A 57,671-nucleotide genomic window follows, 5' to 3' on the forward strand; every position below is an offset into this window, starting at 1 on the left:
ATGATGAATGATGATGAATGATGATGAATGATGATGAATGATGATGAATGATGATGAATGATGATGAATGATGATGAATGATGATGAATGATGATGAATGATGATGAATGATGATGAATGATGATGAATGATGATGAATGATGATGAATGATGATGAATGATGATGAATAATAATGAATGATGAATAATGATGATGAATAATGATGATGAATTAAAAATCATCATCAATGAATTTAATGAGTTTGAAATCAATAATTAGAATAAAAGCATGAGTCAGAAACAGATTACAGTAGTTATTGTGGGAATGGGTTTTGGTAAAGAATTTATCCCGATCTATCAAAGTCATCCCAACATCAAGGCAGTCGGAATTTGTACGCGCAGCAAAGAAACCCGCGACGAACTTACTGCCAAGTTTAACCTCGATCCAAACCTGGTATTTGAGCATTTCGAAGATGTTCCCGGCCGCGACGACGTGGATGCGATCCATGTAGTGACGCCGGTTCCTGAACATGCGAGAATGACTTTGGCTTCATTAAATGCCGGAAAACATACTGCCTGCACCATTCCGATGGCGATGACCAAGGAAGATTGCGAGGCGATCGTTGCCGCGAAGCGTAAGTCAGGGAAAGTGTATATGATGATGGAAACTGCCTTGTACACGCGCGAGTTTCTGTATGGTTTGAAGCTTGCAGAGAACGGCGATCTGGGCCGGATCCAGTTTGTGCGTGGGTCACATATTCAGGATATGAGCATGGAAGGCTGGGGTGAATATTGGAAAGGTTACCCACCAATGCTCAACGGTACGCACGCGATTTCGCCATTATTAAAAATCAACAATACCATCGCAGAGACAGTAGTTTGCCACGGTTCAGGCAGGCTTTCCGAAGATCTGGCCAGCCGCTACGGTTCTCCATTTGCAGTGGAAACAGCCACATTTACCCTCAAAAATTCCGATGTAGTGGCCGAGGCTACGCGCTCGCTTTTTGATGTAGTGCGTCAATACCGCGAAAGCTATGATGTATATGGTACGAAAATGTCCTTTGAATGGGAGCAGTTGCAGGATGAAAGTCATATCATTTTTGATGGAGGTGAAAATGCAAAACGCATTGACGTGCCTGATACCGACGAGCTGCTGATCGAACCGATCAAGCATTTTACCAAAAGAGAAAAAATCGACGATCCCAACCACGTTTCATTCCTGCAGGGCGCAGGTCACGGGGGCTCACATCCGCATTTGGTACAGGAATTTGTCGCTGCGATTATAGAAGGCAGAGATTCGGCGGTAGATGCGGCATTGGCTGCCAACTATACCTGCGCTGGAATATGTGCTCACGAATCAGCGATGGAAGGCGGGATCCGGGTGGATGTGCCAAGTTTTGAAGAATAAACAAATCAGTATGCTATTTGGCGCGAGCACATTTATCTGGGTTTCCCCATTTTCCACACAGGATATTACCCTGCTGACAAAGGTGAAAAACATGGGCTACGATATCATTGAGATAGCCGTGGAAGACAAAAATCTGATCGACTGGAAGCAAGTGAAGGAAGTAGCCCGCGACCTCGACCTGAAAGTGACCATCAGTGGCGCTTTCGGGCCCGAGCGGGATATTTCAAGTACTGAACCTGCCTATCGGGACATAGGTAAGGAATATATTATCGATTGCATTAAAATAGCAGCAGATATGGGCAGCCCGATCTTCGGCGGGCCGCTTTACTCTGCGGTCGGAAAGACCAGGATTGTTTCCGAAGAACAGAAAAAACAGGAACGTAACTGGTGCATTGAAATCTTAGGTGAAGTAAGCCAGGTAGCAGCAGATTATGGCATTGAACTGGGTTTAGAGCCTTTAAATCGTTTTGAAACCGATATGATCAATACGGTCGACCAGGCGCTGTCGCTTGTGCGAGACGTCAATCATCCGAATTTGAAGATCGTGATGGACACTTTTCATGCCAATATAGAAGAAAAGGATATTCCCGACGCGATCAGAAAAATTGGAAAAAACCTGCTCTGTCACGTCCAGGGCAACGAAAGCGACCGCGGTACACCTGGCACCGGGCATCTTGAATGGGAAGGTATTAAAGACGCATTGGTTGAAATAGGCTACGAAGGCGCCGTGGTGATCGAAACCTTCGGGCAGCCTTCCAAAGAGCTCGCCCGCGCCGCCTGCATCTGGCGCCCGCTGGCCAATAGCGCCGACGAGCTGGCAGGGGAAGGTTTAACGTTTTATCAGGAATTATTTCAGTAAAACATCAGGCGGAAGCTATTTCCGCCTGATGTTTTTTATCTCAAAACGTCATACCCAGGGACATCTTCGAGCTGAAAAAGTTATTAGGCTTTCCATATAAAGTGCTTCTGTTGTAAAAGGCAGAAACATCAAAATACAGGCGCTTGAACAGTCTTTGCTGGTAACCCAGCGCCAGCGAAAACATGGGACTATCGAACCTTTTAGTATGAGATTGCTCGTTATAAAACTGGCTTCGCGCCCATGTCCAATCATACGCTGCCGAAGCAGCCCAGTATACACCTGAAAAACTGTTTCCCGTCTTCCCGCGCAGCATTTGGTGTTTTTGAAGAAAATAGTGACGCAGACTAACACCCGTGGTTACGTTGCCAAATCTGTAATAGTTATCGTTGTGATAATTCGCATTGGCATACGCACTGTAAGAAAATGCACTTTTCCCGATTTTCCGCTCGTATGCGATCCCAAGCGCCGCCCTCTGATATTTCAGCCCGATCACCAGATCTGGGAGCTGGACTTTCCATTGATCCTGGTCCTGTTCGTCGCATCGTAAAATGTCACAGGTCGGCGTTTTATCCGATCTTTTCCAGTCACCAAAAGCAAGTCCCACATTGAATTGGGTGGCGATCATCGTGTTTCTGAACTTCGATGTAGATAGGTTATCCCGAAGTATCGGAGAACCGTTACCCTCAAAAACACCCACAGCAAAATCAACGAAACCACTATTAAAAAACCTGCTCTGGAATCCGTAAAGCAACCCTAGCCGGCCTTCATGCCCTCCGCGGTTACCATATTCACTTCGGGTGATCACAGGTTTTTCATAAGAAAGACCAAAATAGGCGCCGCTGAAATTATTGGCGCTCAGCCCTTCTTTCATGCGTTGATTCATCTGGTAGTACCAGCGCAGCTTTGCATTGGCCCATACATTCAAAGTCTTATTCGGGTCAAAAGCAATGTTTCTTAAAAGACCCAGATTTTCAGTCCCATTCTGTACATAAGCGCCCGCTTCCAGCGAAAGTGAGGGGGAAAGCTTGTATTCGTAAGCCAGGTTAATGCCGGTCCCACGAAGCGACGAGCCGCCGGCTGAGATTTTAAACATGTGCCGGGTCGGTACTTTGGTCATAAACACATTCTCATACCTGTCGATAAAATGTTGCTTCACCAAGGTATCTTCCTCCTGCGTGTAGGTAATCGGTGCATTGTCTTGTGCAAGGGCGGGTCCGCTGATTATCAATGTCAGCAGCAGGATTGTTGAAATTTTCATAAATGATGATTTTGATACGCTTACTTAATTGTCACCTGCCCGAATTCCGCATTGATATCCACGTTCGCCAACTGATTTTTCGAGAAAAATGCTTCTTTAAAATCTGCGGTATTTTTTTTCCACTTAAACCCGTTCGGGAGTTTCATCGTCGCGTAGGCGCTATTGATCGTGTAATCAAATTGCTGCCAGTTCTTGGCAAATAAGGTGACTTCTGATTTTTTAGATCGTATTGCCAGGCTGGTTAAACCGGTCGTGGGGTAGATCTCCACGTTTCCATACAATGCATCCAGCTTCACGGATCCTGAAATATGGTCGAGCCTGATATTCGTCCGGTCTGTTGAAAAAGTAAAGGTACCGGCAAGCTCCGTGCCGCTCAACTCCCCGAATGTAGTATTCAGAATGCCTTTGCCGCTCAGATCAGAAAGTGTAGTTGTGCAGAAATCGGCTTTCAAAGTCAGGCTTTTCATTAAACCTTTGAGCATAATGTTCCCAAACGTATTTTTCAGATCAACCGCGCAGGAGGCCGGGAGGTGAATAATATAGCGTGCTTTAAGATTAGATACCGGCTTGTTTTCGCCGTTTTTCAACACAATATAATTTCTCAAAAAATAATCCTTCCCATTACGGTCAGCTATATACTGCATCTTCGAAAGATCCTGAGCGGCGGTGGCGCGATCGGGGTGCTTCGCTGATAATTCCATCACAACAGAAATATCATCTTTGCCCCACGTGACCATTTCGATATCCGCTTTTTCGGCATTGATAAATAAGGTGCGAACAGCCGGCGCGCCTATCGTCCGCTCGATTTTCTTCGTCGCAACCTGCAAAGTGGCCTGCGCCTGAGCCGTTGAGATAAGCGACAGGCAAAAGAGGAGGGTTACGGGTATCGCTTTATTGAATATAAAATTGTTCAGTTTCATGATTTTGCGAGATATTTTGCTCTTGCTGCTGATGTAATTTGCTATTCTTCACTATACCAGCCAGGGTTTTCTTAAAGAGGCCAGGAAGTGTTCAAATGGTTGTATGCAGATTAAAGTGTAAGCCCAAAACCAAGTCTGATTGCGCTGAGCCAGTGTTTTTCATAAGGTCCTGGTTTTAAGAAATTGTAGCTTGAACTCAATGCGAAATCAAGATAGGCTTTCCCGAAAAGGGTTTGCTGGTATCCCAAAGCTGCGCCTGCTCCCAAATGCCTTTTCGGCCTCCCGACACTGAAAATCGTTTCGCTATTGTAATACACAAAATCGCTGTGTGGCCCAAGGTACACACCCGACAGATTATTGCCTCCGGTACCACGGCGAAGCTTCTCTTTTGTATCCAGATAATACCTCAGTTGAAGTGAAGGCCAGATCTGGATATCATTGCTCGCGCGCCTGGCTTCTGTGCCGGTCCGCAGGGAGGAAACAATTCGCATGTAATCTGCATTGATCTGGGCATTAACGGACAATGGCAGATTGCCAAGTTTGCGTTCATAAGCGAGTCCGGCCGTTGCCTGTGCAAAGCGGGAAGAGAGGTAAATTTTTGGCCAAAGGAGTTTCCACTGTTGCGAAAGGGATTCGTCGCAGCGTAATACATCGCAAATAGCCGCATTCCTGTTACGCCGCCAGTCGCCAAAAGCAAGCCCCATACTTGTTCTGGAAACGATCGCGAAGTCCGACTTCTTGCCTTGTTCGTAGCTCAGCAGGGCAGGGTAGTAACCTTTCTGGTACAACTGGTAAAACGCGCCGATCGCAAATTCAATCCTTCCGTTATTCAAGAACCGGCGCTGCAAGCCAAATTCTGTTCCGAATCTAGATAACTGGTAATTTGATTCAGCAATTCCCCAGCTTTTTTCAGCCACGATCGCCAGATAATTGCCCGTAAAGTTATTGACATTGACACCCTCCTTAATCCTGCGTTTCATGTCGTAATACCACCTTCCGTACACATTCGCGACCAGTGTTCCTGAGAAATCCGTCTGACTTCCCCATCCTCCGCCCGCCGTAACTTCGGTACCTACTGAAAAGGAAGGGAACGCTTTGTATTCATAACCGACGTGGTAGGAAGTGCTCTGGGTCTGACTGTTTTCGACTGCAAAAAGGTAATTGGGAGAAAATGTCAGACCGAATTTAAACATGTGCCGTGTAGGCACCTTCGTCATAAATACATTCTCATACCGGTCGATAAACCGCTGCTTAGCGAGCGTATCCTGCTGTTCCTGGGTGTAAACAACTTCCAGACTATCCTGCGCATACACGGATTGAAACAGGAGCAGCGATAAAATGAAGGATAATACTTTCATAGCAAAACAAGCACAGGTTGTGTTCTTTTTTGCTTAAAGAGGCTGGCGCAAGGGAGGAAGGTTGTATGGAGGCTCCAAAAAGTATTAGATATAGCAAATAGGATTCACTAGTTACCTATCTAAGTGCCAGAAACGTAGAACTTGATACCGCAGGATATTCAGTTTTCGTTATAACAAGGGATTGTCGTACTTTGGCAAAACCCTAATAGTCTGGCTGTTTGGTATAAAGATTGCCTCTCAATAGTCATTTAATTAGTTCGGGATATTTCTAATTTTCGATAACATGAATACGATAGAGGAGAAAACAGAAATCACAATTAGTGCCATGCTCTATATTTTAAAGCATTTAGGCGGCAAAAGTGATATTCATAAACTGTTCAAGATCCTATATTTTGCCGAGCAAAAACACCTGGTCAAATATGGGTCGGAAATATCCGGTGATAGGTTTCACGCCATGAACAATGGGCCGGTACCATCTTTGGCATACGATATAACAAAAAGCCTGCGTGCCGGGAAGCCAACTTTTGCCAAATTCTTTGAAACATTTGGAGATTATAGTATTAAAGGAATTTCTGAACCAGATATGGATTGGTTGTCTGAGTCGGAAATTGCCTGTCTCAATGAATCAATTCACGAAAACCAACATCTGGATTTCAAGACACTAACAGAAAAATCTCATGATGCCGCATGGGCAGACACAAAACCTGACAGGGAGATAGATATCATCAAAGTCGCAAAAGCCGGCGGGGCTGATAAGGATATGCTCGACTACATTGAAGATTCTATGTCCTTGAGGTTTGCCGAATTTGAATAAACATCTTTCAGGCCAGATATGAATTCGCTTTTAGGTTGCGTACTTCGAATGTTCGTGAAAGATACCTATCCTCCCAAAATAAAAAGATTGGTTGTAGTTGGTGAAACGGAAGACAAATTAACCGTCGTATCAGTCTTCTTTAATACTAAATTAAACGAGAAGGTTAACTGGAATCTAGATTTTAAGTCACAGCAGATCGAATTTACGCCGGAGGGAAGAGATTATTTAGATCACAAATGCCTGATTGACTGTTCCAAATTGAGGCCGATTCTGAGGGATGAAATTAACGAAGCAATAAAAGCCAGACCTGGAATTATCATTGGGAAACTGAGTGACGAAGACTTCTCCCTGGTTAGAACTCAGATTATACATTCCACAACTATAAAAGGTAAGCTAAAAAAGAAATACGGTTTCCTCGACTAAAAGTTTGTCTTCGAACAACTGTATTCTCGAACCTACTTTTCAAACAACCCCAAGCCTAACCGCTACCTTCGTTAACCCTACCGAATTTTTTACGCCTAGTTTCTGGAAGAGGTTGCGGCGGTGGGATTCTACGGTTTTGCCGCTGATGAAAAGTTCGGTGGCGATGCGGTTGGTTGAATATTCACTGGCTACCAGGCGGAGGATTTCTATTTCTCGTTTGCTCAGAAAATCTTTCGTCGTACTGGGCGCAGGCTGCGAGTCCGACTGCCCGATCGGCGACTCTGACAGTCGCATCATTACTTCCTGTCCATAATAGATCTTCCCTTCCGAAACCGAGCGGATCGCCTGTTCCCATTCGTCGATCTCCGCTTCGATCCCGATGTAGCCGCTGACACCCGAACGGATAAGCTCTCTCACCAATTTCATGGAGGAGCTGGGGCCAAGAAGCAGGAATTTCAGGTTGGGATGGATTTTTCGAAGGGCGAGTATCTGCCCTGCCGTATGTTCGGTGTGGTAGGCAAACGCGATCACCAGCTCAATGTCCATCAGGTAGGGAATGTGCATCACCCTATCCAGGCAGGTACTTTTTCCGATCAGACTAATAGACGATCTGTTTTGAAGCCAGCCCGCCACCGCCTCGCATTCCAGCGGGTGGGGATGAACCAGTATTGCTTGTGTGACGCAATGTTTCATAGCCAGGATTTTAGGACAGCACAAAACACGCGAATTCGGTTTTTCCCGACATTTGGATTTGTTGCAAAAGCATTTGAATATGTAACAACAGCCGAAAATGTGCCTATTTGGTACTAAAATCGACTTTTTTTAATGCTTCGCTGGGTGGATACCCGAAGTGCTGTGCAAAACTGGTGGAGAAATTGGAAGGATTTCCATAACCGACCTGATACCCTATTTCAGCCACAGTACCGGCATTTTTCCGGAGCAGTTCCAGCGCCTTTTCCATGCGTACAGTCCTGATCAGATCGCCGGGCGTTTGGTTGATCAGCGCTTTCAGCTTGCGATGAAGTTGTGTCCTGCTGAGGTTTACGTCGCTCGCGAGCAGCTCTGCACTGTATGTTTCGTCCGACAAATGTGTTTCCAGCGCGGCGCGTATCTTGGTTAAAAAGGTTTGTTCGATCGAAGGCAGTTCGGCGGTGTGCGTGAGCCAGAGGTTGTTGCTGTTGTATTTTTCGCGCAGTAACTGCCGCGTAGTGACCAGGTTTTCGATCTGGGCGATCAGCTCCGCTTCGTGGAATGGTTTTCGGAGATAAGCGTCAGCGCCGGTTTGCAAGCCCGTGAGCCTGCTGGGCATATCTACTTTGGCGGTCAGGATAATGACCGGAATGTGGCTGGTTTTCTCATTGCTCTTGATATCCGCACATACCTGGTAACCGTCTTTTACCGGCATCATCAGATCGGTGATGATCAGATCGGGGACGGTGTCCAATGCGAGATTATATCCCTGTTCGCCATTTTCAGCTTCCAGGATCCGGTAATTGCCGGAGAGTGAAGAGCGGATAAACGTGCGGAGGTCCGCATTATCTTCAATCACCAATACCAGATGTGAATCCGGCGCCCGTGAAAATGCTTTGTGATCAGGAAGTGAAGTCGGGACCGTCAGTGACTGTTCTGCTATTTGAATACTTTCAGAATCGGGCTGTTCCGCCGCCATTTCCACTGGAATATGCACCGTTACGACGGTTCCTTTGCCGGGTTCGCTTTTAACTTCAATACTACCTTTCAATAAATCAACCAGCTCTTTTGTCAGCGCCAGGCCGATGCCGGTACCTTCCTGCGGCCGGATATCCGATGAATCGGCCTGGTAAAACCGGTCGAATATATAGGGAAGTTTTTCAGCCGGGATCCCGGTGCCAGTATCTGTAACCGTGGCGACCAGCTCAGTTGAATGATCTCTTTGATTAAAAATAACAGAGACAAAAATGCCGCCGCTGTGCGTGAACTTCACCGCATTGGATATCAGGTTATAAAAGATATTTTCCAGCTTGTCCTTATCCGTATTCGCGGTGAATTTTTGCGCAGCTGCTGAAAAATGAATGCTAACCTGCTTCTGGTTAGCGAGCGTTTCAAACGAATAGGTAATGCTTTTTATAAAACCGACCACTTCCAGAGGCAATTTGTTCAGTTCCATTTTTCCGGCTTCCAGTTTGCTCAGATCCAGCAGCTCGTTGATCATTTTAAGCAGCCTCTTCGCGTTTCTGGCGATCAGGCCGAGCTGGCTGCGCATTTCTGTGTCCCGGGTTTGGGATAAAATACGTTCCGCCGGACCGAGTATCAATGTAAGCGGGGTACGGAATTCGTGGGTCAGGTTGATGAAAAACCGGGATTTGAATGTGTCCAGCTCACGCAGTTTGTCGGCTTGCTCCTGAACCTGAGCGGTTCTTTCTTTTACCGTTTTTTCAAGGGTAACTGCTTGTTGTTCAATTAATTCACGTTTATCCTGTTCTGCGAGCAGTTTTTGGGAAGATAGTGCTTCCACTTCTGCCAGCTGCCGGCTCAGGTCCCTGTTTGTTCTTGCAAAATCCAGTGCAAGGAAAATGGAAAAGCAGAGCGGCATAAAAAGTAGCCCCACCGCCATAAACCGGTCTATCAAATGCAGCTTGCCCGCAAAAAGATTAAGTATATCAACCCCGACAAAAAAGAAGAACAGGGCAGTAATAAACATGCCCAAACCAATCAGCCAGACACCTTTTCTCCCATTCCGCGAAGCTATGAAAATCTCCCTGAGCCCGTCGATGATTACCGCCAGAAAATACAGGTTAAATATGTCGTCACGCGCAGAATCGTGGAAAAAGCCGAACATGATCACATAGTATATTCCCGGCATCAGAAACAGCACGAGCCGCAGCCAGGTGAGTTTTGTACCCGCAATTTTATATAACAGTAAACCCGCGGCAATGGTAGTGAGCGTTTTGGAAACGTCGAAAGCCGGCCACATATATGCTTGCAGGTAGGGATCCGAAAGTACCTGATTAAAGTATCGGAAAATCTGCGTCGCAGCCGCAAAACCGACAAAAAGCGCATAATACAGATTTGCTTTTTGTTTGGGATAAAAAAAGAAGAGGAACAAATGCAGCAAAGCAAATGCGAACATGGCCGCAATGCTCATTAACATATACTCCTGACTATCTGAGCTTAGTTTCAAGACAGGCAACATCATTTCATACACCCCGATCCAGGCCTGGAAACCTGTAAAATTTGCAAATGCCGGCGTATAGTTGGCATACCGGATCGCGAGCACGATCGTGTCGGATTGCGGGGCTTCAAACGGGATCAGCTGATCGGGCGCGCGTTTCGGGATCGTTTCAGCTTTGTTACGCCCTATTTGACCATATCTGCCCTTTTTGACACCATTGATAAAGATTTCAGAAGCCCCATCGTGGTTGATCCGAAAAGCGAGTGTTTGGCCCGCCAGCGTCGAATCCGTGACCAGCCGCAGCCGGAACCAGCCACTTCCTTTCCAGTTTTTTGGCAGATTATCTTCTCCAAAAACACTTCCTACCTCAGCCCAGTCGCGATCCTGATATTTAGCAGATGCCCACTCGGGCGAATCTCCCGGATGGAATTTCCATTTCAGTCCTTGCAGCGAAAATGAATTGGTTTTATTGATCAGACTGTCAGACGAAATCGGTACAGCAGCTGACTGAGCGAGTATTTCGCCGGAATAGAGAAAGCAACAAAGCAACAGAAGCAGGTTTTTCGGTTGCTTGAATATGTTTCTCAGTATCCCGATCATCCAGTTATTACAAATTAAGATTGTACAACTTAGCGATTGAAAGTCACATAATCAAGCACTTGCAATGCATTACCTTGCAGCTACCTCCGCAGGTTCGGCAAAAAGTCTTTCAGCCATTTTTTTGTCGTGACCGTATACGTCTTTCCGGAAATTGAGTTTGCCGGTATGGTCTACCCACGCGGTGAAATAGCCGATAAATACGGGAATTTCGTTTGCGCCACGCAGCCGCACGTACTTTTCCTTGCCGCTATTCATCGCAGCTGTAATTTTCCCGGAAGTCCAGGTTGAATCTTTGCGTAGCAGGAACTCCGCCAGCTTTTTAGGTTCCGACAAACGAATGCAACCGTGGCTGAATGCCCGCTGCGACTCGCCGAAAAGGCTTTTGGAAGGTGTATCGTGCAGGTAAATATTATAACTGTTTGGAAAAAGGAATTTGACCAGCCCCAGCGAGTTAGACTTTCCAGGCTTTTGCCGCACGCTGTTCCCATTCCACTCCATATTGTGCCGCGCCAGATAGTTCTTGTTCTTCTTAATGCCGGGCAGGATTTCGTTTTTCAGAATGCTCGGCGGGATATTCCAATAGGGGCTGAAAACGACCTGATTTAGTTTTCCGGCAAATATCACCGTACTGTGCGCCTCTGAGCCGACTACTACATTCATATCAAATGCAAGCTCGCCCTTTTCGTACATATGAAGTCGGAATTCGGGGATATTGACGAGGATATAGTCGGTTGCCGGTGCAGCGGGTACCCAGCGAATGCGTTCCATATTGATCAGCATCAGACGAATCCTTTCGCTCACGGGCACATTCAATTCCTTCATAAATGCAGGCCCGATTTCCCCCGAAGCCTTTAAACCCATTCTGGTTTGAAATGATTTTACGCCCGCCACCAGCATAGAATCGAAGATATCGGTAGAGTCGCCGGGTTCCATATCCTGCAACAGAGCGAGTCTTCTTTTTATTTCCGCGATTACCGGCGAGCTGTCGCCCAGTTTCAGTTTTTTGACCGGTTCCAGTTCTGGCCAATCCTCGTTTTTGAGCGAATTATAGAGTTTCAACTGCTCTTTCAACAGGTTGTACTGCCGGTTCACGGGTTCGTAAGACGCTACATTTTCTCCTTTATTTTTTAGAAGAGAATCCAGAAAAGCGCCGGGATTGATCTTTTTCCGCGGGATAAACCAGTTGAGTTCCTGAATATTTAAACTGCCGTCGCCGGAATATGCTTTTTCGGTATAATTAAAAAAATGCTCGGTCAATGCCAGCTCGGTATTGATCACCAGGGGATCTGTCGGTACAATGCGTTTCAAGGTTTCCAGTGAATCTATTTGCGACATCAGTTTCGCGTCGTAAAGCGAGCTGTCGCCTGAACCGTGGATGTAATCGTTTTGCAAACTCAGAAAAGTCTGCACAAAATCGGCCATACCATCGGGAAAAAACCAGGCAAACTGATAGTTCCGGCGATTGTAAAAGCTTCGGATCTTATTGACCGTGCTATCCTGCATACTCCGCGTTTCCACAAAACGGCCGAGCGCAGTTGTGTCGATAAAAAGCTCGGTGAAGGAATTTTCAACCTTAATAGTTGTGTCCCGCACCGCAATTTCGGGTTGCTGTTTTTCTTTGGTTTTACAGGAAGCAAATAGCCCGCAAGCGATAACGAACAAGAATAGGATTCGCATAGAGAAGTGAGATGGTAGCCGAAACTTAACTTTTATTTCGTTCCAAAGCGCATCTTTCTTCGATTAATCGGGCGCGGGGCGTTAATCGAATTTTTTCCGCAACCCTCTCACCAGCTTCCGCACCGAGGCCGATTGCGAATTGAACCCGTTTGCGCCGTTTGGGGCGGCTTTATAATATTCAGACTGCCATATTTCGCGGTTATCTTTTGTCACAAACGACGCGCTCAATGCCACCGCTTTCCCACCCCAGGAAGTCCAGGTAACGCCGCCGGATATTTTGGTATCAAGTTTTAAAATCACATCCGCCTCACTTTTTGAAGAAGCTATTTTCCAGTAACCCCATTCGGCCAATACACTTTTAAGCTCCTCGCCGGCGCTTTTTCCTACGTCTGTTTTATTGCTTTCTATGTACACCGACTTGCCTTTTTGCAGCGCCTCGTCTTGCGCGGCGGCCAGCAGCGGAAATAGTATGAGCATCAAAAATGAAATCCGTTTCATAGTGTTTGTGATTTGGTACAATGCAAAATTCGGGATTAAATCCACCCGGCACCATCCCTGAAATCAGCCATATTTCTATACAAAGCTGGTAGATCATAATTTCCCGGAAATTTTCTCTGTATCCGGGCACAATTCAATTGCGGTTTGTGTTTGATAAACTCAGACCTGGTAATCAGGGAATAAGACAAATAAATTTATTTACTCTATAAATTCGATAGAGAATAAATATTTAGACACTTTTTAATAAATTTGCAGCGAAATCAATACTTAAAGGCTAATACGGGTTTAGTGCAATCTCAAAAGAAAATCTCACCACTCTTACAATAATACAATTATGAAAATACGGTTTCTCTACCTTTTTCTGCTGACTTTCCTGGCGACCGGATTTGTCAGCGCGCAGCAGCGGGTTATTACCGGGATAATAACCGACGCTGGCGATGGTTCTCCTCTACCGGGTGCTTCGGTGGCTGTAAAAGGCACTTCATCAGGTACACTTTCTGATGCGGACGGCGCATTCAGTCTCAATGTGAATGACGATGCCTCTATTCTGGTGGTATCTTTTATTGGTTATCTGGCCCAGGATGTGGCGATCGGGAATGTTGACAAGATCAGTGTCGCATTGAAAGCCGATACCAAGATCCTCAACGAAGTAGTAGTAACTGCACTCGGTATCTCGCGTGAAAAACGTGCATTGGGTTACGCGGTGCAGGAAATAAAGGGTGAAGCTTTGCAAACAAGGCCTACCAATGCATTGAGCGCACTTTCGGGTGAAGTAGCTGGCTTGCAGGTGGTTACTTCCGGTGGAAATATGGGCGGCTCGTCACGTGTACTTTTGCGCGGGGTCAATTCTATTTCAGGAAACAACCAGCCATTGTACGTAATCGACGGAACACCGATCGACAATGCGGATCTGAACAGCGCAGCGACGAGCTCGGGAAGCGGCGGGAAAGATGTAGGTAATATGATCCAGGATCTGAACCCAGACGATATTGAGAATATTTCGGTGTTGAAAGGACCTTCCGCGGCGGCACTTTACGGAACGCGCGCTGCGAACGGTGTAATTTTGATCACGACTAAAAAAGGAAAAGAAAACAGCAAAGTGAACCTGACGCTGAATACGGGTATTGAATTTGAAAATATCGTTCGTCTTCCAAAACGTCAGAAACTGTATGGCGGTGGGTTTTCAAGCACATTTCAGCAAGCTAATATCGGTGGTACCAATTACAATATCGCCGAATATGCGGTAGACGAAAGCTGGGGTCCAAAGCTCGACGGAACACCCGTTTTGCATTGGTATAACCTTGATCCTGAGAATACTGCCGATTACCTCAATCCGCAACCGTGGATTTACCCTAAAAACGATGTACATACTTTCTTCGAAACGGGTGTGGCCAATACAAACAGTCTGTCGGTGAGCGGCGGGAATGCGAATTCTACTTACAGGCTTTCTTACACCAATAAAAATGTAAAAGGTACCGTACCGAATTCTTCTTTGAAACGGAATTCGATCAACTTTTCGGGCTCTTCGCAGCTGGGTAAGTTGAAGGTTTATAATAATTTCAATTACATCAAAAATCAGTCTACCGGCCGGCCGTGGACAGGTGCTACCAATAGGAATATTATCCTGGAAGCATTTCAATGGGGAGCAGTGCAGGTGGATTACGAAAAGCTGAAAAACTATAAAAGAGCCGACGGAACGCAGATTTTGTGGAACCGCAGCGGCTATCAGAATACGCCGGCTGGCGAAGCTGCCAAGTTTATTGATAACCCATATTGGTCGGCCTACGAAAGTTACCTGGACGAAAACCGGGATCGTTTTTACGGAAATGTAGGTCTGGTTTACGACGTGAACAGCTGGCTGAAAGTGAGCGGAAAAGTGAATGCGGACCTTTACAATTATCAGTACCAGGATCGCATTGCGGTGTATTCACGCACGCAATCTCAATACCAGGAGTATAATAATAATTTCAGCGAGTTCAACTACGAGTTGCTGGCTTCTGCGAATAAGAGCTGGGGAGATATTTCTTTGAATGTGAATGCAGGAGGAAACCTCATGAGCCAGCGCCGTCGCATCAGCGACGCTGTAACGCAGGGTGGTTTGATCATTCCTGAATATTATAACCTGAAAAATGCGAGCTCGGTTTTGGTCAATTCCAATTCGTACCAGAAACAGATCAACTCGCTTTTTGGAAGTTTCTCACTGGGCTGGAAAAGTTTGCTTTTCGTAGATGGAACCGTGCGTAACGACTGGTCGTCTACGCTGCCGATCGGACGAAATTCATTCACATATCCTTCGTTAACAACGAGTTTGATATTAAGCGAGCTCAATGGAATTAAAGATGTGAGCTGGCTGGATTTTGCCAAAGTTCGCCTCGGCTGGGCGCAGGTGGGTAACGATACCGATCCTTACCAGTTGCAGCGCGCTTACGAAGCTACCCAATCTTTCGACGGTCTGGCTTCTTACAGGCTACCAACGCAGCTGAATAACCAGGCCTTGAAACCGGAGATCACCAGTTCGTGGGAAACGGGGCTGAGCTTGCAGGCATTTAAAAACAGGGTAGGGCTCGACGTGACTTACTATGATAATGTGAGCCGCAACCAGATCATCAATATCCCCGTTTCTTCTGCTTTCGGGTACGATTCGAAGGTGATCAATGCGGGTAAGATCAATAACAAAGGGGTGGAAGTTACATTAACCGGCACACCGATCCGCAGCAATGGTTTTGAATGGAATTCCAGCCTTAACTGGTCGCGGAACCGGAATAAAGTGATCCAGCTGGCACCGGGTGTGAATACTTTCCAGCTGGCAAATAGTCTGGTTACATTGGTGGCACGCGAAGGTCAGCCTTACGGACAGATTTTGGGTAACGATTTTATCTACACAACCGACGGTCAGAAAGTGATCAAAGCGGACGGTACTTACGAGCGCGGGCAGCAACTGACGCCGCTGGGTAGTGTTTTGCCAAAATATCTGTTCGGTTTCCAGAACAGTTTCACTTACAAAAACTTCAACCTTGGATTTTTGGTAGATGGTCGCGTAGGCGGAAAATTCTTCTCGCAAACCTACAAAGTTGGAATGTACGCAGGTGTGCTCGAAAAAACGGCTGCCAACAATGTGCGTGAAACGGGCGTGGTGCTCGACGGTGTGAAAGGGACAGTGACCTACAATGCCGACGGAACTTACTCGGTGAGCAATATTTCACCCAACGATACCCGCATTACGGCGCAGGCCTGGGCGCGGGGCGAATACAGCGGCCCGACGCCGCAAACGATCTTCGACGCGACATTCGTGAAGCTGCGCGAGGTCACATTCGGATACAGTCTGCCACTGGCGAACAAAACAGTGAAATCGATTTACTTCGGATTGTACGGCAGAAACCTGGTGAACATTTACACAGCCAGCAAATACATCGATCCTGAATTCACAAGCAGCGGCGGTAATATTCAGGGATTGGAAGGTGGAAGCATTCCGGTGCCGGCGACTTACGGTTTGAATGTGAATGTGAAGTTTTAAGCCAGCTTATTTAAAAGTTAAAAATTGAAGATCATGCAAAAGTTCATATATCAAAAAAGCAGTTTTTTACTCGCGATTGGCTCAGTAGCATTGCTTGCCTCATGCAGCGACAGCTATTTTGAGGATATCAATAAAGACCCGAACCGGCCGGTAAATGCAACAACCACGACGATTTTGTTGAATGCTGAAAAACAGGCGATCGATAACATTCGTAACGAAAACAGTTCACTCCGCGGAACCCAGCTTTTTGCGCAGTATTACAGCCAGAATATTTACAGCGACCAGTCGCGCTACGACATTCCGCGCTCTTATTCGGATACTTATTGGAGCAATGCTTACAAGGCGCTCAACAACCTGAACGAGATCATTATCCTCAATACCGACCCGGCTAAAAAAGACGTGGCGGCGGCTGGTGTGGCGGGTACCAATGCAAACCATATCGCGATCGCGCGGATTTTGAAAGCTTACGTTTTCCAGAACCTGACTGACGTTTTCGGAGATGTACCTTACCAATCTTACGGTAACCCGGATCCTGAATTTCAGGCTTTGCAACAAGCTCCCGAGAACCTGAGTCCGGCTTATGCAAGCCAGCAGAAAATTTACCAGGATATCCTGAATGAGCTGAAAGCGGCAGGCGATACTTTGATCAAGTACAAAACGGCGACTACATTCGGGAATTACGATGTGATTTATAAAGGTAAAAATGAGTTGTGGGCCAAATTTGCGAACTCGCTTCGTCTGCGTATTGCTACCCGGATCAGAACCAAGCTACCGGCTGAGTCGAATGCACATTTTGAAGACGCTTTGGCAAAAGGTGTTTTCACTTCGAATGCAGATAATGCGGTGTTCAAATACCAGGCACTCGCGCCCAATGAAGCGCCTTTGTACCGCGCTACGGTTACGGCCAATCGCAAAGACTTCGCCGTTTCGCACGTGCTGATCAATGCATTGAAAGGACAGATCGGGACAGTGAAAGTGCAGGACCCGCGTTTGCCTATTTACGCAACCAAAAATGCAGCCGGTGAATACGTGGGCCAGCCCTACGGACTGCCCGTAGCAGCAGCCGGTTTGCTCACAGCCACGGATGTGAGCTTGCCGGGAGCCGCCGTGAATGCAGCTAGTTATGGTGAAGTGTTGCAGGAATATGCGGAAGTGGCCTTTTTGATATCTGAATATAAAAACTGGGATCAGCAGGAATATATCAAAGGAGTTACTGCTTCCCTGCAAAAATGGGGCGTGGCGCAGGCAGATATTACGACCTATCTCGCAGCACTTCCGAAAGCAGATAAAGCGAACGTCTTAAACCAGAAATACCTGGCACTTTATACCCAGGGAGACGAAGCATGGAGCGAGATCCGCCGCACCGGTTATCCTACGTTTTTGGTGAAGCCGGGTGATGTGGTTTGGAGCCGCACTGCGAATGGAGCGACTACGGACTATAAATTCCAACCGCTTTTCGGAGAAGGCGTTCCATTGCGCTTGTATTACCCGCCTAAGGAGCAGAGCGTAAATCTTGCCAACTACCAGAATGCCGTAAAAGCGCAGGGTAACGACGATATCACGACCTCTTTATGGTGGAATAAGTAGAGAAAAATGATCTATTTAGCGACTCGTCTGTTAAAAGGATGCTTGTGCTGGCCGATAAGCTGGGAACTATAAATACCCCGGTGACCGGAGCAGAGATAAGCGAGAATACACGCAATAGCCACATACCCCCCGCATTCGCTGCCGAACAGTTCGATAGCCAATACAATACATGCGAGGGGCGTATTGGCAGCTCCGGCGAAAACGGCGACGAAGCCCATTCCGGCGAGCAGGCCAACCGGTAGCGGGAGGAACCAGGAGAGTGCATTGCCCAGGGTAGCGCCGATAAAAAATAAGGGGGTTACTTCTCCGCCTTTGAATGCGGCACCGAGTGTTACTGCCGTGAAAAGGATTTTTAGTAAAAAATCATAAGGAGGCAGCTGGTACTCAAAAGATTCGAGGATAACCGGAATACCCAGGCCAATGTACCTGGTGGTACCGGAAGCAAAAACTGCAACCGCAACCAGCGCGCCGCCCAACAATGGCCGCAGTGGAGGAAAAGGAATACGTTTGAACAAGCTTCCGGCATAATGGGTCAGCTGGGTGAAAAGCATTGATCCCCCGCCAAATGCAATACCGGCAATGCCGGCATACAGCATATTCAGCGCGGAAAGATCAGGAACTGCTGGGATGTGGTAATGCGTGTGACCAACCTGCCAGGTTTGGGTAGTGAGGTCTGCAACAATTGCCGCAGTGAATGCGGGCATAAGTGCGTCGTACCGGATGCGGCCGATCAGGAAAACTTCAAGTGCGAATATCCCGCCTGCCAGCGGTGTGCCGAATACAGAGCCGAAACCCGCGGCGATACCTGCGATCAGTACGAGCCTGCGGTCGCGTGGGCGCAAGCTCAGGAGTCGGGTTAGCTGGTCGGCCAGGGAGCCGCCCATTTGCAACGCGGTGCCTTCCCTGCCCGCAGATCCTCCGAACAAATGGGTGGCAACGGTACCGATCAGTACGAAAGGCGCCATTTTTAGTGAAATAATTTTGGAAGGGCGGTTGATGTTTTCGAGTAGCAGGTTGTTGCCGGCCTCCACTTCTTTCCCGAAGTAATGGTACATGCAACCGATCAGAAAACCAGCCAGCGGAAGAAATGCGATGATCCACCGGTGGGTTTCGCGGTACTGCGTGGCCCAGTCGAGGGAAACTAAAAAGAATGCAGACGCAGATCCGGCAAGAATGCCGATAATGCCAGACAGGATAAGCCACTTAACTATAAAAACCGATTTCTTGAGAAGACGAAACCGGGATGCTGACATGCTATTCATGCGTAGTTGGTCGGCAAAATAGCCCAAAAAAGAAGTAGCAGCCATTGCGTGGCTGCTACCTGAAATAAAGGAATATTAAAGTAACTTCTCTTTCGGAGGTGTAGCGCCTGCCATACGGATGTATACAGTTGTCTGACCTCTGTGGTGAGTTTGATGTTCAAAATTTTTGATCAGCGCCATTCCTTTTGTCATATTGAAACGACCAAAAAGTTTCACGGATTCAGCCATTTGCGCGGGTGTCATTTTTTTGATCCCGTTAATTACAAAATCATATCCTTCCACCACGATTTTCGTAATGTTCGCCTTCGACTTGTCTGTCGTCGATTTTTCCAGTTCTCCCATTCCGTACGGGCTTTTTACGCCAGTCGCAGCTGAGGCGAATCCGTAATTTGCGTCGGTAATGTGCAGCATTTGTTCGGCGAATGAGCGCATTTCCGGTGTAGGCTTCAAAGCGTAACCGGTCTCAGGCATTGCGTCGAGGTATTCCTGGGTATAGGCTTTCGCCCTTTCCCATTCTTTAACCATCTCATCTGCCGACGATTGAGCGTTGGCAAACTGGATCATAGTAATCGCAATAAACAATGTCGATAATAGTCTAAGTTTTGTCATTTTCATTCATGTTTAGTGATTTACAAAACTAACTAATCTAATCAGGCCGCGCTAATCATCTGATTAAGAAAGCGCATTGACACCTAATTCTCTATTTGTTTCGTACAAAACAAAGGTTAAACCGGTATTAACGGGATGCCGCATTTCCATACCTTCCCCAGGCGACAAATGCGGCAAGCACGCCAAAAATGATATTGAACAACGCCGGTTCACCCCTGGAAATGTGAAAAACCATCGCGCTCAGCATAAGTATTACAATCCCCGCGGCCGCAGCAAATGTCAGACGAGGCCGGATATTCACCAAAGTGGGAAGCACGATCCCAATTCCTGCAACGAAGTCGATAATACCGGTAAATTTTACAAATGCGGCCGGCAATTCCCCTGTCCATGGCCACATTGCGGAAAGTAGTTCCGGCGACTGGAACAATTTCATGTAAGAAGCCCAGATGAGCGTTAATGAAAGTGCTAGCTGGGTAACGAGCAACAATATATGCAGCGTTTTTGAAGGTTTTCTGATCAACATTGGGATAGTCTTTTTTGTGAGTAAGCAAAAGTATTTACATTCACTTCCCGTTCGTCAGTACTTTCCCGATGGGATAATACTATCAGTTCGGGTAGTAACGCATTACGCAATCATTAAAGAATCACAAATGCTAACCGAAAATGGCTGCCCGAAGACTGCATTATCCATACGCGATGCACTCGAAGCCCTGGAAGGGCGGTGGAAACTGTTGATATTATTTGCACTCTCTTCCGGTCCGAGGCGGTTCAGGCAACTTTCTGTCGAAGTAGCAGGTATTACGGACAAAGTTTTGTCAAAAGAATTGAAAGCAATGGAAATGAACCAGCTGATCAGGCGGCAGGTTTTCGACACGTTCCCCCCAACAGTTGAATATTCCATCACCGAGCACGGCGCATCATTAGACAAAGTCCTGGAAGAGCTCCATTACTGGGGCCTCGCGCACCGGGTCAAGATCATCGGGAAGTAAGTGTTATCGCCGAAAATGACAATCCTTGAAGTCATCCGACAAAATTAGTGACTCAGACGGTAGCGTTGCATAGCAAGAATTTGCTATTGTGCCTTCGCGCCGTGTCGTTTTCTTTTGCACTACATATTACTCAACGTTATTCATTTTATCCATCACTAAAACCCGAAACGCACGACGATTATGCATTGCGTGGCGCGGCCAGCGTGGCCCGGCCAACGTGGCCCGGCCAGCGTGGTCAGCACGTTCCGGTTTTCAGTTCAGTCCTTAATCAAATACTCAATTTTCCAGAAAATGAAAAAATTAGTACTACTAGTTAATGTTATCATCGCGTCGATGTTCATTCAGGCCTGCACCGACCATGTGGAGCCAGTCGCGGAACCGGAAACTTTTACTTCACAACCCTTTGTAAGCGAACTCAAATACCCGATTGGACTAACAGTCGACGATCATTCAAATGTATGGGTTACCGAGGCTGGGACAGGCAATAACGGCACGGATGGAACTGTATCCATGATTACCTCTGCAGGCGTTAAAACCACATTCGTAACCGGACTCCAGTCACTGATGCGTGAAGGTTCGATTGAAGGTATTGGTCACCTTATTTATAAAGACGGGACGCTCTATTTCCTGCACGGTTCAAATGGTATGCTTTATACAGCCGATGTATCTTCTTTCAAATCAGGTGATCCGGCCGTGAAGCTTGCCGATATTCCTTCTCAGGATCTTGCAACTTTTGTAAAAGGCGAGAATCTGACGAACCCGATTAATTCGAATACATACGATCTCACATTCGGGCCCGACGGTCACCTGTACTTTGTTGACTCCGGAAGTAATGCGGTTATTAAAAGGGATAAAAACAATGGTAAGCTGTCAGTATTTGCAAAACTTCCTAACGTCGCGCCTGGCGTTGAGGCAGTACCGACGGGTATCGTTTACGACGGTAGTAAGCTATTTATCAGTACATTAACCGGCTTCCCTTTTGCACCGGGCAGCGCCAGTATTTTACAAGTAGATGACAAGGGGGCTGTGGATGTGTACCAATCCGGTTTCACAACGCTGACCGGCATTACACTTTCAGCTAACAATAAACCTATTGTAATCCAGCACGGGGAATTCGGAGCAAAGGGATTTGCAAAAGGATCAGGGCTGGTACTGGACGGAGAAGGAAATACGCTTTTTGGCAACATTACGCGCCCGACCGACATTATGCGGGCTGGCGATAAAATGTACTATCTGCTAAGCTACGAGGACGGAACAATCGTTAAACTCAGCTATTAAGGTGAAAGTGCTTAAAATCATTGGCAAAATAGTTGCCGGCCTTGTTGTAATAATTGCAATAGGACTCATCTATGTGAGCGCGGGCCTTCCTGATACCGGTCCTCCGCCGAAACTGAAAATTGAGCTGACACCAGCACGCGTCGAGCGCGGGAAATATCTCGCCAATCATGTGACAGTTTGTATGGACTGTCACAGCACACGCGACTGGTCGCAATATGCGGGACCGCTTAAAGGCGGACTGGGTGGCGGCGGCGAGGCATTTACGCAGGAAATGGGCTTTCCAGGCAAATTCTACGCGCCTAATATTACACCATACGCACTGGCTGGTTGGACGGATGGCGAGATTTTTCGCGCCGTCACAACCGGTGTGAATAAAAGCGGAAAACCACTTTTTCCGGTCATGGCTTACCACCGTTTTGGGCAGCTGGATAAGGAAGATATTTATTCAGTGATCGCCTACATTCGCGGATTAGCACCGATGGAGACTCATATTCCGGAGTCTGAGCCTGACTTTCCTGTCAATATCCTTATCAATACAATGCCCCGGGAAGCTGCTTTTACCACCCTGCCTGCTGAGACTGATCAGGTGGCTTATGGTAAATATCTGATCACTGCTACCGGCTGTGTGGATTGCCATAGCAAGACTGAAAAGGGTAATGTGGTGGCTGGAACTGAGTTTGGCGGAGGAATGGAATTCAAAAGTCCGAACGGAGTGGTGCGCTCGCCTAACATCACGATGCACAAGGAAACCGGCATTGGTAACTGGACGGAAGAAGCATTCGTAGCGCGGTTCAAAGCGTATACAGACAGCGGTTACGTTTCACCCAAACTCAAACCCGGTGAGTTGAATACCCCAATGCCGTGGACCATGTACGCAGGCATGAAGGAAAAAGACCTCACTGCAATCTTTGCCTATCTGAGCACGGTAAAACCAATTGAGAACCAAATAGTAAGGTTCGAGAAAAACCAGGTTCAGTGATGAAATGCTCAAATGCGTTTTTAATACTGAGGCATAGAAGCGCGCTGCGGGATTAAAAGACCAGGCCAATTGCCGAACTTTCCAGCATCTCCGCTGGATTTCAGTAAAGCGAAAGATATTGTAGCTGGCGTAAAGATTTTCTTCGGCATTCATAAAGCCCAATCTACAACGCCCTTTGCGAATCCTTGCCAGATGCCAGAGCCGGGAACCCAGGGAAATGCATAATGGAAAATACAGCAGATCAGCAATGAAACCAGGTAAGGATAATAGTTCTTTCCTTTCGCGTATTCATATATCAACAAGCCAACAAAAAGCACATCGCACAAGGCAAAGGCCACCATCACAGCGGTGTTGAAATCAGTGAAGCCCAGATTAATGCGCCCAACACCCGGGCCAAGCAATGCAACGGCCGAGGCGATCATATAGCGCATGTGACTGGCAGGTTGCTTCTTGTAAACAATGGCCAATACATATAGGCTGGCAAAGGGTATCAATGCGGAAGTTGGAAGGTATAAAAATGCCAGGTTCTGCATTTCGGACATGTGGGAAGCGTTTTTCAGGTATTGTGTCTTCATTACCGCCAGCAGCGATAAGATAATGATGGGGACAAGGACGTAGGAAAATTTACCAACGAGTCGGTGCAGAGCAATCCTCTTTTGATATATAAGTATGGGTTGCACGATCAGCATCGCAAACCAGAGCATCAACAATATCGTATGGATATGATGCACATAAGTGAGCCCGGTAAATGAAGGGAACTGACTGAAATAACTTTTGTAGAAGCCGGTCACCACAATGGCAAGGGTAGCCACAAAGAAATAGCTGACGTTTTTGTAGGAACGTTCCATGGCATGAAGCATTAAGAGTAGAATAAGCGCTGCCGGAATGGCTGCACACTGAAAATGTTACTGCAAATGATTTTACACTCCCCTGAACCCGGTCGCGATGTTGAGCCTTCTTTCGGGGTTCTGGGTGCTCTGCTCAATGAGCGTATTGGGGGCAGTTCCTGCGAATTGTTTAAAATCCTTCACCAAATGCTGGTAGTCGGAATACCCCGTATGCAAAGCGACAGTAAGCCAATCCAAACCAGGATTAAATTCTTTCATTTCATAGGCCTGGTAAAACCGGCAGATTCGTGCAAAATATTTCGGGGTAATTCCGATTTGTCTTACGAACCTGTTTTCAAACTGCCGGATACTCAGGCATGCGTGATCAGCCATGATGGCTAAGTCAAATCGCTGCGGAGAAGTCAGAATGAGCCTGCCGATTTTATCGAACGGCTGAGATTTTTGTTTGGACCTGAGGATCTGTTTCAAGAAGAATGCATCCAAAATCTCAGGGATCGTGGCATAATCGGGCGCATTGGCAAGGCGGTCGTCGACCTCATCAATGTCCTTGCCAAAAATGGTGGTTGCATCCACGCCCTGGTGGACAAGCTCGTTCATAGGAATACCCGACAACTGAAACAACGCCCCGGGCTGGAACCGGACATGCACGAACATGAATTCATGTGTGAGATGGAAGTTCTGCCTGTAATCCGGCTGTCCAAATACATATGTTTTAGGGCGTTTTTCGAAAAGCTTCAATTCCGGACATTCGGCATAAAGATTGCCAACGATCTGAAACGTCATCCCTTCTTCCGGATTGGTTGGATATGCTTTTACCGGAGCTGGGGCATCTCTGTCAAAAATCATATGCAATAACAAGTACTCCTTCACATGGCTGCTGACAGAAGCTGCGGGGGCAATGCGTTTGCAGATCATAACGACATGTTATTTTGCTGAAAGATAGCTATTTGTCATTTCATTTTGAATCCCGAATCCGCTTCCACCGTCTTCCAATTTTCTTTCCCAACTTCCTACTGGGCCTGGTTGTTGTTGCCTTGGTTGATTTAAAATATGTGAATCCCGCATAGAGGCTGCAATACCAATAATGGAGAGAATTATAAGCAGACTAGTGTTCATAATGTACCTTGTTAAAGTGAATAACTGTACAAAAATGAGCAGGGGGAAAGAGGTTTTGGTGGTAAAAAAACGCAATCGTGGGTTTCCACAAAACAAAAAGTATGTTCTGTCTCAATGCTCCTGTCAGAATAGTTGAACAGAAACAGGCCAGTTGTAAAAAAAGCCACTCACAACTTTCGCTGTAAGTGGCTTCTAATCAATGTCGGGATGACAAGATTCGAACTTGCGACCCCTAGCACCCCATGCTAGTGCGCTACCGGGCTGCGCTACATCCCGAAATTATTGCAGACCTAAGTCTTGCAAATGTCTTTTAATTCCTCTTTTCTTAATCTTACTCTCCAATTGCATGGCCGTTGAACGGTCCGAGCACTCAAAGGTATGTACTAATCTCCAAGGAACTCCTTTGCCGGTAAAATTGACACGGCCTTCATTATGCCTTCGCAGCCTGCTATCCAGATCCTGAGTCTGTCCTACATAAAACTTATTGAGCGATTCGCTAAATAAAATATATACAACAAAACTCATTTCAGATAGTGTGTTTGCGACTCTCCCGCTCCAAGCGGGATGCGCTACCGGGCTGCGCTACATCCCGAAATTATTGCTGAGTGAGGTATTTGAGTGCCTTCTCAACGCCGGTTACCCGATTCTTTGGGGTTGCAAATCTAGGAATTTTTGGAATACTGCCTATCTCAGTTTGAAAAAAATTGAGACAGGCAGTATTCCTAGTTTTAGATCGTTTCGTTCTGCCAGTTCGGGTTCACAACTTCCTGCTTGCCTTTTCTGAACCATTTTTCACGAACCCTCTCATTTACATAATACATACACGGTACCAATATCAACGTAAGTACGGTTGAGAAGGTGAGACCGAAAATGATTGTCCAGGCGAGGATATTCCAGAAAATCGAACTTGGTCCGCCGATGATCAGGTCGGGTTCGAGGTTGCGGAAAAGTCCGACGAAATCGACTGTGATACCCAATGCAAGAGGAACAAGGCCAAGCACGGCCGCCGACGCGGTAAGCAATACAGGTGTCAAACGGATCGCACCGCCTTCGATAATCGCTTCACGCATCGGATAACCTCTGCCTCGCAGCTCTTCGATGAATTCAATGAGAAGGATACCGTTTTTGACCACAATACCAGCCAGCGCGATAATACCCACACCCGACATAATCACCGAGAAATCTTTTTTGAAAATCACAAAACCCAATAACACCCCGATCAGTGAAAGTACGATCGTGAAGAAGATGATGAAAGGTTTCACAACCGAGTTAAACTGCGTCGCGAGGATGAGGTAGATCAACAGGATCGCCGCACCGAATGCAGTTCCCAGGAACGCCATCGATTCGTTTTGTTCCTCCTGTTCACCACCCATTTTAATGGTATAGCCATTTGGTACCTCCATATCTTCGATCAATGTCTGGATCTGCGCAACAATTTCATTGGCGTTGTAGCCGGGCAGTACGTCGGATCCCAAGGTAACTATGCGTTGCTGATCCTGGCGGTTGATCTGGCTGAATGTAGTTGAGTAGTGGATATTGGCCACCGAAGTAATAGGCACCTGGCGCAATGCACCGCCCATATTCATATCGCGGTACACCACATTGAGGCTCAAAAGCTTCTCAATCTGCTCGCGATCATCTTTTTCCAACCTCACCATAATCGGATATTCGTCCTTATCATCGCGGAATTTGGAAACTTCCAGACCGAACAATGCGGTACGAACTGCAAGTGCTACCTGCTGGGAGCTGATCCCTTCGCGCTGCGCTTTTTCACGGTCGATATCAATTACAATTTCAGGCTTGTTAGTCACCAGATCGGACCGAAGCTGGTCAATACCCTCGATACCGGACTGTTCAACGCGCTTCAATACCGTTTTTTCAAGAGCCTGCAACTGCTCAAATTCATCTCCCGAAATCTCAATGGAGATCGGCTTACCTGTTGGCGGACCTACTGCTTCCCGTTCAACCGATATTTCGGCGCCCGGGATACCCGCTACCGCTGCCCTTATTTTCCGAAGGATCGCTTCCGAAGATCTTCCGCCACGCTCGGTACCATACACAAATGCAACCGTGATTTTAGATTTATGCGGCGTTGCAGCGCGGTCTGGGTTATAAGGATCACCGGCGTTTTTACCTACATTGGCAATCACCGAGTTGACCATATCCATCGCTTTTTCCTTCTCCAAAACATCAAAAACCTTTTTCTCGATGATCTTGGTTACAGAATCCGTCACTCTTGCGTCTGTTCCAATAGGCATTTTAGCGTAAACGTACACATAGTCAGGATCGCCGCTTGGGAAGAAAAGTACCTTTGGCTGGGCAATACCGGTTATAATAAATGTAACTACTAAAAGTACCAGCATGGATACGATCGCAACCACTGGACGCCAGCCGCGCAGCAGCCAGTCGATCAGTTTACGATAGTTATTTTTCAATGCAGGCAACAGTCTGTCCTGGAATGGAACAAGTACTCTTGGTGTCAGGATATAATGGTTGAAAATCCAGAGTACCAATATGAATACTATGAAGTTACCAATACCACGATCGACCAGGTAGCCGATCAATGCAGCTACTCCCAAAACAATCACAGGTCTGCGGATCGCCTTGAAGCTGGTATCGTGGGCTTCTTTTTCGTCGTCGTGACGGCCCATGAATGATACTGCGAAAACAGGGTTCATTACATAGGCTACGAAAAGTGATGCGCCCAGCGTAATGATCAGCGTGAGCGGCATGAATTTCATAAATTCCCCGACTATACCAGTCCAGAAAAGCAGTGGGAAGAATGGTGCAATGGTAGTAAGTGTTCCGGAAAGTACCGGGATAAATACCTCACCTGCCGCTGCTTTCACCGCCTGCTGGATCGTCCAGTCTTTATGATTGTTGAAAAGCCTGTGGGTATTTTCAATTACCACAATTGCATCATCCACAACCAAACCAATACCGAGCAGGAATGCAAAGAGTACAATGGTGTTCAAAGTAAATTCAGTCCCTACCAGCGGCCCGATGATCGGCATCATTACAAAGGCTACCAAAGCCGAGAGCGGCACCGACAACCCGACAAAGATCGCGTCGCGCACACCCATAAAGAACATCAGTACCATTACTACGAATATAAATCCGAGGATAACCGTATTGATCAAATCGTGGAGATCAGCTCTTGTCTGGATCGACTGATCGGCTGTAATATTAATGTCCAATCCGGGCGGGAAACGGTTTTCCTTGAAATCGGCGATTGTTTCTTCGATTTTATCTGCCGCGGCTACCAGGTTTTCACCGGAACGTTTGATGACGTTCAGGGTAATTACCGATTTGTTGGCCAAACGTGCGAAATCCTGCTGTTCTTCAAAATCATCCCGCACGTCAGCAACGTCGCCCAACCGGATCGTCGCGCCTGTGGCAGTACGAATGCGGATATTCGCCATGTCGGCCACATTGGTATATTCACCTTTTACACGCAAAGTCCTTCTAACACCTTCTACATTTAATTCACCACCTGAAACGTTGATGTTTTCACCCTGGATCGCGGTTTGAATATCATAGAATGTCAGACCGGTCGACCGCATGCGGTCCAGATTTACATTGATCTGGATCTCACGGTTCAATGCGCCCAGGATATCCACGCGCGTAATTTCCGGCAGCGCTTCAATTCCATCCTGCAAATCTTCGGCAAACTGTTTGAGCTGTTTCAGTGAATAATTTCCGGCGATGTTCACGTTCATGATCGGGAACTCCGAAAAGTTTACGTCTTGCGCGGTAGGGCCCGTATCCAGGTTCTGGGGTAAATCGGTTTTCGCCTTGTCAATCGCATCTCGGACTCGCTGCAATGCGACTTCCACAGCTACATCCGGCGTAAATTCAACCAGGATCACGGATACATCCTGCAATGCATTGGATTTGATCTTTTTAACCCCGCTCAGCGATTTAAGCTGCTTTTCGATGGGTTTATTGATCGTGTTCTCGATATCGGCAGGCGCAGTACCAAAGTAAACGGTATTGATGTAGATCTGCGGGATCTTGATATCCGGGAACTGCTCTTTGGGCAGGTTATTGTAAACCATAAACCCGGCCAGCGTGATGATGAACGTAAAGATGTAGATCGTCGTCCGATTCTCTACGCACCAGTTGGTAAAACCAAGGGTTTTATATTCGCTAAATTTCATAAAAAGCTGATGTTGAATGGTTTTTTGCTATCAAAAACTAATCGGCTGACCGTCTGAAACTTCCTGGTAGCCTAGCGTAATCAGCTGGTCACCGGCAGTAAGCCCCGAGAGTATTTCGATCTTCCCATTGTAGCTCAAACCCGTTTTTACTTCGCGGGCTCTGGCGATCTTTTTGTTTCCTTCTGTCACCGCCACGTACACCACGTTGCCTTTTTCCGTGCTCTGAACATAGTTCTGATCAATAGCCAGCGCATTTTTACTGATCGCGTCGTTGATCTGCACATTGGCCATCATATTAGGCTTGATATCCTTGTTAGACGGAAGATTGGCCTCGATCGTAAAGGTTCTTGAAAGCGGATCCACGGTAGTACTTACAAATGAAACCCGCGCCTTGTATTCTTTTTTCAGGTCGGGAAATTTCACGATTACCTCGTCCCCTTTTTTAACACTGGCAGCATAGGTATCAGATACTTTCGCAGACACTTTGAGGTTGCTCAGGTTAACGATCCGCACCACGCCCATTCCGGGAGAGGCCGTTTCACCGACTTTCACATTTACCATATCCACTACCCCGGCCATTGGAGATACGATATTGGTTTGCGACAGCTGTGCATTCAAAGTACTCATTCTTCTTTCCAGCGATTCCTTGTTATTTTTCGCCTGAAGGAACTGGATCTCAGTACCTATTTTCTGGTCCCAAAGATTTTTTTGTTTCTCATAGATCGTATTGGCCAGGCTCATCTGGGTTTTCAATTCTTCCACAGATTCCTGCAGTAGGCTATTGTCTATCTTGCCGATGATGGTGCCTGCTTTTACATAATCACCTTCTTTTACATTCATCGCGACTACCACGCCGCCCGCCTTAGGCGTAACCATCACGTTGTTCTTTGCATCGACGGTACCCTGAAGTTCTACGAAGTGACGGAATGTTTCGGCTTTCAAAGTATCAATAGATACCGGCTTGATCCTGGCCTCAGCGGCCTTTTTAGGATCGAGTTTAGTGATCTCAGATTCAAGTGCCTTGATCTGCTTTTCTTTCTCGGCCTGTTCTGTTTTCAGTTTGGCGAGCTCTTCTTTTTTGCCTGCCAGATCATTTTTCTTCTCACCTCCGCAGGAAGCAAGTATCGTAGCCAGGACGCCTATCAGTAAAATATGTCTTTTCATGGTATTAGTAAGTAGCTGTTTCAAGTTTTGTAAGTGTTAAGGTCAATTTCCTGTTTCGGTATAAAGTTCGCCTTTTGCTCTGCTGAGATCTACTTTGGCGATCATCAGATCATATAGTGCTGTGAAGTAGTTGGTTTGCGCTTCCTTCAGTGACGATTCCGCATTGATCACCTCGATGTTCGAGCCTACGCCTTCTTTGTATTTGATTTTGGAAACACGCACAATTTCTTCTGCCAATTGCAGGTTGCGCTGCTGTGTTTCCAGTGTTGCGAATGCGTTCTTGATATTGATCATGGCCTGATTACTCTCCAAATCAATGGATTGTTTGAGCAGCGACTGGCTGTTTTTGATCTTATCCAATGCGATTTTCCGCTGGTGGAGCTGGTACTTTTTTGTAAAACCATCGAAAATCGGAATGTTCACATTCAATGCTACCAATGCATTGTTGAACCATCTCGTGGAGAACAAATTAGCAAAGGTACTCTGACCGTTGTTGTGACCATAACTTGCGTTAAGCGAGACACTTGGAAGATACCCCGCTCGCACATTCCGAATATCCAGTCCTGCGAGTTTTTCCTGCGTATCCAGCAGCGAAAACTCAATGCGGTTGCTGTAATTCAGTTCAGCGCCGGAGAAGGAAGATTTCAGGGAATCGATGTTTACTGCATTGATATCGTCAATCAGCTTGATCGGTTCGTTCGCCGGCATTCCCATCTGGTATTTCAGCAATGCATAACTCAGCTCGATGAGGTTCTGCACTTTCTGGCGTTCGGTTTGCAGGTTATTGATCTGCACTTCGAGCCGGTTCACATCCAGAAGTTCAACGAAGCCGCTGGCATTCATAGCCTTGGTCTCACGCATGAGCGAATCTACGCGGGAAATGTTGAGATCGAGCAACTTAGCACGTTCCTCGGCTACCTGAGCTGAGTAATAAGCCTTCGTAACCGCCTCTGCCACTTGTACTCTCGAAGAAGTAGTGCTCTTTTGCGCCAACTCACGGTAAGTTGCCGCCGCTTTTAAACCAATAAAATAAGAACCATTGAAAATGAGCTGGTTTAAGGTCGCCGAAGCGGTTCCGAGATACCTTACTCCAAATTCGATTGCAACAGGTTCAGCAGTAGCTGGTACACTTGGGCCGCCAAACTCACCGGGCGGGAGGAAAAATCGCTGAATGATCAGGTTGTCTGTCAGGTTGAAGTTGGCGCTTACCTGGGGCAACCCGGCCGCCCTGATTTCGCCGATCCTGGCCTCCGCAGAAACTGCGTCGAGCTGTGCATTTTTGATATTCAGGTTGTTTTTGATCGCGTAATCGACGGCGTCTTTCAGTGAGTAACTCCCGTTTTGCGCATTACTGTGCATAACGCTCATTACAAGCATGAGAATAATATAGCTTGTTTTTGCTCTCATATGTAACTATTTTTATAGATAATGATGTTTTTTCGTTTTACTTAATCAACAAATCGTTATGAAAAAATTTGTCGTTTTATTTGTCTTGTTGGTCGCACTGAATTCGTGTAGGGAAGGTGATGATTTTAAGATTTCATCAGATCCCACAAAAGTAGATGCTCGTTTAATCCAACCGAAGGTTGAACAAGGATACCTGGTGTTCGCGAGTGCTGAGGAAATAATGTCACTATTATCCGATAGTGAACGTCCGGAAGTGAATGAAAAAATAGAAAACTGGCAGAAACTACCGGGTTTTACCTCATACAAGGAATACAGAATTGCAAACACTGAGTATCTCGTCAATGAAGAAGTGTTAGCTCTTCGAAAAGCGTTAAATAATCGAGACATATCAATAATAAAGCAATCGGTTAAAAGCTTACCGTTAAGTATTGAAGCCTTCATCAATGAAAAAGGGTTAGTTCGAATTGGGAGTACTTTACTGCAATTCACACCTGATAATGTTAAAGAATTAAAAAACTTCAATGGTCAACTAGATCAGATCGAGACTCTGATAACGAGTACAGAGGATAGTCCGAAAAATAATATCAGGTTTCAACGAATTTTTTCTGGCCTAAATAATTTAAGCGACTCTAATGCCCGTATTGGCCCATATTCCGTATCAGTGGTAGGAGGCCCGCTTCCTATTCCTCCCGTTGGGTCCATGTTTGTTCACGGTTATCTGACTTGCTATTCCTTTCCTTCTAGCACAAGTTCCACAGGATACAAATGGTATATAGATGCAGAGTCGAGGGCTTATTCCGACGGCGGTACCGAACTTACAGGTGTTCAGACGTCAATCGAAGTAACATCATCCACTCATGGAGGCAGAACGGTAACAGGTAAAACTCGGCAGCAAAACCAGATACTTGGCTCACGTGGCAGCGATAACAATAACGATTTTAAGGGGCAGATCAAATTTGTGATCACCATGTATCCTTATGGGTACACATTGCATTCTGTCGGATATATTAATATTACCGATTAATCGATCTCTTTGTTTTGTCATCGCGTCGAAAAACGCGATGACAAAACTCTTCAGGTTATTTTTCATGGGTATTGATTTCAATTGCTGATTTATCTTTTATGGTGTTATAATTTTCAAATCCTTTTTCAGATAATACGCCCCTCAGAAAATGATGTACAAATTCCATTTGAATGTGCATCAGATCAAATTTTTTGAGTGGGAAAATAGTCGGGTCGAAACCCATTACGACCTGCTCGATGCGCAGCAATGAAAGTACTTCCACATCAATATCCGGCCGGTACAGTCCGAGCTCGATACCCGATTTCAGGTTGTCGCGAATGCTTTTGAGGATATATTCATGTTTATAAACTTGAAACAGGTCCCAGGCTGCGGGGTAATACTTTTTCAGATCGTATAAAAAAGTCGGATTCATATTTGCCATCGTTTCCCGCATCTGAACCGAGGCGTAAAGCATTTGTTCAATCGGATTGGAAGCCTGCGAGTCCAGCATTTCCATATCACATTTTTGAGACTTGATTTCTTCCTGGATAACCAGTGCCAGAATTGCTTCTTTGTCCGAGTAATGCTGATAGATAGTCCGTTTCGAGATGCCCAGATCCCTGGCAATATCATCCATCGTAACGCTCTTGATACCGTAGCGCCAAAACAGATTCAAAGCTGATTTTATAATTCGATCTTTCACGGAGGCAAATTTGAAATATTCGAATGATAAAAACTACGAAAACTCTGTGAATTTTTAAAGTTTTCTAATTTTCCCTTCACTTACTGCATTTCTTTCTATTTCAATGCTTTATAAAGCAGCTTCAATGTGTTGCAGACCATCTTCTGAAAGCATCTCGCCGCTTATCTCAGCATAATATCATATAACAGAGATCTTTTTCGCAGCCAACCAAGAAATGATAACAATAACTTAATTTGTATTATTTCCCGAATAACTAGTGCCATATTATCAGCGGGAGGAAGGGTGTTTTTTCGGATAAAGAGCTTTTCGGTCTGGCTCCGGGCTTAAAAGTAGCCACTCTTGGTCCGGATGGTCAATCAAAAAATTCTTAAACGGACTATTTGAGGTATGAACCTTTGAAAACGGCCGATAAAACGTTGCATGAAGGGAATGATTTCATTGTGAACAGTGTTTGGAAATGACGCACATTCTATCCAAATTTCGCGTCTTTTTATTTCCCTTTACTTATAATTCCATCATTACAACCGCGACGAGCATATAATGAAAAGCAGCTACATTGACCTTATTGAGCAGACGTTCGAATTTCCCACAATGGAATTTAATGTTGATAATAATGAATTGCTGTTCAACAATGTACCTCTGATGGAGATCATCAGGGAGCACGGTACGCCCCTTAAAATAAATTATTTACCTAAAATCGGGGAGCATATTGAGAATGCGAATATGTTCTTCAGGAATGCTTTCAAGAGGCACAATTACAAGGGGACTTATACCTATTGTTATTGTACAAAATCATCGCATTTCAGCTTCGTGCTGGAAGAAGCGTTGAAGCATAACATCCATATTGAGACTTCATCTGCGTTTGATATCCCCATTATTCGCGAGCTATATCGCCGCGGGAAGGTTACCAAGAGTACCTACATCCTTGCAAACGGTTATAAATTACCCCGCTACACGCAATACCTCAGTGAGCTGATCAACGAAGGTTTCAATGTGGTACCTATCCTGGATAACCTCAAAGAAATCGAATCTTACGAGCAACAGGTAACTGCGGATACGGTGAATTTCGGGATGCGTATTGCGACGGATGAAGAGCCTAATTTTGCATTTTATACATCACGTCTGGGTATTCGGTACCACGATGTGCAGCAGCTTTATAAAGAGAAAATTGAGCCGAATCCCCGGTTTAAACTCAAAATGCTGCACTTCTTTATCAATACCGGTATCAAAGACAGCGCATATTATTGGAGTGAGCTCACCCGGTTTATGTTCAAATATTGCGAAATGCAAAAGATCTGCCCTGAACTCGATTCGATCGATATTGGCGGCGGGTTACCTATTCAGACTTCTTTGCAGGCGGGTTACGATTACCAGCAGATGATCGACGAGATCATTGAAAATATCCAGTGGATCTGTAACAAGAACAACGTTCCGGTTCCTCATATTTTTACCGAATTCGGTAGTTACACAGTTGGTGAAAGTGGCGCGGTGATCTATGAGATCATTGATAAAAAGCTGCAAAATGACAAAGAGCTCTGGTACATGATCAACGGATCGTTTATCACGCAGCTGCCAGATTCGTGGGGTATGAACCAGAAGTACATCATGCTTCCGATCAACAACTGGGATAGTCCCTACCAAAAAGTTAACCTGGGCGGACTGACCTGTGATTCGCAGGATTTTTATAACAGCGAAATGCACAGTGCGGATCTGTATATGCCTATTTTCGAGGAAGAGACTGAAAAGCAATATATCGGCTTTTTCCACACGGGCGCTTACCAGGAGTCACTGGGCGGTTACGGAGGTATTCAGCACTGCCTGATCCCAGCTCCGAAACACGTTTTAGTGGACAAGGACGAAGATGGGAAGATTACCACCCGCGTTTTTGCCGAAGAGCAGAACAGCGATTCCATGCTGCGTATTCTCGGCTTTAAAGAAGAGCCTTTTATAAGTCAGATTAATAACAACGACGGAAAAGAAGACGCGCCGGAAGAGGTAGAGGAAGAATTGGTCGAGACTAAAATTTAATACGCTTAATATAAAGTTCTTTGAATGAGTTCGTTATTAGTCAGATTCTAACTCTCATTCAAAGAATTTTTTTATATTTTTACGGTGACAAAAACTTTATACAAACGGAAAATGAAGAAAATCTTAGTTCTGGTTGCGATTTGCGGAACATTGGCAGCCTCAGCTTGCACGAAACATGCTTGTCCTGCTTACGGTTCAGTTCAAAAAGCACCACAGGCTGCGCCGGTTGTAAAGGCTTAATTTGCAGTTTGTAATATAATATGCGCAGCTTCCAATAAACTGGCTGCCGCATAATCTCCCTCTGAATTTTCTTTTTCAGGAACAATGTGAATTGTTCTTACGCCCGCTTTTTTACCAGCTTCCATATCTCTGTCCCTGTCGCCGATCATCCACGATTGTTGAGGGTCAATATCATATTTCGCCATTGCTTTTTCCAGCATTAAAGAACCTGGCTTTCGCGAAAGTGAAGCGCCTGAGTATTCCGGGTGGTAAGGCGAAAAGTATATATCATCCAATGCATTTCCCGAAGCTTGCTGCATTGCTTCATGAATGGCGTACACGTTTTCAGCTTTATACAACCCTTTCGCAATCCCGGCCTGATTGGTGACAACTATCAGTAGATAACCTGCCTTTTTGAGCATTTGGAGCGCCTCCGGCACACCTTCCAGGATAACAAGCTCTTTCAGGTCGTAAGTATAATTGGTACAATCCTCATTGAGCACACCGTCGCGGTCGAGGAAAACGCATTTTGTTTTTAACGAAGACATTTACAGACTTGAATATTCTTTGACAGATTCGATGAAGCAACGGACTTTGTCCGGATCGGTATCCGGATAAACGCCGTGGCCGAGGTTGGCAATATATCGCTGGGTGCCAAACTGTTCCAGCATTTTCTTTACTTCTATTTTAATCTGATCGTAAGAAGCGTAGAGCACGCACGGATCCAGGTTTCCCTGTAAAGTTTTGTTCGGAATCAGTGCGCGTGACTCGCGGATATCCATATTCCAGTCAAGTCCCACTACTTCACAGCTCAGTTCGCTGATCTCTTTTCTTGCAAAAAAAGCACCTTTGGCGAAAACCGTCACAGGTACTTCATTAATCGCGTCGCAGATCTGCTTGATGTAAGGGAGTGAAAAGATCCGGTACTGTTCGGGCGACAGAATGCCCGCCCAGGAATCGAATATCTGCACGAGATTTGCGCCGGCCACTACCTGCGCTTTCAGGTAGGCGATCGTGCTATCTGTTATTTTTTGAAGCAATGCGTGAGAAAACTCAGGATCGGCGTACAAATGCTTTTTCGCGACTGAAAATGTTTTGGAGCCTTTTCCTTCTGTCATATAACAGAAAATCGTGAAAGGCGCACCTGCAAATCCGATCAATGGAACCCTGTTTTCCAGTCCCTGCTTGGTAATTTTGATCGCGTCGAGCACGTATTTGAGATCAGTTTCCGGCTCAGCTACATGCAGCTTTTCAAGATCTTTTAGTGAATGCACAGTCGCAGGAAAAACAGGGCCGCGCTGCTCAATCATTTCGTACGGAAGTCCCATTGCTTCGGGTACCACCAGGATATCTGAAAATATAATCGCTGCATCAACGCCCAGCAAATCAACGGGTTGTAATGTTACTTCGGCCGCCAGTTCCGGCGTAGTCGCCAATTGAATAAAGCTGCCTGCTTTTTCTCTGACAGCTCTGTATTCAGCCAGAATCCGGCCCGCCTGCCGCATCATCCAAACCGGCGTCCGCTCCGTTTTCTCGCCCCGCGCCGCACGAAGCAAAAGATCATTTTTGAGTTCCATGCGGCAAAGGTAATACGAAGGGGCATATTACCATGTCTCAAATGCAGTACTTCGCGAAGTGCAACGAAAAGCGAATGGACGTTTTTGTTTTGATAGCTTCTTAATATCCCTCCACCTTTTAACAATCTGTTCCACCATTTCCCAATATTCATACCCACTTTTGGAAGGTGGAGTTAGGAAAAAGACTCCCACTCCATATTTCTCGAGTAGTTCACGCTGCCGTCTGTTTCTATGGATATTAAGGTCCTGGGTGATTATCATAGCATTCTGTTGTCCAATTTTAGGTAGCCATTCTTCATCCGGAACTCCTCGTCCAAAAGCGCTTTCCAGCGAAAGCACTTCAAATCCATCATTTAGGGGACTTTGCAATGTATTAAGACCGGTAGCGATGTGCGGAGAAATATTCTCGTCAATGTAAATTTTTATCATGCTGCTCTCTGATAGAAAAGAATTACATCTCTGATCTCTTTACTCGACAAATCGTATAGATTTTTGATCGTTGTCTCCGATTCTCCACCAGCCAGAAGTAAATGAACTGTTTCCGCCAAGATATTGGAATTGCCAACCAAGGGTTGTCCAAATCGCCTATGAGGATCAACAATTATGGCATGTTCCTTTCCGAGAGGATAAAATCTCTCAGCCAACTCGCTATGGTTAAAATCTATTTTCTTGCAAAAGGGCTCGATAATATCTTTAATAATAATTTGAAGCGTCTGGTCAGCCTGAATGATTTCATTCGTTTTTCCCTCGAACAAAATCTGTTTCCCATCTGTCAAGACTTTTGAAGACGCAAAGGGATATTTTGTGTCAAAAATATTTGCCAAAAGCTGGTGGGCCTTCACAATTCGCTGCATACTCACGCCCTCTGAGCGAAGTTGGTAGAATATGAAGAATTCTATTAATGTATGAAAGTTGGTTACAAGGTTTCTGCCGGACCCTTCGGAAAAGCCTACACCATCAGAAGATCTGAACTGCGCATTCCAATATTCCTTCATCCACCTTCGCACTTTTCCAGCAGGCAGGTTTAGGATGGAGGCAATATCCGCAATGGTATAAATGCCAGTTCCAATATCAATTAGATTTGCATGATTTTCAGTGTTCATAAAGAATGCAGCTTGTAGCTCGAAAGTCAGACTGCCAAATTAGTAAAAATTAGGAACCTGGAACCTTTCAATTATCCTGCGGCTCAAAACCTAAAATTGACCCCTACCAGAAAGTTTCTGACGGCTTGCGGGAAGTAGAAGTTTTCTTGCGTTAATGCGCCTCCTCCAATGTATCCATACGTATATCCATTCGATTCGTATTGCTCGGACAGAATATTGTTTACTAACAAATTGAACGAAATCTCATTCGCCCAGGCTGGTTTGATCGTCCACGAAAGCCGCACATCATTCGTAAAATAAGCGTCGAGTTTGCGGGTTTCAGTGGAGGTATTATCCAGATATTGCTTGCCTACATACTTGGTCAGCAGCGCCAGTTCAAGGTTCTTTTGAATTGAATATGTTAGCTGACTTCCTGCAATTACATTTGGTGAAAATGAAATGTCAGACTTTCCGTGGTTTATGGTTTGGTACCCTCCATTGTCATAATCAACCACATATTCAGTGAAGTTATCGATCTTATTCTGGCTGAAAGTGGCATTTACATTCCATTTCAGAAAGCGGTTAAATGCTACTGCTCCTTCAAGTTCGACTCCCGTCCGGTAGCTTTTCGGAACATTCACACGGATCGAATTCCCAACATCATTGATCTGCCCGGTGAGTACCAGCTGATTTTTGTAATGCATTAAATAGTAGTTCGCAGCAAAAGCAAATTTTCCCTGCTGCGTTTTAAATCCGGCCTCAACATTTTGCAGACTTTCATTTTTTGGGAATAAAACAGCAGTTGTATTGGTCAGATCATCGCGGTTTGGCTCGCGGTTTCCGATGCTGTAAGATGCGTAAATGCTACTCTGGTCCGCGATTTGGTAGGTTATACCTGCCTTTGGATTGAAAAAAGAATACGATTGATCAACCGCCAATTGAACCTGGTCATTGTCGGTTCCATTGATCGCGTGACTTACAGTTCTGAACTGCAGATCGGCAAATGCATTGAGTTTGTCGGTGAATTGATAATACAGTTTTCCGTAAATATTAAAGTCTTTTTTAATTCCCTGACTATAATAGTACCGATGCTCATTTTCAATGTTTCCTGCATTTCTGGCCCAGATAATCTGCCCATAATGATCGCCGTCATATTTGTTCCAGCCGCCGCCAATGCTCGCTGTCAGTTTTTTGAAACTGTTGTAATCGAGCGAAAAGGTAGTTCCGTAGAAATAATTATCCAGCCACCGCCTGCGGATCAGATCGGTACTTTCCAGCGTATCTGCGCCGATTATTACATTTGGTAGATTGTAGTTCGCGTAATCATCGCCTTTCCGGTATTGCTCATAATAACCCAAACCTCTCACCAAAAATGCATTGAGATTGAAATTCCATTTATCGCTCAAACTGTGCGACGAAACGATTTGGTAGTGATCCTGGCGGTAATTATCTACCTCATTTTTATAAGTATACGAATTGTAAGTGCGGTTGTCGGAGTTGAGCAGGTTTTGTGCATCTGGTTCGTCTAATCCATTTCTATCAATGTAGCTCAGGATTCCCTCGCGGTCGCCGCGCAGTTTCGCCTCAGGCACACCGTTCCACGACTGGTAAGTACGCTCATTTCCCGAAAATACATTAACCCGCACAAAGCTTTTCTTGCCAAAATATCCACCTGACAAATAATAGGAATGCAGCTCAGAAGCCGCACGATCGACAAAACCGTCGGACGAAACGCGGGAAAGTCGGGCGTCGAATGTGAATTTATCCTTGATCAGCCCGGTACCTACTTTCAATGTATTTTTGAAAGTATTGAAAGATCCGTAAGCATTGTTCAGCTCGGCATAAGCTTCCTTCCGCAATGCATTGGTATTGATATTCACCGTCGCGCCAAAAGAAGCGGCACCGTTGGTAGAGGTACCCACGCCGCGCTGGATCTGGATACTGCTCACCGACGACGCAAAGTCCGGCATATTTACCCAGAAAACACCCTGACTTTCAGCGTCGTTATAAGGTATCCCATTGACTGTCACATTAATGCGGGTGGCATCAGAGCCGCGTATCCTGATTCCGGTATAACCTACTCCCGCGCCAGCATCACTTGTACTGACAAGCGAAGGTGTAAAGTTGAGGAGTACTGGTAAATCCTGGCCGAGGTTCTGCTTGTCGATCGCCGCTGCGCTTACATTGGTAAACGCCATCGCACTTTTTTCATTTACGCGGGTAGCATTGATCACCACTTCGTCAGCCTGATAAGTACTTCTGAAAAGCTTGATATCCAGCTTGTTCTGCGGTGAAACTGCGAATTTTCCGGTTTCATAACCAATGTAGGAAACCTCAATTTCGCTGACATTTTCTGAGATATTGCGTAAGGTAAAATTTCCGTTTTGGTCAGAATTGGTACCACGGATTTCGGAAGCTTTGATCGTCGCGCCGGGAAGTGGTTTCCCGTCTTCGGCATCGGTAACGCGACCGGAGATCGTGCGTTGTGCAAAGGTATTGGCACAAAAAGCTGCACTGAAAATCAGCGCCAGCAGATAGGTAGTAACGTTTCGCATTGCGAGATAAATAGTTACAACAGGCAGGGGCCACCTATCTTGATTTTAAACAATAAATAAAAATTAGAAACAGCTATGGATTATTCCAGCTTTCTCTTCCTACGCCGGCATTACCCGGATCAGGTTTATGGGTATGATCTCAGCCCGTCAGGTAGGGCACCCCTTTGAGATTATGTTTGCAAAGCTAATTCGGAAGCAAGCCGTTTGCAAACAATTATTTAACCCGTTTCCAAATTTCAGGATTAAGGCTCTTGTGAACCACGCCTGTAATAACAACCAGGCGAAGTTCAAGTATGATTTCAAAATGAATCATGAACGGAAATATCGACAATACTGCTGTGTGGACTATCTGGTACCGTTTTGCAAACAGAAAAGGATTTTCTCTTATCAGCTTCACTTTCGATCTGACCGCACCAGTAAAGCGGCGGCCGAGACCAGCAGTCTGTTGATTATACCAATTAACTGCATCCTGAATATCATCTAATGCGATATCAAGAAACTTTACGCTGTATGTCATAGATTCTTCTCGATTTCGTCCATAGCAGTGTCGAAATCAAGAAGTTGAGAATGATGAGTATTTTTGAGAAGCTCGTGTCTGGCAAAAATAAGGTCTTTATGCCATTGGGGGAGCTCTGTGAATTCTTGAACGGGGCGCAGGGATTGGATTTTAAAATTATTCCATTCCCACATCGGCTTGAATAATCGACCCGAATTACGTGTGTTTTTGAAATTATAGTGCGTTTTCATGATCTTCTGTTTTCTGATCTTTTACAAATATAAGATTATAACGCTTACTGTAAACCACTGATTCCCTCAATGCTTTTCTCTATTTTTACATAAATAGAAATGACGGCTTATTATGGAAAAAATCTTGGACTATACAGACACAATGAACAGCTCGCAGCAGGCAATGGAGCTCGAATACCGATACGGCGCGCACAATTACAAACCAATGCCCGTAGTGCTGGAAAGAGGCTCGGGTGTGTATTTGTGGGACGTGGAAGGAAAGCAATATCTTGATTTTTTGTCTGCTTATAGTGCTGTAAGTCAGGGGCATTGTCACCCGCATATTATCAATGCGATGATCGAACAGGCGCAGAAACTGACGCTTACCTCGCGTGCTTTCTATAATGATAAGTTGGGTGAATGTGAAAAGTACCTGTGCGAGTACTTCGGTTATGACAAGGTTTTAATGATGAACTCAGGCGTGGAAGGCGGCGAAACTGCATTGAAACTTACCCGTAAATGGGCTTATAAAGTCAAAGGCATTGAGCCTGGAAAAGCCAAAACGGTGTACGCCGCGGGCAACTTCTGGGGAAGGACGTTAGCCGCTATTTCATCTTCCACCGATCCTTCGAGCACAGACGATTACGGTCCGTTTTTGCCGGGTTATGAGATCATTCCCTACGACGATCTTGATGCATTGGAAACCATTTTTAAAAATGATCCGAATGTGGCTGGTTTCATGGTCGAGCCGATCCAGGGAGAGGCTGGGGTAGTGGTGCCCAAAGAAGGTTATCTAAGAGGAGTAAGGGATTTGTGTACAAAATACAATGTACTTTTTATAGCTGATGAAGTGCAAACCGGCATCGGGCGCACAGGGAAGCGATTGGCTTGCGACTGGGAAGGCGTGAAGCCTGACATTTTGGTTTTAGGAAAAGCGCTTTCCGGAGGCGTAATGCCCGTTTCAGCCGCATTCGCCGATGACGAGATCATGCTGACGATCGCCCCGGGCGAGCACGGTTCCACGTTCGGCGGCAACCCGCTCGCGTGCGCTGTGACGGTTGCAGCTTTGGAAGTGGTGGAAAAGGAAAACCTCGCAGAAAACGCGGAGAAAATGGGCCAGCTTTTCAGAAAAAGAATGCTGGATTTGCAGCAGCAATGTTCTCTGATTGAAATCGTTAGAGGAAAGGGACTTTTAAATGCGATCGTTATCAACGACAGTGAGGAAGGGTCGACGGCAATGGATCTTTGTTACAAAATGATGGAAAAAGGGTTGCTCTGCAAGCCTACCCACGGCAACAAGATCCGGTTCGCTCCTCCGCTGGTGATCAGCGAAGTGCAAATGAATCAGGCCTGCGATATCATTCAGGAGGTATTTCTGCAAACAAATCAAGCACTATGAAACTAAATTACGTACCCCTTCTCCTGCTGGCCGCTTTGACAATGTTCGGCTGCCGCGAAAAAAATGTGGATCCAGCGTCGGAGACAGAGACCAATGAATGGATTTATGCCAATATGAAGTATTGGTATTACTGGAACGATGAGATCACCGACAAGCCCGATTATTCCAAAAGCCCCGCCGATTTTTTCAAATCCCTGTTATACCCATTTGATGCGAATGCGCGCCCCGATGGCGACCGCTTTTCCTGGATCCAGGAAAGTGCCGACGAGCTGGAAGCGTCGCTCGCCGGAGAGTCGAAAACGACGGGCATGGAATATAAGCTCGTTAATTTTCCCAGCGGCACCATTAACGTGGTCGGCATTGTTTTGTACGTGATCCCCGATTCCCCGGCAGATAAAGCAGGTTTTGCCCGCGGTGATATATTCAATCGGATCAACGACCAGAAGCTGATCAACAGCAACTACGTCGGGCTATTAAATACGCAGGATAAAAAGACTTTCGGACTTGCGAAAATTAACGGTAGTGAACTGGAAGAAAGCACGACAAAGCGTGAATTGACGCCGGTTGTATTGCAGGAAAACCCGGTGTTTTTTGATACCATATTTACTTACGGCGCCAATAAGATCGGTTATGTCGTGTACCACCAGTTTATCCCGCAACCCTACAAAGCTTCAAACGGGCAGTACGACAAGGAGCTCGATAATATCTTCACTACATTCCAGCGGAACAACGTCAATGCATTGATCGTGGATCTGAGGTATAATCCGGGCGGTTATGTCAGTTCTGCTACTAACCTGGCGAGCCTGATCGTGAAAGGTACTTCCAGCGATATTTTTTATTACAAAGAATACAATGATGAAGTAACTGAAACGAACCGCAAGAAATATGGCGACTCGTACTTTTACGATAATTTTATCACCAAACCACAAAACCTGGGCGCAAACCTTAATAACCTCGTTTTCCTGGTTTCCTCGCGTTCGGCTTCTGCAAGCGAACTGCTGATCAACGGGCTGAAACCATTTATGAACGTGACGCTGGTGGGATCTAAAACAGTTGGTAAAAATGTGGGATCCGTTACGCTAACAGGCGAGGATAGGGGTATTAAATGGGGATTGCAGCCTATTGTCTCGAAGTCTTTAAACAAGGATAAAAAATCAGATTACCATACCGGATTTGTGCCCGATATTCCAGCCAGTGAGGGTAACATTCTTTATCCTTACGGCAGCCCGAAAGATCCGCTGCTGAGCGAAGCCCTGTTTAAAATCACGGGCGAGCGCGTGGTAAGGCAGGCCCGGAATGCACGCGTTTTGCAGGAAGAGGAAGGTCACGAAATTACTTCTTCGATTGTAAAAAAGGCAGGAGGCAGCAATATGTTTTTTGATAAATGATCTGATACGGCATGCTTTTTGATTATTGAACTGTAATTCACATTCATTAATCTAAACTAAGTATCATGGGAATCATAACATGGATCATTGTCGGCCTGATCGCCGGTGCTATTGCGAAGGCAATCCATCCGGGTAAAGATCCGGGCGGTTTTATAATCACTATATTAATTGGTATCGCGGGCGCCGTGGTGGGTGGCTGGATCTCATCGATGCTGGGTTACGGTACCGTTGACGGATTCAATATCGGAAGCCTTTTCATCGCAATATTAGGCGCTGTAATACTTCTTTTTATTTACCGGAAGTTTAGCTCAAGATCATAGATTTCTAAGTCATAGAATGGTGGGAAACAAGTTGAAAAACTGCTCTCCCACCATTTTTTATTGTTATTTTTACGGTCTTGCATCTGGCACTTCAAACTGAGTAAATACAATGAAGCTGGTTAACGATATGACTGTCTGGTTTTTAAAGCGCCGCTTTGAAAGGATAGAGCAGTTTATGAAATATCCCGTGGAGACTCAGCAGCGTATCTTTTCAGAACTGATCGAAACGGCCCGCTACACCGAATTTGGTAGTCGCTATAATTTTGGTCAGATCAGGTCGGTGAAAGAGTTTCAGGACCAGGTTCCGGTTTCTACCTACGAAGACCTTTACCCGTATATTGAGCGTGTTTTGAAAGGCGAGCCGAATGTAATGTGGCCTTCGCCGATCGAATGGTTTTCCAAATCTTCCGGAACTACCAACGCCAGAAGCAAATACCTCCCCGTTTCCCCCGAAGCATTGGAAGAATGTCATTATGAGGGTGGAAAAGATATGATGACGCTATTGATCAATAACCGGCCCGACACGCAAGTTTTTGATGGAAAAGGGTTGTCGATCGGCGGGACTCTACACGCAAATCCATTTGATGATTACACACAGATCGGTGACGTTTCGGCAGTGATTATGCAAAATCTGCCTTCCTGGGCTGAATTTATGCGTACCCCGCCGCTGGAAGTGGCATTGATGGACCATTGGGAAAGTAAGCTTGAAAAAATGGCATCCATTTGCTCGCAGGAAAATGTAACGAGCATTCTCGGTGTTCCTACCTGGACAATCGTGTTACTGGATCAGATACTTGAATTGACAGGTAAGAAAAATATGCTGGAAGTGTGGCCCGATTTCGAGGTATTCGTTCACGGCGCAGTTTCATTTGAGCCGTACCGCGACCTTTTCATGACCAAATATTTCCCGTCGGACCAGGTTTTATATCTTGAAACTTACAGTGCTTCGGAAGGTTTTTTCGCAATCCAGGATGATGTAAACAGAGTAGGTGAAATGCTGCTGATGCTCGATTACGGCATTTTCTATGAATTTATTCCCGTAGAGGAAGTTGGTAAAAAACACCCGAAAGCATTGCTGCTCCACGAAGTCGAAGTAGGCAAGAATTATGCGATGGTCATTTCCACCAATGCAGGATTATGGCGCTATCTGATCGGGGATACTGTGAAATTTACGTCGGTTTATCCGTTTCGGGTAAAAGTAAGCGGACGTACCAAGCACTTTATCAATGCATTCGGAGAAGAAGTGATCGTCGAAAATGCGGATCATGCGATCAAAGTCGCGGCGCAAAAAACCGATTGTCTCGTGGCCAACTACACAGCCGGCCCGGTATATATGGGCGACGGCTCGCGCGGCAGCCATGAATGGATCATCGAATTTACCAAAGCCCCTGAAAATGAGCAGGAATTCAGTCACGCGCTGGACGAGGCATTACGTGAAGTAAACTCGGATTACGACGCCAAAAGATACAAAGATATGGCGCTCCTGCCGCCCGTCATCCACTTCGTACCAGCCGGTACCTTCTATTCGTGGATGGGAAAACGGAAAAAACTGGGCGGGCAAAATAAGGTCCCCAGACTCAGCAACGACCGGGAATACCTGGATGATTTGCTGGGGGATATTCCATCAGCCAACAGCTAATAGCCAATTCAATGATTCCCAAGTACCTGAAAATTAAAGGCCTGTATTCTTACCAGACAGAGCAGGAGATTGATTTTGATCCTTTGACAGACGCGGCTTTGTTTGGGATTTTCGGCGCAGTGGGAAGTGGGAAATCTTCAATTCTGGAAGCGATCACATTTGCATTGTACGGCGATACCGAGCGATTGAATAAGTCGGGAGACGACCGTACTTATAATATGATGAACCTGCGATCGGACGAGTTACTGATTGATTTTGAGTGCATTGCGGGGAAAAATGGGGATAAATATAGGTTTACTGTCAGAGGGAAGAGGAATACCAAAAATTTTAAAGAAGTAAAAACCTTTGAAAGAAGAGGCTATAAATGGGAAGATGATAAGTGGGTACCATTACCTGAAAATGAATCGGCTGAGGATATAATAGGGCTGAGCTATGATAATTTCAGGCGGACGATCATTATTCCGCAGGGACGTTTTCAGGAATTTATAGAGCTCCGCGACGCGGAACGGACGCGGATGATGAAAGAGCTTTTTCAGCTCGAAAAATACGATCTCAGCAGAAATGTAGGCTCACTAAGCAAACAAAATGATCTCGCATTATCGAACGTCGATGGGCAGCTGACTGGCCTGGGCGAGGTAACTCCCGAGATGATCGGTGAAGAGCAGAAAAAGCGGGAAACTGTCAGAGAGGAAATTAAGAAAGTTACTGCTGAGTTATTACTTCAAACCGAGCTGGAAAGCCTTTTTCAGCGCTTAAAAGCTACGGCGGAAAAGATTGGTTTGCTCCAAAAACAAAAAGCAGAACTCGAAGTTAAAGCGCCGGAAATGCAGCACCGGGAGGAAATACTCCGCATTTATGAAATCTGCTCACTCCACTTCAAATCGCTTTTTGACCAGAAAAGAAAGTTAGTAACCGACACAGAACGCGACGAAAAGCAATTTTTGAATAATCAGCTGAGAAGTAAAGAACTGGCTGTTCTGGTCGAAAAACAAAAAGGTACATTCAACGAGCTGAAACCACATTACGAGAAAAAAGAAGAGCTGCTTGATACAGCCGAAGAACTCGAAAAAGTAATTCGTATTCTCGAAAATTCCGCAGCAGCTGAGAAAAGAAAAGAAGCTTTGCTACGTGGGGAAGATCAGCTTAAAAGTAAGGAGCGCACGATCGAATTGTTGAAGGTGAAAAAGGCCGAAAGTGAGGCTGAAAATGAGACCAGGAAAGCGCAGCTTGCAGATATTCAGGAGCTTAGTCTGATACAATCCTGGTATTCCACTTCGGGGAATTTGCTTGAAAACAGAACTGCTGTTAAGAAAGAAGCGGACGATCTGAAAGGGGATATTGAATCGCGACAGGGGAAACTGCAATTACAATTAGAGGAGTTTTGGGCCGAATTTGCATTGGGGGCACCTGTGGAAATCAATCTGGCGCAGTTCCAGGTTTATGTTCAGGAGGTTTTGAATAAAAATGATATTGCCAGGAAAAATCTGACAGGTAAGTTGCTGAAATTCAATACACAGCTTGCATTGCAACAGTACGCGGGCGCACTTGAAGACGGTGAACCTTGCCCGCTTTGCGGCTCTGCGCATCATCCCTCGGTTTTACATGCGGATCAATCGCTCTCGCCGGAGATCAATGCGGTCGAGAAAAACATTGCGCAGCTGGACGCAAACGATAAATTAGTTCGAACGTTACAGTCGCCGATCGAGCGGTTATTTGACGAAATCAATCATCTTGAAAAACAAAAAGCGGCTATTAAAGAGCGCTGGACTGCGGCAAAAGCGAAAATAGAAGCGCACGAAAAGCTGTTTGTCTGGGCCAGATTCGACCGGAATGACAGAGAAGGTTTTGACAAATATTTTGAAACGGTAACCCAGAGTCAGCAAACAATTCGCGAAGCTGAATTGGCCATTAAAAAGCTGGCAATGCAACTTGAAACGGAAATTCAGGAAAAAACTGAAAAGATAGAAAAGCCGCTCCAAGTTCTGAAAGACGAGATAATCCGGCTTGAAAACACAATTTTAACATTAACCGAGCAGCTTGAACGGATTGACCTGGCAGATTACAAAAATGAGGCGGAGGCAAAGATCTTTGAGAAAATCAATGCATTGAAGTCCAGCTACAAAGAGATCGTCTCGCTTTTTGAACAAACTGAAAAACAACTCGATACACTTGAAACTGAAAAAAATTTACTTCTGGGAAGTCAGGCGACTTTGCAGACTGCATTGGATAGTTATCGAACGGACCTGAAAGAAACCCAGAATAGCATTGACTTACAGCTCGCGAAATACGAATTTGATTCAGAATCGCAGGTTGAAACGATACTGAAAAACCAGATCCAGATTGATGCAGAGCGGAAAGCGATTGAAACCTTCAAGTTCGCATTAGAATCAACCAGCCGGGATTTGCATAACCTTTTACAGGAAAATCCGGAGCAGCGATATGATCCGGTGCAACACGAATCAGTTATTTTGACCAAAAAGAACTTAAGTGCGAGACTGAACGAGCAGCAAAAAGAAGAAGGCGGATTGGACAGGCTTGTCAAAAAAATGGAGGAAGATCTGGCCAAAAAGAATGTTCTGGAAAAGGAAAAAGCGCGTTTGAAGCTAAGAAAGGAGCATTTGGATGATCTAGCCAAGTTGTTCCGTTCGAGCGGATTTGTCGATTATGCATCCAGCATTTATCTTAATAATCTGATTCAGGCTGCGAATCACCGTTTTCATCAAATGACGCACCAGCAGCTGCATTTGGAACTGGGAGAAGGTAACAGTTTCTGGATCAGGGATTTGTTGAATGGCGGACATATGCGGTTGCTGAAAACACTATCCGGCGGACAGAAATTTCAGGCGGCACTTTCACTCGCCCTCGCGCTCGCTGATCATATTCACATCCGCAACGAATCAAAACACAATTTCTTTTTCCTTGACGAAGGTTTCGGTTCTCTGGATAAAAATGCACTGCAAACCGTGTTTGATACATTAAAGTCGCTGCGAAAAGAAAATCGTATTGTCGGGATTATCAGCCACGTAGAGGATTTACAACAGGAAATACAGACTTATCTCAAGATAACGGAAAGTGAAGAGGGAAGCCGGATCGAAGCCAGTTGGAAGTGAAATTTCAATAGACGTATCTTTGATGCTGTATGCACTTTACCCCCAATGATCTTAGAAAATTTCTACCGGTCCTTTTTTACCTGGATTGAGCTTAAGTTGGCTGCGGACAATTGGTTATGGAAAGCCACATTGGTTTCTGTCGCCATTGCGCTGTTCCTCGCATTTCCCCCCTACACGCTATTAATCGACCATTTCCGCCCTGGCGGCGTGAAGCTCGATGCCTGGGTTTTTATCCATAACCAGGCGCAGGACCTCTTTCACCCGAAAGACATGGATTATGATGTGCGGCGGGAGAATATGATTTTTCGCTGGACACTGCCGCTGTTCTCATTCCTGACAAATGGCAATATTCTCATCATATTGTTTGCTCAGGCAGCGCTGGGGGTACTGTTTTTAAAACAAATCGGTAATTACGTTTATGCACTTTGCCAGGATAAAGCAGTGGCCGCGCTGGTCATATTGTCTGTTGCAAATACATTCGTGAGTGTCTGGACTTTCGCTGATATTCACGGTTACGGCGACGGATTCGCCTATTTTTTCCTACTTGCTGCATTGTTGAGCAGAAATCCGTTAATCATTTTTTTCTCCCTTCAGGCTGCCTTTTTTACCGACGAGCGGGCTGTGATCGCGGGCGGGTATCTGCTGCTTTGGTGGATGGTTGCAAAAGCTTACGAAAAAGACGATTTCAGCTTTTTGGGGATTTTCAGGCGGTTTTTTACAAAAGAAAATCTGGTAGTGTGGCTGGCTTGGATCGTATACTTTGGAATTCGTTTTTATGTGCAGGATAAATATTTTCCAAACCACAGCTATTCCACAATAGGTACCCCGGTACTATTTGCAGATGCGCACCGAAATGGGCTTGGAAGTAGTATCTGGGCCACTTTTGAGGGAACCTGGCTGATTATACTCGCTGCTTTTCTGATCCTTTGGCTTACAAAAAAATACTGGCTCGTACTGGCGCTCTTCATCGGGTTTATTGTATTGACCGCAACTGGAATCTACGTGCACGATCTGGACCGGGCGCTGGCTTATGGATTTCCCTTTATTTTGCTTTCTCTTCATATACTTATTCAAACTACATCGGTCGCAACGATCCGGCTGATCCTCTTTTTCACGGCGGTAATCTGCGTCACGCACCTGGAAGTATTTTATATGGGTTACAATAGAATACTTTGGCTGGAACCTTTACCGGTCAAGATATTCATGTACATAGATCATTTCGCGGGCTGGAATTTTTTTGGGTAGCAATAGATCTGACTGCTTCTGTTGTAAAATGTCCTTTACGGAGATCGCTTAAATTATCGTTTTATAAAGTTTATTTTTTAATATACTGATAATAAAAAAGTTAGCGAAGGCCCTTTGTTAAACGCTTTTTTTATCTCATTTTTTTATTTGTATTTTCAGAAGAAATATGAGTTCCGGGTAATTGTTGTGTGGGTGTTTTTTAGCAAGTCCAAACAGAAGGTTTTATATGCCATTATTAATTACTTTGAATACATTCAATACCGACTCGGGCAACCTGACGGTTTTTGAAAAGATTATTCCGGGGACTATCAAGCGTGTTTTCTATATATATGGTACCGGGGATGCGCCCAGAGGTGGACACAGGCACCATAAAACGTGGAATGCATTGATCTGTCTTCACGGAAGCTGCCGCGTTTATTCCAATGATGGTGAAACAGAAGAGTATTTCACACTCGATAACCCAGCTACCTGCCTCATCCTGGAACCGAAAGACTGGCACACAATGGACACATTCTCTTCCGATGCGATGCTGCTGGTTCTGTCAAATGAGTACTACGATAAAGCCGATTACATCGACGAACCTTACGCATTGAAGCCGCTGCTTGTTCAATGATCCCTTTTCTGGATTTAAACCGCGTTAATGCGCCCTATCTCGATGCGATTGAAGCTGCGTCCCTGCGGGTAATCCGTTCGGGCTGGTATATTCTGGGCAGGGAACTGGAAGCTTTTGAAAACAATTTTGCTGCCTATTGCGGGGCCGATCACTGTGTGGGCGTGGCTAACGGGCTCGATGCGATTACATTGATCCTGAAAGCAATGGAATTCCAGCCCGGCGACGAGGTGATCGTTCCGGCCAATACTTATATTGCTTCGGTGCTTCCTTTGAGCTACCTCAATTTGAAACCTGTATTCGTCGAGCCCGACTGGGCCACGATGCTGCTGGATCCGAAGCTGGTGGAAGCACATATAACGCCCGCGACCAAAGCGATCGTGACTGTGGATCTGTACGGAAGAAGTTGTGAAATGGATCCGATCATCGCACTCGCTGAGAAATATAAGCTCAAAATAATTACCGACGCAGCTCAGGCGCATGGTACTACTTACCACGGAAAAAAAGTCGGTTCCATCTCCCACGCGACGGCTTTTAGCTTTTATCCTACCAAAAATCTGGGCGCTTTGGGCGACGCCGGGGCAGTTACCACATCCGATAGTGAACTGGCAACGAAAATAAGATATCTGCGCAATTACGGTTCGCAGCAACGATATAAGAATGAGTATCAGGGAGTTAATAGCCGGCTAGATGAAATTCAGGCGGCTATTCTGAATGTTAAATTGCCTTTTCTGGACAAAGAGAATAATCGGAGGCGGGAAATCGCTGACAGATACCTGCGGGAGATTAAGTTAACAGAATTGATATTACCGCCAGCAGACCGCGTAAACGAGGATTCGTGGCACCTATTTGTAGTCCGACACCCACGCCGGGCCGCTTTGATCGAATACTTGGATGGCAAAAGTATACAGACGAACGTTCACTATCCTTTGCCGATTCACAAACAGCGGGCGTACCAGTCCATCAATCATCTTAGTCTGCCGCTTACAGAGCGTATTCACGAGCAGGTGATCAGCCTGCCGCTCAACCCGGTGCTCAGCGAAGAAGAGATTACCTATATCATGGACACCATTAATCAATTTGACCTTTAAGCATGAAGTTGTCAGTCATTATTCCGGTTTACAACAGCGAGAAGACGATTCGTTTCTTGGTTGAAAAATTACAGGCAACTTTATCCGAAATCACTTTTGAGATCATTCTTGTCAATGATTGCAGCCGCGACAGGTCCGAAGCCGTGTGCATGCAGCTATCCAAAACGTACTATAATGTGCGTTTTATCTCGCTGCGCCGCAATTACGGTGAATTTAATGCAGTTATGTGCGGGTTAAACTGGGCCTTCGGTGATTACTGCGTGATGATCGACGATGATTTCCAAAACCCGCCTGAGGAAATCCTAAAACTGGTTGAAGTGGCTGAAAATGGCAGTTTCGATGTGGTTTATACCTATTATTCCAAAAAACAGCATTCGATAGGGCGCAACCTCGGAAGCAGGCTGGTAAACTGGCTGACCAGCTATTTGTTGAATAAACCCAAAGATCTGTATCTGTCGAGCTTCAAGCTAATCCGCAAGGAAGTGGTGCAGGAAATTATCAAATACCAGGGGCCTTATCCCTACATCGACGGGCTGATTTTCAGGATTACGAAGAATATCGGTACCGTGCAGGTTGCGCATTTGAAGCGCGAAGAAGGTATTTCTAACTATACCTGGCAAAAACTAGTCTCACTTTTTCTCAATATCCTTTTTTGCTATTCGTCGCTCCCGATCCGGCTTTTTATGCCTATTGGATTCGGTTTGTTTACACTCGGCTTTTTCCTGCTTCTATTCCTGACTGTTCAGTGGCTCATCGGACCCGATCCAAAAGGCTGGCAGGTGGTAACAGCTACGATCATTTTTATTGGCGGCATACAATGCACGTTATTGAGTGTGTTGGGAGAATATATCGGTAAAAGTTTTATGGCGCAAAGTGGTCAGCCGCAATATGTTATCAAATACAATAGCGAAGAGCCGGTATGATTGATAACAGGTTGGAATACCAGCGCATGTTTGAGGTGGAGCAGCAGCTTTGGTGGTACCAGGTTCTGCACGAGCGGGTTTTGAAGCAGATTAATCAGCATTTTAAATCTCAGAAAAAGGATCCGGCTATTCTGGATGCAGCTTGCGGGACGGGCGGGTTGCTTTCTTATTTGCGGAAAAATGGATTCCAGAATCTGAGCGGTTTCGACTACTCGCAACATGCGATTGATTTTGCAAATGAACGTGATCTGAATGTGACATTCGGCGATTTGAAAAACATGGAATCCTATTCCCCGAGCCAAATGTTCGATGTGATCTGCTGCAACGATGCATTGTACTTTTTGAACGATCACGAGATTATTAATGCGCTGCAAAACTTCAAAAATCGTTTGAATCCAAACGGGCTTATTATCATCAATATCCACGCATTTGAAGCATTTTCCGGCATTCACGACCTGGCAGTGGGAAGTCAGCGGAGATTTACAATGCAGGATTTTAATAGATATAGCAACACAGCAGGTCTTAAAATAACATATAATACCTACTGGCCTTTTTTACTGTCGCTGCCTATTTTGGCTGTGCGGCAGTGGCAAAACTACCAGATCCGCCGCAATGCGATTGATGTGAGCCAGGTAGATTCCGACGTGAAATATCCGGGTGACCTGATCAATTCTGTGCTCCGCGCTGTAACCAAAACGGAAGCTGTATTGCTGAAAAAAGCACCTTTCGGCAGCTCCTTGTTTATGGTATTGCAGCCTAAATAACGCCGGAACTTACTTTTTCGAGAATCCGGAATTATTGATCTGCTCGAAAAAGTCTTTCGTTTTGCTCAGTCCGGCTTCCCCATTGATCGCGAAGTACCAGAATGTTTCCAGGTCGCCGCGATGCATAGCCTGGTTCATATCACCACTTTGCGACTTGTGTGCAGCCTTGACCCAATCGGCCACGATCATGTAACTGTGCTTTTTATCTTCCCCAAAACTAAATGAACGGTCAAATTCGAAAACGGGCGCTGACGCGAGGATATCGGTTTCGGGATAGCCGCTGAGGCCTGAAAACTGGAAGGCAGATCCTTTGTTCTGGGATTGGCCACCGAGCACGATCGGTTTTTTGGCGCCTTTGAAACGCTGTACTGCCCGAATTGCGCTGATCGAAGCCGTTTTATGATGCGCGTGCTGGCCTTCGTGCGGGATCAGACAGAATATAAAATCGTAATTTCCATTGCGCAGGATCTGGTCCAGGCGGTTCTCAATGTATTTAATATCCCAATTTTTACCTGCGAGATAAGGTTTTTCATCGCGGTTATAGTAATCGTCCAGCTGGTCGAAAAAGAAGAAGTTACCAATGCCCATAATCTCGCCGGAAGCCATTATTTCTTTTTTGCGGATCAAAGGCAAATGCTTCCTGCCGGTAGCAGAATCGATCAGATTGAGCCCATAAAAGCTCGACGCGACAAGTCCGTTATAGCCTCCCGATGCATCTGTGATCAATGCAAGATCGGCCGAGCCTTTCAGTTCGCGGGTAACTTTGAAAATAGTAACGGGAAACATCGTTTCATCGTCAGGATGCGCGGTTACGATCAGCACACGTGGGCTCTGAGCCGCACAAAGCCCGGGCACAAACAGAAAAAAGCATAGGAAAAGATTTCTCATAGATGGATGTTTTCGGGACTTGACTTGTTATCGAATCGGCTGCGGACATTGCTTATATGCTCATTCGCAGGGATTTTAGTAAACATTTTATTTGAATAATAATAAAAAATTATGGATTTGCAACTAAAAGGAAAGACCGCATTTGTCAGTGGATCAACGCAGGGAATTGGTTTGGCTATTGCTCAGAATCTTGCCAAAGAAGGCGCTTCGGTGATCATCAACGGGAGGTCGCAGGACAAGGTGGATGAAGTGGTGAAAAAATTGCAGCAGGGTGTTCCCGGTGCCGAAGTTTCAGGTATTGCAGCGGATTTTTCCAAAGTAGATGAAATAAACGCATTGATCGAGAAGCTGCCGGATGTTGATATTCTGATCAATAACGCAGGGATTTTTGAACCGAAACCATTTGTGGAAATCACAGATGAAGATTGGTTTAAATTTTTTGAAGTAAATGTCATGAGCGGCGTGCGTTTGTCGCGTTACTTTTTGCCAAAAATGATCGCACAGAACTGGGGTCGGATTATTTTTATTTCCAGTGAATCTGCGGTGAATATCCCGGAAGAAATGATCCACTACGGAACCACAAAAACGGCTCAGCTCGGCGTAAGTCGCGGTTTGGCGGAGTTGACAAAAGGTACAGATGTAACTGTCAACACGGTAATGCCCGGCCCGACGAAATCGGAAGGTGTCGCTGAGTTTGTGAAGCAACTGGCTGCGGGCAACAATTTGACTGCGGAAGAAGCTGAGAAAGATTTTTTCAAAACGGCGCGCCCGACTTCGCTGCTTCAACGGTTTTCGTCCGTGGAAGAGGTCGCTAATCTGGTGACTTACGTGGCGAGCCCACTATCCTCGGCTACCAACGGTTCTGCATTGAAAGTAGACGGCGGCGTTGCCAAATTCATTATTTAACAGAATTTTCTGCCAGGTCTGGGTATAGTCTCGCAAAGATTATACCCAGCACCATTCCCGCCATACTTGCCAGTAATCCGTATATCAGCGGAGGATATTCAGTATCAAAATAGCTGCAAACCAGCCAGGCAATAAGCCCGGCGATCATGGACAGAATGCAGCCAAGCTCATTCGTTTTCTTCCAATATACGCCCGCAGCAAGCGGGATAAAGAGCGAAACTAGACTGAAAGCGGAAGATTCGGCTACCAGCTCGAAGATACTTTCACGGGTGAGCGCCATGGTAATGCAAATAGCGGTAATCACCACGATACCTATGCGGATAATGCGCAGCAGCTCCTTGTCCGTTAGTTTTGGGTTAAAGAATTTGAAAATATTCTCACCAAGTACCACAGCCGGGGCCATGATCGCGCTGCTTGTGGTGCTCAGAATAGCGGAAACAAGCGCCCCGAAAAAGAGGATCTGCAATGGAAGTCCCATGTGCCGCAGGATCATATTCGGAATGATCATTTGTCCGTCTTCTGTTGTATTGGGATAAAGATATTGCCCGCAAAGTCCGATAAACAGCGGTAGTAGCGCAACTGTGAGGTACATAAAGGAAGACAGAAGTGAAGCTTGCACCGAGACTTTCGCCGATTTGGCCGACATAATCCTTTGAAAAACATCCTGTTGCGGAATAGAGCCCAGCCCGATCGTAATCCAGGCGGCGAAGTATTCCACGGAGCCTTTGAATGTGAAGTCGGGATAGAAACGAAAGAAACCCGGAGGAGCCTTATCGATCAGCGGCTGGAAACCGCCCACATCCTGATACAAACTCACTGCTACAATCATTAGCCCGATGATGATCATCAGCGTTTGGATAAAATCGGTGATCGAGACGGACCACATACCGCCCCAGATCGTATAAAGGATGACAACAACGGAACTGCCGATAATGCAACTCGCCAGCGACCAGCCCAATACGACTTTCAATACAATACCCATAGCGAGCAATTGCGCGGCGATCCAGCTGAAATAGGAAGGGATAATCAACAACGCAGAAAGCAGCTCTGCTTTACGCCCGTACCTGATCCTGAAAAAATCACAGAACGTGATGATGTTCATTTTATAGAACTTTCTCGCAAAGAACAAACCTACCAGCAACAGGCAAAGCGCCGCACCGAAAGGGTCTTCTATAACACCCAAAAGCCCTTTTTCAACGAATTCAGTAGGGGCGCCCAGAATGGTTTCGGAGCCAAACCACGTTGCGAAGCTGGCAGAAGCGGCGAGAACGAGCGGCAGTTTCCTGCCGGCCAATACAAAGTCTTCGGTGGAGGAAATGCGGGTGGAAGCCCAGAGTCCGATTCCCAGATTTACAAGTAAATAGGCCAGAATGGCAACAACAAGCATGATGGTCGGCTTTATGGATTATCAAGGTCGCTTTGATGATTCTTCCTGCAAGAACCGGGTATAAATGGCCGCTCCTTTCTGGTTCAAATGGTGCCGGTCAAACATATTCTCCGGCTCAAAAAATTCGGTAAGCAGCAGTTGTGCAGGTAACCGGATCAGGTTTTCTTCCGGCAGAAATGGCGCTACCTGCGATAAGATCTGATACTCACCTTGACTGATATTATTACCAATAAAGAAAATGACTTTTACG

General features: G+C 45.8%; 51 protein-coding genes, 1 tRNA gene and 1 riboswitch (1 of these 53 running past the window's edge). Of the genes, 23 read left to right on the forward strand and 29 right to left on the reverse strand.

The window, feature by feature from the left end:
* Positions 1-268: 268 nt before the first annotated feature.
* A complete protein-coding gene (locus tag KOD92_RS22545) occupies positions 269-1,387 on the forward strand; it encodes a Gfo/Idh/MocA family protein (RefSeq protein WP_215235878.1) in 1,119 nt (372 codons plus the stop codon).
* Positions 1,388-1,397: 10 nt separating this feature from the next.
* Positions 1,398-2,246 carry a sugar phosphate isomerase/epimerase family protein gene (locus tag KOD92_RS22550; RefSeq protein WP_215235879.1) on the forward strand — a complete coding sequence of 283 codons (849 nt, stop codon included), beginning with the start codon at positions 1,398-1,400 and terminating at the stop codon, positions 2,244-2,246.
* Between the two features lie 40 nt (positions 2,247-2,286).
* Here KOD92_RS22550 and KOD92_RS22555 read toward each other — a convergent pair whose 3' ends face one another.
* From KOD92_RS22555 to KOD92_RS22565, 3 genes are all read right to left on the reverse strand, one after another.
* Positions 2,287-3,504, reverse strand: a complete 1,218-nt coding sequence (locus KOD92_RS22555; RefSeq protein ID WP_215235880.1) for a hypothetical protein — start codon at positions 3,502-3,504, stop codon at positions 2,287-2,289.
* Positions 3,505-3,524: 20 nt separating this feature from the next.
* Positions 3,525-4,424 carry a DUF4097 family beta strand repeat-containing protein gene (locus KOD92_RS22560; RefSeq protein ID WP_215235881.1) on the reverse strand — a complete coding sequence of 300 codons (900 nt, stop codon included), beginning with the start codon at positions 4,422-4,424 and terminating at the stop codon, positions 3,525-3,527.
* A 110-nt stretch (positions 4,425-4,534) separates the two neighbouring features.
* On the reverse strand, positions 4,535-5,782 hold the full coding sequence (locus tag KOD92_RS22565) for a hypothetical protein (RefSeq protein WP_215235882.1): 1,248 nt from the start codon (positions 5,780-5,782) through the stop codon (positions 4,535-4,537).
* A gap of 283 nt (positions 5,783-6,065) precedes the next feature.
* Between KOD92_RS22565 and KOD92_RS22570 the strand changes: the two genes are divergently transcribed.
* Positions 6,066-6,596: a Panacea domain-containing protein gene (locus KOD92_RS22570; RefSeq protein ID WP_215235883.1), complete on the forward strand. Its 531-nt coding sequence runs from the start codon at positions 6,066-6,068 to the stop codon at positions 6,594-6,596.
* Between the two features lie 48 nt (positions 6,597-6,644).
* Positions 6,645-7,019: a hypothetical protein gene (locus tag KOD92_RS22575; protein WP_215236053.1), complete on the forward strand. Its 375-nt coding sequence runs from the start codon at positions 6,645-6,647 to the stop codon at positions 7,017-7,019.
* A gap of 39 nt (positions 7,020-7,058) precedes the next feature.
* Here KOD92_RS22575 and KOD92_RS27600 read toward each other — a convergent pair whose 3' ends face one another.
* From KOD92_RS27600 to KOD92_RS22595, 4 genes are all read right to left on the reverse strand, one after another.
* Positions 7,059-7,712 carry a response regulator transcription factor gene (locus tag KOD92_RS27600; protein WP_215235884.1) on the reverse strand — a complete coding sequence of 218 codons (654 nt, stop codon included), beginning with the start codon at positions 7,710-7,712 and terminating at the stop codon, positions 7,059-7,061.
* 103 nt (positions 7,713-7,815) lie between these two features.
* Positions 7,816-10,770 (reverse strand): ATP-binding protein, encoded by a 2,955-nt coding sequence (locus KOD92_RS22585; protein WP_215235885.1) that lies wholly within the window; start codon positions 10,768-10,770, stop codon positions 7,816-7,818.
* A gap of 69 nt (positions 10,771-10,839) precedes the next feature.
* Complete coding sequence (locus tag KOD92_RS22590) at positions 10,840-12,447, reverse strand: L,D-transpeptidase family protein (protein ID WP_215235886.1); 1,608 nt, start codon at positions 12,445-12,447, stop codon at positions 10,840-10,842.
* Between the two features lie 81 nt (positions 12,448-12,528).
* Positions 12,529-12,945: a hypothetical protein gene (locus KOD92_RS22595; RefSeq protein ID WP_215235887.1), complete on the reverse strand. Its 417-nt coding sequence runs from the start codon at positions 12,943-12,945 to the stop codon at positions 12,529-12,531.
* Between the two features lie 334 nt (positions 12,946-13,279).
* Here KOD92_RS22595 and KOD92_RS22600 point away from each other — a divergent pair, with 334 nt between their 5' ends.
* Positions 13,280-16,459: a SusC/RagA family TonB-linked outer membrane protein gene (locus tag KOD92_RS22600; RefSeq protein WP_215235888.1), complete on the forward strand. Its 3,180-nt coding sequence runs from the start codon at positions 13,280-13,282 to the stop codon at positions 16,457-16,459.
* A 33-nt stretch (positions 16,460-16,492) separates the two neighbouring features.
* Positions 16,493-18,046, forward strand: coding sequence for a SusD/RagB family nutrient-binding outer membrane lipoprotein (locus KOD92_RS22605; protein WP_215235889.1), 1,554 nt, complete (start codon positions 16,493-16,495; stop codon positions 18,044-18,046).
* An 11-nt stretch (positions 18,047-18,057) separates the two neighbouring features.
* Here KOD92_RS22605 and KOD92_RS22610 read toward each other — a convergent pair whose 3' ends face one another.
* The 3 genes from KOD92_RS22610 to KOD92_RS22620 all read right to left on the reverse strand — a co-directional run bounded on the left by KOD92_RS22610 (position 18,058) and on the right by KOD92_RS22620 (position 20,440).
* Positions 18,058-19,299: a voltage-gated chloride channel family protein gene (locus KOD92_RS22610; RefSeq protein ID WP_310589452.1), complete on the reverse strand. Its 1,242-nt coding sequence runs from the start codon at positions 19,297-19,299 to the stop codon at positions 18,058-18,060.
* Between the two features lie 84 nt (positions 19,300-19,383).
* A complete protein-coding gene (locus tag KOD92_RS22615; protein WP_215235891.1) occupies positions 19,384-19,917 on the reverse strand; it encodes a DinB family protein in 534 nt (177 codons plus the stop codon).
* Between the two features lie 127 nt (positions 19,918-20,044).
* Positions 20,045-20,440 carry a DoxX family protein gene (locus tag KOD92_RS22620; RefSeq protein WP_215235892.1) on the reverse strand — a complete coding sequence of 132 codons (396 nt, stop codon included), beginning with the start codon at positions 20,438-20,440 and terminating at the stop codon, positions 20,045-20,047.
* Positions 20,441-20,567: 127 nt separating this feature from the next.
* Here KOD92_RS22620 and KOD92_RS22625 point away from each other — a divergent pair, with 127 nt between their 5' ends.
* From KOD92_RS22625 to KOD92_RS22635, 3 genes are all read left to right on the forward strand, one after another.
* The gene (locus tag KOD92_RS22625; protein WP_215235893.1) at positions 20,568-20,906 is read left to right on the forward strand and encodes a winged helix-turn-helix transcriptional regulator; all 339 of its coding nucleotides are present in this window, start codon (positions 20,568-20,570) and stop codon (positions 20,904-20,906) included.
* A gap of 291 nt (positions 20,907-21,197) precedes the next feature.
* The gene (locus tag KOD92_RS22630; protein WP_215235894.1) at positions 21,198-22,184 is read left to right on the forward strand and encodes a ScyD/ScyE family protein; all 987 of its coding nucleotides are present in this window, start codon (positions 21,198-21,200) and stop codon (positions 22,182-22,184) included.
* 1 nt (position 22,185) lies between these two features.
* Positions 22,186-23,163, forward strand: a complete 978-nt coding sequence (locus KOD92_RS22635; RefSeq protein WP_215235895.1) for a c-type cytochrome — start codon at positions 22,186-22,188, stop codon at positions 23,161-23,163.
* Between the two features lie 149 nt (positions 23,164-23,312).
* On the opposite strand, the gene KOD92_RS22640 is transcribed toward KOD92_RS22635, so the two are convergent.
* The 8 genes from KOD92_RS22640 to KOD92_RS22675 all read right to left on the reverse strand — a co-directional run bounded on the left by KOD92_RS22640 (position 23,313) and on the right by KOD92_RS22675 (position 31,858).
* The gene (locus KOD92_RS22640; protein WP_215235896.1) at positions 23,313-24,011 is read right to left on the reverse strand and encodes a hypothetical protein; all 699 of its coding nucleotides are present in this window, start codon (positions 24,009-24,011) and stop codon (positions 23,313-23,315) included.
* A gap of 72 nt (positions 24,012-24,083) precedes the next feature.
* A complete protein-coding gene (locus KOD92_RS22645) occupies positions 24,084-24,926 on the reverse strand; it encodes a helix-turn-helix domain-containing protein (RefSeq protein WP_215235897.1) in 843 nt (280 codons plus the stop codon).
* Positions 24,927-24,935: 9 nt separating this feature from the next.
* The gene (locus tag KOD92_RS22650) at positions 24,936-25,127 is read right to left on the reverse strand and encodes a hypothetical protein (RefSeq protein ID WP_215235898.1); all 192 of its coding nucleotides are present in this window, start codon (positions 25,125-25,127) and stop codon (positions 24,936-24,938) included.
* Positions 25,128-25,329: 202 nt separating this feature from the next.
* Positions 25,330-25,403, reverse strand: a tRNA-Pro gene (locus tag KOD92_RS22655).
* A 3-nt stretch (positions 25,404-25,406) separates the two neighbouring features.
* Positions 25,407-25,652, reverse strand: a complete 246-nt coding sequence (locus KOD92_RS22660; protein ID WP_215235899.1) for a GIY-YIG nuclease family protein — start codon at positions 25,650-25,652, stop codon at positions 25,407-25,409.
* A 203-nt stretch (positions 25,653-25,855) separates the two neighbouring features.
* Positions 25,856-29,287, reverse strand: coding sequence for an efflux RND transporter permease subunit (locus KOD92_RS22665; RefSeq protein ID WP_215235900.1), 3,432 nt, complete (start codon positions 29,285-29,287; stop codon positions 25,856-25,858).
* Positions 29,288-29,317: 30 nt separating this feature from the next.
* Complete coding sequence (locus KOD92_RS22670; protein WP_215235901.1) at positions 29,318-30,451, reverse strand: efflux RND transporter periplasmic adaptor subunit; 1,134 nt, start codon at positions 30,449-30,451, stop codon at positions 29,318-29,320.
* 42 nt (positions 30,452-30,493) lie between these two features.
* Complete coding sequence (locus KOD92_RS22675) at positions 30,494-31,858, reverse strand: TolC family protein (RefSeq protein ID WP_229254806.1); 1,365 nt, start codon at positions 31,856-31,858, stop codon at positions 30,494-30,496.
* Between the two features lie 58 nt (positions 31,859-31,916).
* On the opposite strand from KOD92_RS22675, the gene KOD92_RS22680 reads away from it, so the two are divergent.
* A complete protein-coding gene (locus KOD92_RS22680; RefSeq protein WP_215235902.1) occupies positions 31,917-32,882 on the forward strand; it encodes a hypothetical protein in 966 nt (321 codons plus the stop codon).
* Positions 32,883-32,937: 55 nt separating this feature from the next.
* Here KOD92_RS22680 and KOD92_RS22685 read toward each other — a convergent pair whose 3' ends face one another.
* Entirely contained in the window at positions 32,938-33,564 is a 627-nt protein-coding gene (locus tag KOD92_RS22685; RefSeq protein WP_215235903.1) for a TetR/AcrR family transcriptional regulator, read from the reverse strand.
* Between the two features lie 540 nt (positions 33,565-34,104).
* Here KOD92_RS22685 and KOD92_RS22690 point away from each other — a divergent pair.
* Positions 34,105-35,592: a type III PLP-dependent enzyme domain-containing protein gene (locus KOD92_RS22690; protein ID WP_215235904.1), complete on the forward strand. Its 1,488-nt coding sequence runs from the start codon at positions 34,105-34,107 to the stop codon at positions 35,590-35,592.
* 111 nt (positions 35,593-35,703) lie between these two features.
* Positions 35,704-35,832 carry a hypothetical protein gene (locus KOD92_RS27565; RefSeq protein WP_255567400.1) on the forward strand — a complete coding sequence of 43 codons (129 nt, stop codon included), beginning with the start codon at positions 35,704-35,706 and terminating at the stop codon, positions 35,830-35,832.
* On the opposite strand, the gene KOD92_RS22695 is transcribed toward KOD92_RS27565, so the two are convergent.
* From KOD92_RS22695 to KOD92_RS22725, 7 genes are all read right to left on the reverse strand, one after another.
* The gene (locus KOD92_RS22695; RefSeq protein ID WP_215235905.1) at positions 35,829-36,359 is read right to left on the reverse strand and encodes a D-glycero-alpha-D-manno-heptose-1,7-bisphosphate 7-phosphatase; all 531 of its coding nucleotides are present in this window, start codon (positions 36,357-36,359) and stop codon (positions 35,829-35,831) included. The two genes, KOD92_RS27565 and KOD92_RS22695, sit on opposite strands and share 4 nt — an antisense overlap.
* Positions 36,360-37,388: a uroporphyrinogen decarboxylase gene (hemE, locus tag KOD92_RS22700; protein WP_215235906.1), complete on the reverse strand. Its 1,029-nt coding sequence runs from the start codon at positions 37,386-37,388 to the stop codon at positions 36,360-36,362.
* A gap of 27 nt (positions 37,389-37,415) precedes the next feature.
* On the reverse strand, positions 37,416-37,817 hold the full coding sequence (locus tag KOD92_RS22705) for a PIN-like domain-containing protein (RefSeq protein WP_215235907.1): 402 nt from the start codon (positions 37,815-37,817) through the stop codon (positions 37,416-37,418).
* Positions 37,814-38,491: a DUF433 domain-containing protein gene (locus KOD92_RS22710; RefSeq protein WP_215235908.1), complete on the reverse strand. Its 678-nt coding sequence runs from the start codon at positions 38,489-38,491 to the stop codon at positions 37,814-37,816. The genes KOD92_RS22705 and KOD92_RS22710 overlap by 4 nt, the downstream gene beginning before the upstream one ends.
* Positions 38,492-38,574: 83 nt before the next feature.
* Positions 38,575-41,025, reverse strand: coding sequence for a TonB-dependent receptor (locus KOD92_RS22715; protein ID WP_215235909.1), 2,451 nt, complete (start codon positions 41,023-41,025; stop codon positions 38,575-38,577).
* Positions 41,026-41,104: 79 nt separating this feature from the next.
* Positions 41,105-41,199, reverse strand: a riboswitch (TPP riboswitch).
* A 40-nt stretch (positions 41,200-41,239) separates the two neighbouring features.
* On the reverse strand, positions 41,240-41,542 hold the full coding sequence (locus KOD92_RS22720) for a type II toxin-antitoxin system RelE/ParE family toxin (RefSeq protein WP_215235910.1): 303 nt from the start codon (positions 41,540-41,542) through the stop codon (positions 41,240-41,242).
* Positions 41,539-41,772 (reverse strand): hypothetical protein, encoded by a 234-nt coding sequence (locus tag KOD92_RS22725; protein ID WP_215235911.1) that lies wholly within the window; start codon positions 41,770-41,772, stop codon positions 41,539-41,541. The genes KOD92_RS22720 and KOD92_RS22725 overlap by 4 nt, the downstream gene beginning before the upstream one ends.
* Before the next feature lie 112 nt (positions 41,773-41,884).
* Between KOD92_RS22725 and rocD the strand changes: the two genes are divergently transcribed.
* The 10 genes from rocD to KOD92_RS22775 all read left to right on the forward strand — a co-directional run bounded on the left by rocD (position 41,885) and on the right by KOD92_RS22775 (position 54,240).
* Positions 41,885-43,150, forward strand: a complete 1,266-nt coding sequence (gene rocD / locus KOD92_RS22730) for an ornithine--oxo-acid transaminase (RefSeq protein WP_304488621.1) — start codon at positions 41,885-41,887, stop codon at positions 43,148-43,150.
* On the forward strand, positions 43,147-44,538 hold the full coding sequence (locus KOD92_RS22735) for a S41 family peptidase (protein ID WP_215235912.1): 1,392 nt from the start codon (positions 43,147-43,149) through the stop codon (positions 44,536-44,538). The genes rocD and KOD92_RS22735 overlap by 4 nt, the downstream gene beginning before the upstream one ends.
* A gap of 65 nt (positions 44,539-44,603) precedes the next feature.
* Positions 44,604-44,858 (forward strand): GlsB/YeaQ/YmgE family stress response membrane protein, encoded by a 255-nt coding sequence (locus tag KOD92_RS22740; RefSeq protein ID WP_215235913.1) that lies wholly within the window; start codon positions 44,604-44,606, stop codon positions 44,856-44,858.
* Positions 44,859-44,967: 109 nt separating this feature from the next.
* Positions 44,968-46,497, forward strand: coding sequence for a GH3 auxin-responsive promoter family protein (locus tag KOD92_RS22745; protein ID WP_215235914.1), 1,530 nt, complete (start codon positions 44,968-44,970; stop codon positions 46,495-46,497).
* A gap of 11 nt (positions 46,498-46,508) precedes the next feature.
* Positions 46,509-49,607, forward strand: a complete 3,099-nt coding sequence (locus KOD92_RS22750; protein ID WP_215235915.1) for an SbcC/MukB-like Walker B domain-containing protein — start codon at positions 46,509-46,511, stop codon at positions 49,605-49,607.
* Between the two features lie 45 nt (positions 49,608-49,652).
* Complete coding sequence (locus KOD92_RS22755; protein ID WP_215235916.1) at positions 49,653-50,852, forward strand: hypothetical protein; 1,200 nt, start codon at positions 49,653-49,655, stop codon at positions 50,850-50,852.
* Between the two features lie 226 nt (positions 50,853-51,078).
* Complete coding sequence (locus KOD92_RS22760) at positions 51,079-51,465, forward strand: sugar 3,4-ketoisomerase (RefSeq protein WP_215235917.1); 387 nt, start codon at positions 51,079-51,081, stop codon at positions 51,463-51,465.
* A complete protein-coding gene (locus KOD92_RS22765) occupies positions 51,462-52,553 on the forward strand; it encodes a DegT/DnrJ/EryC1/StrS family aminotransferase (RefSeq protein WP_215235918.1) in 1,092 nt (363 codons plus the stop codon). The genes KOD92_RS22760 and KOD92_RS22765 overlap by 4 nt, the downstream gene beginning before the upstream one ends.
* Before the next feature lie 2 nt (positions 52,554-52,555).
* Entirely contained in the window at positions 52,556-53,476 is a 921-nt protein-coding gene (locus KOD92_RS22770) for a glycosyltransferase family 2 protein (protein WP_215235919.1), read from the forward strand.
* The gene (locus KOD92_RS22775) at positions 53,473-54,240 is read left to right on the forward strand and encodes a class I SAM-dependent methyltransferase (RefSeq protein WP_215235920.1); all 768 of its coding nucleotides are present in this window, start codon (positions 53,473-53,475) and stop codon (positions 54,238-54,240) included. The genes KOD92_RS22770 and KOD92_RS22775 overlap by 4 nt, the downstream gene beginning before the upstream one ends.
* A gap of 9 nt (positions 54,241-54,249) precedes the next feature.
* Here KOD92_RS22775 and KOD92_RS22780 read toward each other — a convergent pair whose 3' ends face one another.
* Positions 54,250-55,128, reverse strand: coding sequence for a PIG-L family deacetylase (locus tag KOD92_RS22780; protein ID WP_215235921.1), 879 nt, complete (start codon positions 55,126-55,128; stop codon positions 54,250-54,252).
* A 111-nt stretch (positions 55,129-55,239) separates the two neighbouring features.
* Here KOD92_RS22780 and KOD92_RS22785 point away from each other — a divergent pair, with 111 nt between their 5' ends.
* Positions 55,240-56,034 (forward strand): SDR family NAD(P)-dependent oxidoreductase, encoded by a 795-nt coding sequence (locus tag KOD92_RS22785; protein WP_215235922.1) that lies wholly within the window; start codon positions 55,240-55,242, stop codon positions 56,032-56,034.
* Here the strand turns inward: KOD92_RS22785 and KOD92_RS22790 are convergent.
* Entirely contained in the window at positions 56,027-57,421 is a 1,395-nt protein-coding gene (locus KOD92_RS22790; RefSeq protein WP_215235923.1) for a sodium:solute symporter family protein, read from the reverse strand. The two genes, KOD92_RS22785 and KOD92_RS22790, sit on opposite strands and share 8 nt — an antisense overlap.
* Positions 57,422-57,442: 21 nt before the next feature.
* Positions 57,443-57,671, reverse strand: partial view of a hypothetical protein gene (locus tag KOD92_RS22795; RefSeq protein ID WP_215235924.1) — the final stretch only. It continues 734 nt past the right edge of the window; only the last 229 of its 963 coding nucleotides appear in the window; its start codon lies beyond the right edge, outside the window; the stop codon is at positions 57,443-57,445.

The organism is Dyadobacter linearis (assembly GCF_907165045.1).
In the GTDB taxonomy this organism is placed as follows: domain Bacteria; phylum Bacteroidota; class Bacteroidia; order Cytophagales; family Spirosomataceae; genus Dyadobacter; species Dyadobacter linearis.

Excerpts from the sequence above, each read along its gene's own strand:
- KOD92_RS22545 (WP_215235878.1), top strand. The coding sequence starts at position 269 with ATGAGTCAGAAACAGATTACAGTAGTTATTGTGGGAATGGGTTTTGGT.
- KOD92_RS22550 (WP_215235879.1), top strand. The coding sequence starts at position 1,398 with ATGCTATTTGGCGCGAGCACATTTATCTGGGTTTCCCCATTTTCCACA.
- KOD92_RS22555 (WP_215235880.1), bottom strand. The coding sequence starts at position 3,504 with ATGAAAATTTCAACAATCCTGCTGCTGACATTGATAATCAGCGGACCC.
- KOD92_RS22560 (WP_215235881.1), bottom strand. The coding sequence starts at position 4,424 with ATGAAACTGAACAATTTTATATTCAATAAAGCGATACCCGTAACCCTC.
- KOD92_RS22565 (WP_215235882.1), bottom strand. The coding sequence starts at position 5,782 with ATGAAAGTATTATCCTTCATTTTATCGCTGCTCCTGTTTCAATCCGTG.
- KOD92_RS22570 (WP_215235883.1), top strand. The coding sequence starts at position 6,066 with ATGAATACGATAGAGGAGAAAACAGAAATCACAATTAGTGCCATGCTC.
- KOD92_RS22575 (WP_215236053.1), top strand. The coding sequence starts at position 6,645 with ATGTTCGTGAAAGATACCTATCCTCCCAAAATAAAAAGATTGGTTGTA.
- KOD92_RS27600 (WP_215235884.1), bottom strand. The coding sequence starts at position 7,712 with ATGAAACATTGCGTCACACAAGCAATACTGGTTCATCCCCACCCGCTG.
- KOD92_RS22585 (WP_215235885.1), bottom strand. The coding sequence starts at position 10,770 with ATGATCGGGATACTGAGAAACATATTCAAGCAACCGAAAAACCTGCTT.
- KOD92_RS22590 (WP_215235886.1), bottom strand. The coding sequence starts at position 12,447 with ATGCGAATCCTATTCTTGTTCGTTATCGCTTGCGGGCTATTTGCTTCC.
- KOD92_RS22595 (WP_215235887.1), bottom strand. The coding sequence starts at position 12,945 with ATGAAACGGATTTCATTTTTGATGCTCATACTATTTCCGCTGCTGGCC.
- KOD92_RS22600 (WP_215235888.1), top strand. The coding sequence starts at position 13,280 with ATGAAAATACGGTTTCTCTACCTTTTTCTGCTGACTTTCCTGGCGACC.
- KOD92_RS22605 (WP_215235889.1), top strand. The coding sequence starts at position 16,493 with ATGCAAAAGTTCATATATCAAAAAAGCAGTTTTTTACTCGCGATTGGC.
- KOD92_RS22610 (WP_310589452.1), bottom strand. The coding sequence starts at position 19,299 with ATGTCAGCATCCCGGTTTCGTCTTCTCAAGAAATCGGTTTTTATAGTT.
- KOD92_RS22615 (WP_215235891.1), bottom strand. The coding sequence starts at position 19,917 with ATGACAAAACTTAGACTATTATCGACATTGTTTATTGCGATTACTATG.
- KOD92_RS22620 (WP_215235892.1), bottom strand. The coding sequence starts at position 20,440 with ATGTTGATCAGAAAACCTTCAAAAACGCTGCATATATTGTTGCTCGTT.
- KOD92_RS22625 (WP_215235893.1), top strand. The coding sequence starts at position 20,568 with ATGCTAACCGAAAATGGCTGCCCGAAGACTGCATTATCCATACGCGAT.
- KOD92_RS22630 (WP_215235894.1), top strand. The coding sequence starts at position 21,198 with ATGAAAAAATTAGTACTACTAGTTAATGTTATCATCGCGTCGATGTTC.
- KOD92_RS22640 (WP_215235896.1), bottom strand. The coding sequence starts at position 24,011 with ATGGAACGTTCCTACAAAAACGTCAGCTATTTCTTTGTGGCTACCCTT.
- KOD92_RS22645 (WP_215235897.1), bottom strand. The coding sequence starts at position 24,926 with ATGATCTGCAAACGCATTGCCCCCGCAGCTTCTGTCAGCAGCCATGTG.
- KOD92_RS22650 (WP_215235898.1), bottom strand. The coding sequence starts at position 25,127 with ATGAACACTAGTCTGCTTATAATTCTCTCCATTATTGGTATTGCAGCC.
- KOD92_RS22660 (WP_215235899.1), bottom strand. The coding sequence starts at position 25,652 with ATGAGTTTTGTTGTATATATTTTATTTAGCGAATCGCTCAATAAGTTT.
- KOD92_RS22665 (WP_215235900.1), bottom strand. The coding sequence starts at position 29,287 with ATGAAATTTAGCGAATATAAAACCCTTGGTTTTACCAACTGGTGCGTA.
- KOD92_RS22670 (WP_215235901.1), bottom strand. The coding sequence starts at position 30,451 with ATGAAAAGACATATTTTACTGATAGGCGTCCTGGCTACGATACTTGCT.
- KOD92_RS22675 (WP_229254806.1), bottom strand. The coding sequence starts at position 31,858 with ATGAGAGCAAAAACAAGCTATATTATTCTCATGCTTGTAATGAGCGTT.
- KOD92_RS22680 (WP_215235902.1), top strand. The coding sequence starts at position 31,917 with ATGAAAAAATTTGTCGTTTTATTTGTCTTGTTGGTCGCACTGAATTCG.
- KOD92_RS22690 (WP_215235904.1), top strand. The coding sequence starts at position 34,105 with ATGAAAAGCAGCTACATTGACCTTATTGAGCAGACGTTCGAATTTCCC.
- KOD92_RS27565 (WP_255567400.1), top strand. The coding sequence starts at position 35,704 with ATGAAGAAAATCTTAGTTCTGGTTGCGATTTGCGGAACATTGGCAGCC.
- KOD92_RS22695 (WP_215235905.1), bottom strand. The coding sequence starts at position 36,359 with ATGTCTTCGTTAAAAACAAAATGCGTTTTCCTCGACCGCGACGGTGTG.
- hemE (WP_215235906.1), bottom strand. The coding sequence starts at position 37,388 with ATGGAACTCAAAAATGATCTTTTGCTTCGTGCGGCGCGGGGCGAGAAA.
- KOD92_RS22705 (WP_215235907.1), bottom strand. The coding sequence starts at position 37,817 with ATGATAAAAATTTACATTGACGAGAATATTTCTCCGCACATCGCTACC.
- KOD92_RS22710 (WP_215235908.1), bottom strand. The coding sequence starts at position 38,491 with ATGAACACTGAAAATCATGCAAATCTAATTGATATTGGAACTGGCATT.
- KOD92_RS22715 (WP_215235909.1), bottom strand. The coding sequence starts at position 41,025 with ATGCGAAACGTTACTACCTATCTGCTGGCGCTGATTTTCAGTGCAGCT.
- KOD92_RS22720 (WP_215235910.1), bottom strand. The coding sequence starts at position 41,542 with ATGACATACAGCGTAAAGTTTCTTGATATCGCATTAGATGATATTCAG.
- KOD92_RS22725 (WP_215235911.1), bottom strand. The coding sequence starts at position 41,772 with ATGAAAACGCACTATAATTTCAAAAACACACGTAATTCGGGTCGATTA.
- rocD (WP_304488621.1), top strand. The coding sequence starts at position 41,885 with ATGGAAAAAATCTTGGACTATACAGACACAATGAACAGCTCGCAGCAG.
- KOD92_RS22735 (WP_215235912.1), top strand. The coding sequence starts at position 43,147 with ATGAAACTAAATTACGTACCCCTTCTCCTGCTGGCCGCTTTGACAATG.
- KOD92_RS22740 (WP_215235913.1), top strand. The coding sequence starts at position 44,604 with ATGGGAATCATAACATGGATCATTGTCGGCCTGATCGCCGGTGCTATT.
- KOD92_RS22745 (WP_215235914.1), top strand. The coding sequence starts at position 44,968 with ATGAAGCTGGTTAACGATATGACTGTCTGGTTTTTAAAGCGCCGCTTT.
- KOD92_RS22750 (WP_215235915.1), top strand. The coding sequence starts at position 46,509 with ATGATTCCCAAGTACCTGAAAATTAAAGGCCTGTATTCTTACCAGACA.
- KOD92_RS22755 (WP_215235916.1), top strand. The coding sequence starts at position 49,653 with ATGATCTTAGAAAATTTCTACCGGTCCTTTTTTACCTGGATTGAGCTT.
- KOD92_RS22760 (WP_215235917.1), top strand. The coding sequence starts at position 51,079 with ATGCCATTATTAATTACTTTGAATACATTCAATACCGACTCGGGCAAC.
- KOD92_RS22765 (WP_215235918.1), top strand. The coding sequence starts at position 51,462 with ATGATCCCTTTTCTGGATTTAAACCGCGTTAATGCGCCCTATCTCGAT.
- KOD92_RS22770 (WP_215235919.1), top strand. The coding sequence starts at position 52,556 with ATGAAGTTGTCAGTCATTATTCCGGTTTACAACAGCGAGAAGACGATT.
- KOD92_RS22775 (WP_215235920.1), top strand. The coding sequence starts at position 53,473 with ATGATTGATAACAGGTTGGAATACCAGCGCATGTTTGAGGTGGAGCAG.
- KOD92_RS22780 (WP_215235921.1), bottom strand. The coding sequence starts at position 55,128 with ATGAGAAATCTTTTCCTATGCTTTTTTCTGTTTGTGCCCGGGCTTTGT.
- KOD92_RS22785 (WP_215235922.1), top strand. The coding sequence starts at position 55,240 with ATGGATTTGCAACTAAAAGGAAAGACCGCATTTGTCAGTGGATCAACG.
- KOD92_RS22790 (WP_215235923.1), bottom strand. The coding sequence starts at position 57,421 with ATGCTTGTTGTTGCCATTCTGGCCTATTTACTTGTAAATCTGGGAATC.